The organism is uncultured Streptococcus sp., assembly GCF_963511325.1.
Classification (GTDB): domain Bacteria; phylum Bacillota; class Bacilli; order Lactobacillales; family Streptococcaceae; genus Streptococcus.
The window spans coordinates 1-41,000 of record NZ_CAUPII010000015.1; the positions used below are offsets into that span (position 1 = coordinate 1).

The following is a 41,000-nucleotide window of genomic DNA, read 5'->3' on the forward strand; positions in this document are numbered from 1 at the left end:
AACTTCACTCAGAAGAAGCAATCAAAGCCTTCAAGGAAAAATACGAAGCAGAAGAGCTTGTACCATTCCGCCTCTTCTTGGAAGAAGAAGGATTGCAATCACGCGCAATTAAATAATTCCTCTCGTCGAAAATCAAAGATAAATTTGTAGACTTTATTCTGAGATTCACTTCCGACGATTTCATCATTGAAACCTTAATTTTCAATGATGGAATCTAGTGCGGAGCCTAGAAAAAGTCCCAAAGGATTTTTCGTAGTTTGATGAGCAAAGATTTGCCATCTAACTTGGTTCCGCCTTGTTTATTCTTTGATTTTCATAGAGAGAAACTTGAAAAGATCGGAGCAATCCGGTCTTTTTATGGAGGAGAGTAAATGAATTTAAATCAATTAGATATTATCGTTTCAGATGTTCCCCAAGTCTGTGTTGCCTTGGAGCGTATTTTTGATAAAAAGGTCGATTATGTTGATGACAGTTTTGCTCAGTTTACGATTGGCAGTCACTGTCTTATGTTGTCCCAAAATCATTTGATTCCTTTGGAAAATTTTCAGTCAGGAATTATTCTACACATTGAGGTTGAGGATGTCGACCAGAACCAAAAGCGGTTAAAAGAGATTGGTGTCGAGATTTTACACGGTCCTTGTGAAACGGATTGGGGAACAGAATCCCTGTTAGTTGAAGGCCCTGCTGGTCTAGTGATTGATTTTTATAGAATGAAATAAGGGCGCTTAGTCATTTGAAGTTAACCTTAGCTATTTTTAAAACAGAAATTGAGAACATAAACTATTAAAAGATCGGAGCCATCCGGTCTTTTTTATATAAAGAACTTGCATATAAATGGTTGACAGCGCTATCCTGAAATCTTATAATAAAAATGTAACTGATGTGGAAAGGAGAAATATTTTTAAATAGATATAGTAAGAGGGCTTCTTTATTTTATTAGGAAGAGAGAGTGAAGATGGCGTTCAGTTTACCGCTCGACTTTATGGTTCTGGGAAACCTTACAATTGTCACATAATGACCAATGAACCTTGAGATTGAAAGTATCTCCATGAATGGACGCGAATAGATATTAGGAGAAAAGAGATGCAAAAAAAGGATATTTATTTAATCTGTATTACCATGATTATCTGTTCAATTATTCTAGGATTGATTATAGGTAGTTTTATTCTTCGTGGTCTGGAAGATATTGCTGCAATAATTAGCCATGGCTTGCTGACAATCAATCAATCGATTAAATAGCATGAGGTATTAATTTTCTTACATTTTGATGACTGAAAAGATCGGAGCAATCCGGTCTTTTTCTTGTCTTTTCTGTTAAATTTGTTAAAATAGCATCATAACAATGTTCTAAGGAGAAAAATATGCCAACAACTTTCTTTCTATTAATTGGCTTAATGATTTTAGGATTTGCTGCCTTCACCTATTTTATGTTTTCCTATTTTATATTTAGTAATTATAGTAATGCCAAGAGATGTACCGAAAGAACGGAAGGAGTTATTATCCGATATTCCTATGCTCTTTATAATGGGATTAGTCTCCCAGTTGTTGAATACACTGTTGATGGAAACCAATACAAGGTCGTAGGGCCTAAATTTCTATCTGCTATTTCAAATACAATCAGTACTCCCTTAGGTTCAATCGTATCTGATGTAAAAACGGATAATTTTGAAAATGGTGAAATTCCACAAGTTTTAAGATACAAAGTTAAGGGTAATAGTTTTTTGTCTTATACAAAATCTCCTCTTAAGGAACGCTTTCCAATTGGTGGAAAAGTTGCTGTTTATTATGATCCTAAAAAACCAAAACATTCCTATGTAGAAAGACCACTAAGACCTGGGCGATATGCATGGTTGGCAAAATGTTTTATCTATCTCAATGTTTTTATTATGATTGCTCTAGCTTTCTTTATCATGTTCATTCTTCCAAATCTTATGAAATAAAGCAGTTTTATATACAAACTTCAACTACCCTATTTGGCTTCTATGTTCATCGTAGAAGCTTTTTTGTAAAGAAAATGTTTTTCTTAAAAATTATTTAGGGGCTATTTCAGCTTTTTTAAATGTTTGATAGTATAATAGTACCAGTAAATCATGTGAGGTAAAGTGATGACAGAAATACTACAATTTCCAGAGGGTTTCCTCTGGGGTGGTGCTACGGCAGCTAATCAATGTGAGGGTGCTTATAATTTAGACGGTCGTGGGTTGGCGAATGTTGATGTTATTCCAATCGGTAAGGACCGTGAAGCCATTATCACAGGTCAGAAAAAGATGTTTTCTTTTGAGGAGGGCTATTTTTACCCAGCCAAGGAAGCCATTGATATGTACCATCATTACAAGGAAGATATTGCCCTTTTTGCGGAAATGGGCTTTAAAACATATCGACTTTCCATTGCTTGGACTCGGATTTTTCCTAAGGGCGACGAAAGCGTGCCAAATGAAGCTGGTCTAGCTTTTTATGAGGATTTGTTTAAGGAATGCCATAAGTATGGGATCCAACCTCTGGTAAGCATCACGCATTTTGACTGCCCCATGCACTTAATTACTAAGTATGGCGGTTGGCGCAATCGTCGTATGTTGGACTTCTATGAGAATCTCTGTCGCACACTTTTTACCCGTTACAAGGGCTTGGTCAAATACTGGCTAACATTTAATGAAATAAATATGATTCTTCATGCACCCTTTATGGGAGCTGGTCTCTGTTTTGAAGAAGGAGAAAATCAAGAACAAGTCAAATACCAAGCAGCTCACCATGAGTTGGTAGCTTCAGCTCTGGCGACTAAGCTTGCTCATGAAATTGACCCAGAAAACAAGGTTGGATGTATGTTGGCAGCAGGGCAGTATTATCCTAACACAGCCCATCCGAGAGACTACTGGGCTGCTATGGAAGAAGACCGCAAGAGTTACTTCTTCATTGATGTTCAAGCGCGTGGGGAATACCCAAATTACGCAAAGAAGCAGTGGGAGCGTGAGGGGATTGAGATTGAAATGACGGCAGATGATTTGGTTTTGTTGAAGAACAATACTGTTGACTTTGTTTCCTTCTCTTACTATGCAAGTCGAGTGGCCTCAGGTGATCCAGAAGTTAAAGAATTAACAGCTGGAAATGTTTTTGCCTCTCTCAAAAATCCCTATCTAGAATCCTCAGAATGGGGATGGCAGATTGACCCACTTGGGCTTCGAATCACCCTCAATGCCATCTGGGATCGTTACCAAAAGCCCATGTTCATCGTAGAAAATGGCCTCGGTGCTATTGATACACCAGATGAGAATGGTTATGTAGCAGATGACTATAGGATTGCTTATTTAGAGGCCCACATCAAGGCTATGCGAGATGCCATTTACCAAGATGGAGTAGACTTGCTTGGTTATACAACTTGGGGCTGTATCGATCTGGTTTCAGCTGGAACAGGCGAAATGAACAAGCGCTATGGCTTTATCTATGTTGATCGTGATAATGCAGGAAATGGGACTCTCAAACGCAGTAAAAAGAAATCCTTCTACTGGTACAAGGATGTCATTGCCAGCAATGGTGCAAGTATTGAGTAGAGCTCATTTGTTCACTATTTTTACAAAATCTTCTCCCTACTTTATAAGATGTGAAAAAGAGTTCAATTAGACCTAGCTTTTTGCTATAATGAGGGGAGAAAAATCAGACAGGAGATCAAGATGTCAGAACCATTATTTTTACAATCAGTTATGCAAGAAAAAATCTGGGGTGGGACTAAACTACGTGATGAGTTTGGTTACGACATTCCTAGTGAAAAAATCGGAGAGTATTGGGCAATCTCAGCTCATCCAAATGGAGTGTCTAAGGTAGCCAATGGTCGCTATCAAGGAACAGATCTCGCTACTTTGTATGCGGAACACCGTGAATTGTTTGGCAACCGTCCAGAGCCAGTATTTCCACTTTTGACCAAAATCCTTGATGCCAATGACTGGCTCAGTGTTCAAGTTCATCCAGACGATGCTTATGGATTAGAGCATGAAGGTGAGCTCGGAAAAACTGAATGCTGGTATATTATCGCCGCGGATGAAGGTTCTGAGATTATCTATGGCCACAATGCCAAGTCTAAGGAAGAACTCCGCCAGCAAATTGAAGACAAGAACTGGGATGCCTTGCTTACAAAGGTTCCTGTTAAGGCTGGGGATTTCTTCTATGTACCAAGCGGAACCATGCATGCTATCGGTGCAGGTATCTTGATCCTTGAAACGCAACAGTCTAGTGATACAACCTACCGTGTTTATGACTTTGACCGTAGGGATGATAATGGCAACTTGCGTGAGCTTCATCTTGAAAAATCCATCGATGTTTTAAATATCGGAGAGCCTGCAAATAGCCGTCCTGTGACTGTCAAAGCAGATGATTTGCGTTCAACTTTACTTGTCTCTAATGATTTCTTCGTAGTTTACAAGTGGGAAATTACTGGAAAAGTTGACTTTGAAAAAACAGCTGATTACAGCTTGTTAAGTGTCTTGACTGGTCAAGGTCAGCTCATTGTAGACGGTAAGGAATATCCAATCCAAAAAGGTAGCCACTTTATCTTGCCAAGCGATGTTGAAGCTTGGACCTTGGAAGGTCAAGGTCTAGAATTGATTGTTAGTCATCCATAAAAAGAAAAGAGGCTGGGACAAAAGTCCTAGCCTCTCAATTGTCTTTGGATTGTTGAGCAAGACGCAGTGGTTGAGTGGGCTCTACTACGCTGATTTCATCAGCTTTTACAGCCCTACTCAACTGTGCGGAGGTGGGACGACGAAATCGAATTCTATCGAATTACCGATTTCTGTCCCACTCTCCTTTTTTCTATTTACATAAATTGGGCGATAAAGACCACGATGATGATAATTGGGATGATGAAACGAAGAAGGAAAAGCCAGACTTGGAAAAGTCCTTGTTTCCAAGGTGTTTCATCAAGATGAAGTTCCTCCATTGCCAGTGCCTTCTTGAAAATATAGCCTGTAAAAAGAGACAAGCAGAGAGCACCAAAAGGCATGAGAAGGTTGGAAACCAAGAAATCCATAGCATCAAAGAAGGTTTTCCCAAAGGTTTGAACATCCGCCATGACACCGTAAGATAGGGCCGAAGGGATACCAAAGATAAAGGTCAAGATACCTAAAATAAGACTCCATTTATTACGTTTTTCGTTATCTTGGTCAGTGATATTTCCAACATTAATTTCCAGCATAACGACAGAAGAAGTGACCGTCGCAAAGAGGAAAAGTAATAGGAAGAGAATATAGAAAATACTTCCAAAAGGCATCTTGTCAAAGAGTTGGGGTAGAACGATAAAGAGGAGACTAGGTCCTCCTTCAGACTGGATGTTAAAGGCTGACATGGCTGGGAAAATGGCTAGACCTGCCATGATGGATACCGAGATGTTCATTGCAACGATAGACATACCTGATTGGACCAGATTGGTTTTCTTATCTAGGTAAGAAGCATAGGTCAACATGGCCGTAACCCCGAGGGACAAAGCAAAGAATGACTGTCCTAGAGCATAGAGGAAACCAGCACTTGTCAGTTTTGAAAAGTCAGGTTTGAGGAAGTAAACCACACCTTCCATAGCATTTGGTAAGCTTAGAGAGCGCCCGATAATAATGACAAAGATGATAAATAGCAGGGGCATCATGAGCTTAGATGCTCTTTCAATCCCTTTTTGAACCCCTTTAGACACGATAAAGATGTTGAGGAAGATAAAAAGAGCTTGAGACCCAAGGGCAATCCAAGAATTTGAAATGATGTCTGTAAAGAGTTGGGGATAATCACTGTTAATCCCAACTTGGAAGGCTTTAGCAATAGCGATACCTAGATACACTAAAACCCATCCCCCAATAACACTGTAAAAGGATAAGAGGATGAAAAGGGCAAAGGCACCGATCCAACCGATAAAGTTGTAGTTCTTGTTATCACCCAATTTTCCAAAGGTTTTGATTGCTGACACGCCAGCGCTCCGACCGAGGGCAAATTCAGCCAAGAGAAGTGGAAATCCAATCAATAGTGTCGAGATGAGAAAGACCAGTAAGAAACCTCCCCCACCATTGGCAGCGGTCATATAAGGGAATTTCCAAACGGCCCCAAGGCCAATAGCAGAACCAGCAGATGCAAGGATAAAGCCCAGTTTTGAGCCCCATTGCGATTTTTCAGACATTGTTAAACTCCAATCTATTTCTAAATAATAAAAGGCTACTTGAGTTGTCAAATAGCCCTCTCTCAATTGCTCTTTTGAGCTTATTCTTTGATTGATAGACTTGATTATCCTATCATGATTTTTCAAGTCTGTCAAGAAAGCGATTTTCATGTTTTTATAAAAAATCTGATAAAATACTTGACTCTCCTCAAAGGGGAGGGTATATACTATTTATGTGAGGAGGAAATCATGTACCATATTAAAGAAGCTGCGCAACTTTCAGGTGTCTCCATCAAGACCCTCTACCATTATGACAAGATCGGACTCTTGGTTCCATTAAAGTCAGAAAATGGCTATCGAACCTATAGTCAAGAGGATTTAGAACGACTACAGATTATCCTCTATTACAAGTATCTAGGCTTTTCTTTAGAAAAAATAGCAGAGCTATTAAAGGAAGAAAAGACGGACTTGTTACCACATTTAACTAGACAGTTGGACTATTTAACTCAGGAGAGGCAACATCTGGATACCTTGATTTCAACCTTACAAAAAACTATCCAAGAACAAAAAGGAGAAAGAAAAATGACTATTGAGGAAAAATTCACTGGATTTAGCTACCAGGACAATCAAAAATACCACCAAGAAGCAGTAGACAAGTATGGCCAAGAAGTCATGGATCAAGCACTTGAGCGTCAAAAAGGACGAGAGGATGAGGCTGCAACAGCCTTTAACCAAATCTTTCAAGCCATGGCACAAAATCTTCGAGATGGTCTACCTGTAACAGCATCTGAAAACCAAGAAGAGGTAGCTAAGCTATTGCAAGCCATCCGTACTTATGGATTTGACTGTTCTATCGAGGTCTTTGGTTATATCGGAAAAGGCTATGTCTATAATCCAGAGTTTAAGGAAAACCTTGATAAGTTTGGACAGGGAACAGCCCAGTACACATCAGATGTCATTGCCCACTATGTAGGCACACAAACTCGATAAAACTCAAAGACCAAGCTAGAACTGACAAAGCCAGTAACAGAAATTTATACTCTTCGAAAATCACATTCAAACCACATCAGCTTTATCCGCAACCTCAAAGCTGTACTTTGAGCAGCCTGCGGCTAGCTTTCTAGTTTGCTCTTTGATTTTCATTGAGTATTAGTAGGAGGACACAGACCTAGCTTGAAGATTAGATAAGATAAAATCGGCGGAGTGACCTCTGCCGATTTACTGTTATTTGAGTTGGTAAGACCAGTCTTCTCCATCCTTATAGTAAAAGAACTCACTGAGGTCCTCTTCGAGAAAAACACGAAGCATATCAGACATATCCTCAGTAGCTAGTTTAAGATGAGATAGATTTTCAAAATCCTCCCACCAGACTTTTCCTTCGTCTGAAGATTGGAGCTCACCAGTAAAGTGTTCAGTTTTGTAAAAGAGGATAACATAGCGATAATCTGCATCATCATACCAATCTTTGATACCACAGAGTTGAGGTTTAGAAATGGTCAGACCAGTTTCTTCCTCCACTTCACGAATGACAGCATCGACAAAGGACTCGCCACGTTCAACATGGCCGCCAGGAAAAGTAATGCCAGGCCAGTTAGGACTAACTCGGTCTTGGATCAGAACCTTGTCTCCATTTTTAATCAAGCACATATTGACAAATTCGACTGATTCTCTTCTGTTCATCTTATTTTTCCTATTTTGTTAGTAATTTTTCTACCACGTTTAACTTTCGCATGGTCAGATCAACGCCGAACAGCTTTTCGAGATAGTTGGTATTAAGCTTTTTTCGTTTTGCAGTTCTAGGGAGATAGAGGTAAAGACAATGGTTGCCGATACAAATTTCTTCTTCACCATAGTCAATATTCAATTTTTCTAATGGTAGACTTTGGATAGCATTCTGGAAAAGAATTATATGTATACGGTCATAAAGATAGTGTTCTCCAAACGGATTTTCTTGGACAATTTTTGTAAAATCACTCTTATTTTTAATGACCATTTTCAAGTCGGCTCCGATTTTTTCTTTTATTAGAGTATGGACTTGTTCTCGTATTTCTTCTATGGCTAAGTCGCTTTCAAGAATAATATTTCCACTTTGAATATAAGTTCGAACGTGTTGGAAACCAGCCTCTGTTAAGATATCTACCAGATAAGACATTTTAGGGATAGCATTTTGTCCATTCGGTGTAACACCTCTCAGTAAAATAATATGTTCCAAAATAGCTCCTTTCTTATCCAATATCTTTAGATACTATATCATTTATAGTTCTAGTTTGAGCCTGCCACCCAGCCGGTGCAGAGGGCGGAAGTGATGTTAAATCCCCCCGTATGGGCATTGATATCTAGTACCTCACCAGCAAAGTGGAGTCCAGGTACTAGCTTACTTTCCAGCGTTTTAGGATTGATTCCCTTGAGACTAACCCCCCCTTTAGTTACAAAAGATTTTGCTAGCGACATCTTTCCAGTCACAGGGATTTTAAGTGCCTTGATGGACTGGACAAGTTGGTCGCGTTCTCTTTCAGTTAGCTGTTTGACTTTTTCAGGATATCCTTGGACAAAAAATTCTGCCAAGCGTTCAGGGAGCAAGGCTTTTAAGGCATTTTTCAAGGATTTCTCACGGTTTTCTTCTAGAAAGTCTACTAAGTCACCTTCTGAAAGTTGTGGCAAGACATCTAGTGAAAGGACTTCCCCACCCTTGACAAAGCTAGACATGCGTAGTGCAGCAGGTCCTGACAAACCAAAGTGGGTAAAGAGCAAATCATGAGTGATGACGTGCTTACCATAGCTTAGGGTTACATCGTCTAGGGAAATTCCCTGCAAGGCCTTATGCGGGAAATCAGTCAACAATGGGCTTTCAGCAGCTTCGAGTTCGGTAATAGTGTGTTTGAAATGGCGGGCGATTTCGTGACCAAAACCAGTAGAGCCAGTAGAAGGATAGGATTTTCCACCAGTTGTGACGATGAGTTTATCACAAGTGAAAGTCTGGTCTGCGGACTTAAGGACAAACTGGTCGTCTATTTTTTTAACAGAAACAATCTCTGTTTGAGTGGCAATTTGCCCGCCTAGTTCCGAAATTTTCTTCTCCAGAGCCTCGATTATGGTCCGAGATTTGTCACTGACTGGAAAGACGCGGCCATGGTCTTCGACCTTGAGTTTTACGCCATTTTCAGTAAAAAAGTTGATGATATCATGGTTATCAAACTGGGAAAAGACACTGTATAGAAAGCGGCCATTTCCAGGGATGCCAGCTAATAGGTCATCTAGAGTTCCATTGTTGGTCACATTGCAGCGACCACCACCAGTACCCGCTAATTTTTTTCCAAGTTTTCGATTTTTTTCAATGAGGAGGGTTTTCTGCCCATAAAAGCTACTTGAAATGGTAGCCATCATACCAGCAGGGCCTCCCCCAATTACAATAGTGTCAAAATGTTTCATAAAAGTATTGTACCATAAAAAAGACGGAGGGACAGAAATCGATAGATCAAGTTTTACTTACCTAGTCCCACGAATTTTTAATAAATCAGTGGTTTGTTGAGTCTTATGAATTGACAAGATATAATTGTCAGTAAAATAGTTTTGTGGATCCGAAAAGAGCCACAAAAGTCTACTCAGCTACAGTAGAAAAGATAATTGCTGATAAAAATTGAGGTCGGGATATTGAATCCCGACCTCTGTCTTATATAAATTAGTCAATTTCATATCCCATAAGGAGTCCACCTTCTTCTGCATAAAAACTGCAGAGTCCAGAGGTTGGGATAATCTTAATTTCAGCTTGTGGGAATTTTTCACGTAAGAGCTCTGAGAGCTGTTGGCAGAATTTATCATTACTGCGGTGAGCCATGACGATACGTCCACCAGCATAGCCAGCTTTAATTAATTCTTCATAGGCAGCTTGAAGAGATTTTTTAGCACCACGAGCCTTTTGGAGGAGTTCCAAGGTTCCAGTTTCACTTGCTTCCCCAACCATACGAATATTGAGGAGCCCAACAACTGTACCGATCAGTTTACTCAAGCGACCATTCTTAACCAGATTATCAACCTTAGCGAGAACGAACAATAACTTAGTTTTTTCTTGGTAAGCAGTAATAGCATTAACCACTTCTTCAAAAGAAAGTCCTTGGTCAATCAAATCATTGATTTTCTCAACGATTAGATCAACTTCCCCACCAGCAGACAAGCTGTCAATGACATGAATCTGAGTATCAGGATGTTCTTCGAGATAGAGATTCTTAGCGAGTTGTGCACTATTGTGACTACCAGAAAGAGTTCCGGTAATGGTCACTACAAAAATATGTTTTGCCCCTTCAAATGCTCGCAAGTAATCATCAGGGCTAGGACAAGCTGATTTTGAAGCTTCAGAAGTTGCATACATGGTTTCCATCATTTTGTCAATATCAAGACTAGCATCGTCAATAAAGACTTGATCAGCTACTTGAATGGTTAAGGGAACACTGATGAATTCAGTATCAATTGCTGGATTTGCCAGTTGACGATAATCACAACCAGAATCAGCTACAATCTTCCAAGTCATAGAAATTCTCCATCTTTATCACTTATACATTGACAAAGGTTCTGTCTTTTTTTACAATTATATCATGAAAAATCTTAAAACAAAAGTCTCGTCGCTCTGTTGTCACAAGTAGAAAGGAAGTGTTATGGCCGAACGAAGAATTTCTGAAAATTCACTTGAAAATCTCAGAAAATCAAACAAAGAATCCAATTTACTGACCAGAGAAGCTATCGAAACAGCTCTTTTGCAACTTTTGGAGAAAAAGGAGTTGACAAAGATTAGCATTTCCGAATTGGTAAAAAGAGCTGGGGTCTCCCGTGCAGCCTTTTATCGAAACTATGACTCCAAAGAAGAGATTTTAGAAAGTGTCTTTAAACGCAGTGTCCATAATATCATGGAGCAGCTGAGTCATTATGATGTCAAAACGGATCTCTATCTGGTTTGGGTTCATCTCTTTCGTGAAGCCAGAAAAGAAGCCAAGATTATTCAGCTTGCCTTGGACTACCACTTGGAAAAAATCTTTGTGCAAGCCATGCAAGAGTTTTTAGAAAAATACTATGGAAAATCAAAAGGAGTCAGCTCTTACCTGCATTCTTTTTGGAGTTCTGCCATCGTATCAGTTTTGCTTAAATGGATCAAGGATGGAATGAAGGTTCCTGCTGAAAAAATTGCAGATTTACGCCTACCATTTTTCAAAAAATAGATCAGGAGGAGAGAAGTTATGACAGAAAAAAGACTGGCTTGGGATGAGTATTTTGCTGCTCAAGCCCTATTGATTGCCAATCGTTCAACCTGTAAACGCGCCAAGGTAGGAGCTGTTTTAGTCAAGGATAATAAAGTTATTTCAACAGGTTATAATGGCTCTGTATCAGGAACAGAGCATTGTATTGACCATGACTGTTTGGTGATTGAAGGTCACTGTGTCCGTACCCTTCATGCAGAGGTGAATGCTATTTTACAAGGAGCCGAACGTGGCGTTCCAAAAGGATTTACAGCTTATGTTACTCATTTTCCTTGTCTTAATTGTACCAAGCAATTACTTCAGGTAGGTTGTGAACGTGTCGTTTATATTAACCAGTACCGTATGGACGACTACGCCCAGTATCTCTATCGTGAAAAAGGGACTGAGTTGACACATTTACCACTTGAGACAGTACAAGCAGCTCTTCAAGAAGCTAACTTGATTTAAAAATTAAAAAAAAAGATGGTTTAGAAGGATTTTTAAACCATTTTTTGATATAATAAGAAGAATAAATTGAAAGAAGGAATTCAGAAAATGGGAAAACTTGAAGTCATTAATCATCCACTCATTCAACACAAATTGTCAATCTTGCGTCGTACAGACACTTCTACAAAAGCTTTTCGTGAATTAGTAGATGAAATTGCTATGTTGATGGGATATGAAGTACTTCGTGATCTTCCGCTTGAAGACGTTGAAATCGAAACACCTATCACAAAAACAGTTCAAAAACAATTGGCTGGTAAAAAATTGGCAATTGTTCCAATCTTGCGTGCAGGCATCGGGATGGTCGATGGGCTATTGAGCTTGGTTCCAGCAGCCAAAGTTGGACATATTGGTATGTACCGTGACGAAGAAACTCTTCAACCAGTAGAATACTTGGTTAAATTACCTGAAGATATCGACCAACGTCAAATTTTTGTGGTTGACCCTATGCTTGCAACAGGTGGTTCTGCAATCTTGGCTGTTGATTCCCTCAAAAAACGTGGAGCATCAAACATCAAATTTGTCTGCCTTGTATCTGCTCCAGAAGGTGTAAAAGCTCTTCAGGAAGCTCACCCAGATGTAGAAATCTTTACAGCAGCTTTGGATGAACGTTTGAACGAACATGGCTACATCGTTCCAGGTCTTGGTGACGCAGGAGACCGCTTGTTCGGTACTAAATAAGATTCTAAGCATAAACTAAAACTGTTCATTGGTTTTAGTCTCGAAAGGAGGTTGAATTTTTGTGTCTGTCTTTAGAATAGAGCAAAAATTTGACCTTTTTTGACCAAAAAGATATAATAGACCTGTATTGAGTCGTTTGACTAAGAAAAATTGAAATCAGAAGGAGAACTGAATGATTCCTGTAGTTATTGAACAAACAAGTCGTGGAGAACGTTCATATGACATTTACTCACGTCTTTTAAAAGATCGTATCATCATGTTGACTGGACCAGTCGAAGACAATATGGCAAACTCAGTTATCGCCCAATTGCTTTTCTTGGATGCCCAAGATAGTACAAAAGATATTTACCTTTATGTGAATACTCCAGGTGGTTCTGTATCAGCTGGTTTGGCAATCGTTGATACTATGAACTTTATCAAGGCAGATGTCCAAACTATCGTTATGGGAATGGCAGCCTCAATGGGTACAATCATTGCCTCAAGTGGAGCAAAAGGTAAACGTTTCATGCTTCCAAATGCAGAATATATGATTCACCAACCAATGGGTGGTACAGGTGGTGGTACTCAGCAAACAGATATGGCTATTGCTGCTGAACACTTGCTTAAAACTCGTAAGACTTTGGAGCAAATTCTTGCAGATAATTCTGGTAAATCAGTTGAGCAAATCCATGCAGATGCTGAACGTGATTACTGGATGAGCGCTCAAGAGACACTTGAATATGGTTTCATTGATGAAATCATGGCTAATAATTCTTTGAATTAATCTTTTGAAGCAAACTCGACTGAGTTTGCTTTTTTTGATATAATAGTAAGAAGATTGTTAAAAGGAAGTTGTAATATGTTTCAAAAAGAGAATCGGTCTGGTCTGATTATCTACCTATACTATAATCGTGATGCAAAAAAACTCGATCATTATGGTGATATTTGTTACCACTCTAAAAAACACCGTTATCTGCAACTGTATGTCCCAACAGAAGAAGTGGAAGAACTGGTTAGCCGTTTAGGAAAAGAGAGATTTATCAAAAAAGTGCGACGATGTCATATCCAAGAATTGGAAACTCCCTTTGTTGGTAGTCTCTATAGAAGTGGCGAAAACGTTATCATGTAAAAATTTAGATAAATGTGTTGACAATTTTCTGATAATTCGGTATATTCTTAACATGCTATTTATTTAAGAAATAAGGAGACAAAAAAGATGAAGAAAAAATTTGCCTTATCACTTGTAGCTCTTGCAAGTGTAGCTGTTTTAGCAGCTTGTGGAGAAGTGAAGACAGGAGCTTCAAATTCAACTGGTAACCCAGTGGATGAGAAAGTCGTTAAAATCGGTTTCAACTTTGAAGAAACTGGTGCTGTAGCATCTTACGGTACATCTGAGCAAAAGGGTGCTCAACTTGCAGTTGATGAAATTAACGCAGCAGGTGGTATCGATGGAAAACAGATCGAAGTAGTAGACAAAGATAACAAATCTGAAACTGCTGAAGCGGCTTCAGTTTCAACAAACCTTGTTACTCAATCTAAAGTAGCAGCAATCGTAGGACCTGCAACTTCAGGTGCAACTGCAGCAGCAGTAGCAAATGCTACACAAGCTGGGGTTCCATTGATTTCTCCAAGTGCTACTCAAGATGGTTTGACAAAAGGTCAAGATTTCCTTTTCATCGGAACATTCCAAGATAGCTTCCAAGGGAAAATTATTTCTAACTATGTTACAAACAAGTTGAACGCTAAGAAAGTTGTCTTGTATACTGATAACTCAAGCGACTACGCTAAAGGAATTGCAAAATCATTCCGTGATTCATTCTCAGGCGAAATCGTAGCAGATGAAACGTTTGTATCAGGTGATACTGACTTCCAAGCAGCTTTGACAAAAATCAAAGATAAAGACTTTGATGCAATCGTATTGCCAGGTTACTACACAGAAGCTGGTAAGATTGTAAACCAAGCTCGTGGTATGGGAATTGATAAACCAATCATTGGTGGTGATGGATTCAACGGTGCAGAGTTTGTTCAACAAGCAACAGCTGAACGCGCATCAAATATCTACTTCATCTCAGGTTTCTCAACTACTGTAGAGGTTTCAGCAAAAGCAAAAGCCTTCCTTGAAGCTTACCGTGCAAAATACAACGAAGATCCTTCAACATTTGCAGCTCTTGCTTATGACTCAGTTTACCTTGTAGCTAATGCAGCAAAAGGTGCAAAAACTTCAGTTGATATCAAGAACAATCTTGCTAAAACACAAAACTTCGAAGGTGTTACAGGTCAAACAAGCTTTGATGCAGATCACAACACTGTGAAAACAGCTTTCATGATGACCATGAATAATGGTAAAGTAGAAGCGGCAGAAGTCGTAAAACCATAATTATAGATACAGGAAATGGGGAATGAGCTTTTACTCACTCCCTGTTTCGGTGTTTATGAAAGGATTATTTTTTTATAAAAATCCTAAAAATAATAATTAGAAAGAGTGAACCATATGCTTCAACAACTTGTCAATGGTCTAATCTTGGGTAGTGTCTATGCGCTGCTAGCCCTAGGTTATACTATGGTTTATGGAATTATCAAGCTCATTAACTTTGCCCATGGTGATATTTATATGATGGGGGCTTTCATGGGTTATTTTTTGATTAATTCCTTGCAATTAAATTTCTTTGTTGCCTTGATCTTATCGATGATCGGTACGGCAATTCTCGGTGTTATCATTGAGTTTCTTGCTTATCGTCCATTACGTCATTCAACTCGTATCTCTGTATTGATTACAGCTATCGGTGTATCCTTCTTACTGGAGTATGGGATGGTCTATCTGGTAGGTGCCAATACACGTGCCTTCCCTCAAGCAATCCAAACAGTTCGTTATGACTTGGGACCAATCAGTCTAACAAATATTCAATTGTTGATTTTGACTGTCTCACTTGTTTTGATGGTTCTTCTACAACTCATCGTACAAAAAACCAAGATGGGGAAAGCCATGCGTGCCGTTTCTGTAGATAGTGATGCTGCTCAGCTGATGGGGATTAACGTGAACCGTACAATCAGTTTCACCTTTGCATTGGGTTCAGCTCTAGCTGGTGCAGCTGGTGTCTTGATTGCACTTTACTATAACTCTCTTGAACCATTGATGGGAATGACTCCAGGTATTAAATCATTTGTGGCTGCCGTTCTTGGTGGTATCGGAATTATCCCTGGTGCAGCTCTGGGTGGCTTTGTTATTGGTCTTTTGGAGACATTTGCTACCGCCTTCGGAATGTCAGATTTCCGTGATGCCATCGTGTATGGAATCTTGCTCTTAATCTTGATTGTTCGCCCAGCTGGTATCCTCGGTAAGAATGTGAAAGAGAAGGTGTAAACGATGAAAGAAAATTTAAAAGTTAACATTCTATGGTTATTCCTTTTGTTGCTTGGATATGGTTTGATTAGCCTATTGGTTTCAGTAGGAGTCTTGAACCTTTTCCATATTCAGATTATTGAACAAATCGGTATCAATATTATTCTAGCAGTAGGTCTTAACCTAATCGTTGGGTTCTCTGGTCAGTTTTCACTTGGACATGCTGGATTTATGGCTATTGGTGCCTATGCGGCTGCAATTATTGGTTCTAAATCTCCAACCTATGGAGCCTTCTTTGGAGCTATGCTTCTTGGAGCACTTATCTCAGGATTAGTGGCTTTAGTCGTTGGGATTCCAACTCTTCGTTTGAAAGGGGACTACCTTGCGGTTGCAACACTAGGTGTTGCTGAGATTATTCGAATCTGTATTGTTAATGGTGGTGAACTAACTAATGGTGCAGCTGGTATTCTAGGTATTCCAAACTTTACTAACTGGCAAATGGTATATTTCTTTGCTGTGATTACAACAATTGCAACACTTAATTTCCTTCGTAGTCCAATCGGTCGTCTAACTTTATCCGTTCGTGAAGATGAAATCGCTGCTGAATCAGTTGGGGTAAATACAACCAAAATCAAAATTATTGCTTTTGTATTCGGAGCGATGACTGCAAGTATTGCAGGTTCGCTTCAAGCAGGATTTATCGGTTCTGTTGTGCCTAAAGATTATAGTTTTATCAACTCTATCAACGTCTTGATTATTGTTGTATTTGGCGGTTTGGGATCCATTACAGGAGCGATTGTTGCTGCCATTGTTCTTGGTATTTTAAACATGCTTCTACAGGATGTAGCAAGTATTCGTATGATCATCTACGCCCTAGCCTTGGTACTTGTAATGATTTTCAGACCAGGTGGTCTTCTTGGAACATGGGAATTAAGTCTATCTAGTTTCTTTAAAAAAACTAAGAAGGAGGAACAAAACTAATGGCATTACTTGAAGTAAAACAGTTAACCAAGCATTTTGGTGGTCTAACGGCTGTTGGAGATGTAACTCTTGAATTGAATGAAGGTGAACTTGTTGGCTTGATTGGACCGAACGGAGCTGGTAAAACAACTCTCTTCAACCTCTTGACAGGTGTGTATGAACCAAGCGAAGGAACAGTAACCTTGGATGGTCACTTGTTAAATGGCAAGCAGCCCTATAAAATTGCTGCTCTTGGTTTAGGACGTACTTTCCAAAATATTCGTCTCTTTAAAGACTTAACTGTATTAGACAATGTTCTGATTGCATTTAGTAATCATCATAAACAACATGTTTTTGCAAGTTTCTTGCGCTTACCAGCTTTTTATAAGAATGAAAAAGAATTGAAAGCTAAAGCCTTAGAATTACTAAAAATCTTTGATTTGGATGGAGATGCTGAAACTCTCGCTAAAAATTTAGCCTATGGTCAACAACGTCGCTTAGAGATTGTGCGTGCCCTTGCTACAGAACCTAAAATCCTTTTCTTGGATGAGCCTGCAGCGGGTATGAATCCACAAGAAACTGCAGAATTGACTGAGTTGATTCGTCGCATCAAGGATGAATTCAAGATTACTATTATGCTGATTGAACATGATATGAACTTGGTTATGGAAGTTACGGAGCGTATCTATGTTCTTGAGTACGGTCGTTTGATTGCTCACGGGACACCAGATGAAATCAAGAGTAATAAACGTGTTATCGAAGCTTATCTTGGAGGTGAAGCCTAATGTCTATGTTAAAAGTTGAAAACCTCTCAGTACACTATGGTATGATTCAAGCTGTACGTGATGTGAGCTTTGAAGTAAATGAAGGAGAAGTTGTTTCCCTTATCGGTGCAAACGGTGCTGGTAAAACAACCATCCTTCGTACCTTATCAGGCCTTGTTCGTCCAAGTTCTGGTAAAATTGAATTTTTGGGACAAGAAATCCAAAAGATGCCTGCACAAAAAATTGTGGCATCAGGACTTTCTCAAGTACCAGAAGGACGTCACGTCTTCCCTGGTTTGACAGTTATGGAGAACTTGGAGATGGGAGCCTTTCTTAAGAAAAATCGTGAAGAGAATCAAGCAAATTTGAAGAAAGTCTTTTCACGTTTCCCTCGTCTAGAAGAACGTAAAAACCAAGATGCAGCTACCCTTTCTGGTGGTGAGCAACAGATGCTTGCTATGGGACGCGCGCTTATGTCAACGCCTAAGCTTCTTTTGTTAGATGAACCTTCAATGGGGCTTGCACCAATTTTCATCCAAGAAATTTTTGATATCATCCAAGATATTCAAAAACAAGGTACAACCGTTCTTTTGATTGAGCAAAATGCCAATAAAGCACTAGCCATCGCAGATCGAGGCTATGTTCTTGAAACAGGTAAAATCGTTCTTTCAGGAACAGGTAAAGAACTCGCAGCATCAGACGAAGTCAGAAAAGCATATCTAGGTGGCTAAAAAGGTCTGGGGGACCTTTTTAGTCGGCGGATAAGGATTACGTAGTAATCTTCGCATAGTCTGGGAGACTAGTTTAGGTTGCGAATAAGGATTGCGCAAGCAATCCACATTAGTCCCTAGGACTTTTTTAGTCGGCAGATAGAGATTGCTTGGCAATCATCAGAACAAGTGGATTGTTTTAGTTCGCGGGAAAGATTACCAAACAAATTACATAATCATAAGATTGAGGGCTCTAATCTAGGGCTCTTTTTATAGTATTTCAGAGTTTTCAGAATCTTGAAAAAGAGATGAAAGCGTTTGATTGATTTTTGTAAAAAGTGTATAATAAAGCTATAAACATAAAGGAGAGTTCCTATGGCAGTTAAAGATTTTATGACACGAAAGGTTGTATATATTAGCCCAGATACGACTGTAGCACATGCAGCAGACTTGATGCGCGAACAAGGTTTGCATCGTCTTCCTGTTATTGAAAATGATAAATTAGTTGGTCTAGTAACAGAAGGAACAATTGCTGAAGCCAGTCCATCAAAAGCAACGAGTCTTTCAATCTTCGAGATGAATTACTTGCTCAATAAAACAAAAGTAAAAGACGTCATGATTCGTGATGTTGTAACTGTCTCAGGTTATGCAAGTTTGGAAGATGCAACCTACCTTATGCTGAAAAATAAGATTGGAATCTTGCCAGTTATTGATAATGGACAAGTCTATGGTGTCATTACTGACCGTGATGTTTTCAGAGCATTTCTTGAAATTTCTGGTTATGGTGAAGAGGGAATCCGTGTTCGTTTTATCACAGAAAATGAAGTTGGGGTACTTGGTAAGATTGTTTCTTTGATCGTTGAGGAAAATCTTAATATCTCTCATACTGTTAATATTCCACGTAAAGATGGTAAGATTGTTATCGAAGTTCAAATTGAGGGAACGGTTGATCTAGCTACCTTTAAACAGAAATTTGAATCTGAGAATATTCAGGTTGAAGAAATTACACAAACTTTAGCAAAAAAACTGTAAAAAATAAAATAGAAGCAGTTTTTACTTGCTAAAAAAATTTTTTTCTAGTATAATAATTTATTGTGAGCAAACCTCACTTACCCCGTGCAATGTCTTGGGGTCATTAGACCAAAAGGAGGAACATATCAATGGCTAAATACGAAATTCTTTATATCATTCGTCCAAACATTGAAGAAGAAGCGAAAAACGCTTTGGTAGCACGTTTTGACTCTATCTTGACTGACAACGGTGCAACTGTTGTTGAATCAAAAACATGGGAAAAACGTCGTCTTGCATACGAAATCCAAGATTTCCGCGAAGGACTTTACCACATCGTTAACGTTGAAGCAAACGATGATGCAGCTCTTAAAGAGTTTGACCGTCTTTCAAAAATCAACGCTGACATTCTTCGTCACATGATCGTCAAAACTGACGCGTAAGAAGGTAGATTATGATTAACAATGTTGTACTTGTAGGGCGTATGACTCGTGACGCTGAGTTGCGTTATACCCCATCAAATGTAGCAGTTGCGACTTTTACTCTTGCAGTAAACCGTACATTTAAGAGTCAAAATGGCGAACGTGAGGCTGATTTTATCAATGTCGTTATGTGGCGCCAACAGGCTGAGAATCTTGCTAATTGGGCTAAAAAAGGCTCACTTATCGGGGTGACAGGTCGTATTCAGACTCGTAGTTACGATAACCAGCAAGGACAACGTGTCTACGTGACGGAAGTCGTGGCTGAGAATTTCCAAATGTTGGAAAGCCGTAGTGTGCGTGAAGGACATACTGGTGGAGCTTATTCAGCACCAAGTTCAAATTATTCAGCACCTACTCAATCAGTACCTGACTTTTCACGTGATGAAAATCCATTCGGAACAACGAATCCTTTGGATATTTCAGATGATGATTTACCATTCTAATGGACAATTAATACTATAAAGGAGAAAAAAACATGGCTCAACAACGTCGTGGCGGATTCAAACGCCGTAAAAAAGTTGATTACATCGCAGCAAACAAAATTGAATATGTTGATTACAAAGATACTGAGCTTCTTAGCCGTTTCGTTTCAGAACGTGGGAAAATCCTTCCTCGTCGTGTAACAGGAACTTCAGCTAAAAACCAACGTAAAGTAACAACAGCTATCAAACGCGCTCGCGTAATGGCTTTGATGCCTTTCGTAAACGAAGATTAAAAAAGAGGTCCGGGTGGACCTCTTTTTCAGACCCCGACGGGTCTTTTTTTCAGGTCCAGTGGACCTCTTTTTCATGAGCTTGAAAACAAGAAAGCAAATTAAGACCCGTTTGGGTCTTTTTTCACGAGCTTTGAAATGAGAGAGCGAGTTTGGGTCTAGTGGACCTCTTTTTCAGACCCGTTTGGATCTTTTTTTCAGGTCCAGTGGACCTCTTTTTCAGACCCGTTTGGATCTTTTTTTCAGGTCCAGTGGACCTCTTTTTCATGAGCTTGAAAATAAGAAAGCGAATTAAGACCCCGACGGGTCTTTTTTTCACGAGCTTTGGAATGAGAGAGCGAGTTTTGGGTCCGAGTGGCTCTCTTTTTCATTAGCTTGAAAACAAGAAAGCGAATTAAAGCCCGGTTGGGTCTTTTCTCACGAGATAGTTTTTTTCTGACCTTGGCGTGCTATAATGGTAATAGAAAGATTAAAGGTGGGTAAGTCAAAGATGAATTGTACGATTAGAAATATGATTAAGTCTGATATTGAATCCTTATCTCATGGATTTATGAATCAAGGTTGGCCTGGTAGAGAGGATATTTTGGCTAGATATTTTCTGGAACAGGAAAGTGGGGAGAGAGAAGTCTTAGTTGCAGAGATTGATGGTGCTGTAGCGGGCTACGTTACCATTTTGCCCTCTGCTAAACATGGTCCTTTTGCAGAAGTCTATCCAGAATTATCAGATTTTAATGTGTTTGAGCCTTTTCGAAATCAAGGGATTGGGAATCAACTGCTAGAAGAAGCAGAAAAACGAGTCAAGTTTGTTTCGAGTAAGGTCACTCTTGGTGTAGGTTTGCACTTAGGCTATGGCCCTGCCCAGAGATTGTATATCAGACGGGGCTACATTCCAGATGGGACAGGTGTCTGGTATCGAAATCAACCCTTGGAAATGAATGCAACTAGCCAAAATAATGATGATTTGGTTTTGTATCTAGTAAAGGAATTTGGATAAGAGACAAGGATTTTATTGGGGATGTGGGATTTCTCTACTTTATGGTATAATGGAAAGAGTGAATTGAAGGAGGCATTGTGATGGACGCGAAATTAAGATATAAGGCAAAAAAGATAAAGGTTATTTTTTTTGATATTGATGATACGTTGAGAAACTCAAAGACTGGTTTTATCCCTACCTCAATTCCAACTGTTTTTAAACAATTGCGTGAAAAAGGTGTTTTAACTGGGATTGCTAGCGGACGAGGGATTTTTGGTGTTGTACCAGAACTTCGTGAACTCAAGCCTGACTTTTTTGTAACTTTAAATGGTGCCTATATTGAGGATAAAAAAGGCAATGTGATTGATAGTAACAAGATCGCTAAAGATAAGGTTGAAAGCTATATTGCTTGGACTAAGGAAGTGGGGATTGAATATGGTTTAGTTGGTAGTCATACTGCTAAACTCTCCACTAGAACTGAGTTGATTAGTGAGGCCATTGATCCAATTTATCCTGACTTGGATGTTGATCCTGATTTTTATGAAAAAGAAGACATCTATCAGATGTGGACTTTTGAGGATCAAGGAGATGACCTGACTTTGCCTGAAAGTTTAGCATCGACTTTGCGTATGGTACGCTGGCATGAACATTCGTCAGATGTTGTACCAATTTCAGGTTCAAAAGCAGCTGGTGTAGCAAAAGTTGTAGAACATTTAGATCTTAAACCTGAGAACGTCATGGTCTTTGGAGACGGTCTTAACGATTTAGAACTCTTTGATTATGCAGGTATTAGTGTTGCTATGGGGATTTCTCATGACAAAATCAAAGAAAAAGCAGATTATATTACAAAAACATTAGAAGAAGATGGCATCTTTGATGCCTTAGAAGGATTTGGTATGGTAGAAAAAGAATTAAATTTTCCACAAGTAGACATTGAAGCAGTAGAAGGTCCGATTGCGACTATTAAAACAAATCATGGAGATATGCGCATTAAGCTTTTCCCTGAACATGCACCAAAAACAGTAGCCAACTTTATCGCTCTGTCAAAAGATGGTTACTATGACGGGGTCATTTTCCACCGTATTATTAAAGACTTTATGATTCAAGGTGGAGATCCAACTGGTACTGGTATGGGTGGCGAATCTATCTATGGTGAGTCATTTGAAGATGAATTTTCAGAAGAACTTTATAATATCCGCGGAGCCCTTTCTATGGCTAATGCTGGACCAAATACAAACGGTAGCCAGTTCTTTATCGTGCAAAATCAACACTTGCCATACTCTAAGAAAGAAATTGCTCGTGGTGGTTGGCCAGAACCAATTGCGGAAATTTATGCGGAACAAGGTGGAACTCCTCACCTTGATCGTCGTCACACAGTTTTTGGACAGCTTGCAGATGAAGCTTCTTATGAAGTTCTGGATGCAATTGCAGGTGTAGAAACAGGAGCAATGGACAAGCCAGTTGAAGATGTCGTCATCGAAACGATTGAAATCGAGGACTAAGATGAAAATAGGTGATAAGCTAACAGGGCGAATTACAGGGATTCAGTCTTATGGAGCCTTTGTGGAGCTAGAGACTGGTATCACAGGTTTGATTCACATTTCTGAAATTCGTACAGGATTTATTGAGAATATCTATGATGTACTGAAAATCGGTGAAGAAGTTCAAGTTCAGGTTGTCGATTTGGACGAATATACAGGTAAAGCAAGTCTTTCTATTCGGACTTTGGAAGAAGAGAAACATCAGTTACCGAGACGGAGACGTTTTTCAAGTGACCGTGTCAAATACGGCTTTGCTCCTTTGGCTCGCATGATGCCTATCTGGACCAAGGAAGCTATTTCTAATCTAAATAAGAAAAAGTCTTAATTGATTTTTTCTCTCTTGAAATGTTAATATAGTTTGTTATAATAGAAGTATGGTAGAAGAATTATTAAAATCAGGAGAGAGAATCAATCAGCTCTTTTCTACAGATATCAAGATTATTCAAAATAGAGAGGTTTTCAGCTATTCGGTGGATAGTGTACTTTTGTCACGCTTTCCTCGTTTTCCTAAAAATGGCTTGATAGTGGATTTTTGTGCTGGGAATGGAGCTGTTGGACTTTTTGCCAGTAGCAGGACTAAGGCGAAAATTCTGTCTGTTGAAATCCAGGAACGCCTGGCAGATATGGCTGAACGATCAGTCCGTTTAAATAGCTTGGAAGAGCAGATGCAGGTCATTTGTGATGATTTGAAAAATATGCCTGCTTATATTCAGGGGAGTAAGGTTGATTTGATTTTGTGCAATCCTCCCTATTTTAAGGTGGACCCAAATTCTAATCTGAACGAGAGTGAGCACTACTTGTTGGCTCGGCACGAAATTACGACCAATCTCAAGGAAATCTGCCGTAGTGCCCAAAGTATTCTCAAATCCAATGGGCGTTTAGCCATGGTCCATCGTCCTGATCGATTGTTAGATATTTTAGACACGCTTCAACAACACAATTTAGCTCCAAAACGTCTGCAATTTGTTTATCCTAAACGGGAGAAAGAAGCCAATATGCTTTTGATCGAGGCTATCAAGGACGGCTCCACTAGTGGTTTTAAGGTTCTGCCACCACTCATTGTTCATAATGATGATGGTTCCTATACTCCAGAAATTCAAGAAATCTATTATGGATCATAAGGCTTATATGTATGTAGTTGAGTGTCGGGATGGTTCCTACTATACTGGTTATACAACGGATGTCAAAAAAAGAATAGCTGTCCACAATAGTGGAAAGGGAGCCAAATATACACGAGCACGATTGCCGGTCAAACTCATCTATGCTCAAGGTTTTGCCAGTAAGGAAGAAGCCATGTCAGCAGAAGCCCTGCTCAAGCGTAAGAAACGACCACAGAAGGAAAGATTTTTATCTGAAAATCAAGATAGAAATTTACTCAGTTATTTTGGAGAGTAGTGGGGAGTCCTTTGACTCCTCTTACTTTTGTCAAAAAGCGAAAAAAATGCTACAATAAAGAGAATAAACAAAATGAGGTATTATCATGTCTAAGATTCTAGTATTTGGTCACCAAAATCCAGATTCAGATGCTATCGGTTCATCTGTAGCCTTTGCTTATCTTGCAAAAGAAGCTTATGGTTTGGATACAGAAGCAGTGGCTCTTGGTACTCCAAATGAAGAAACAGCTTTCGTATTAGATTATTTTGGTGTTGAAGCACCGCGTGTTATCACTTCAGCTAAGGCAGAAGGTGCAGAACAAGTCATTTTGACGGACCACAATGAATTCCAACAATCAGTGTCAGATATCGCTGAAGTAGAAGTTTATGGTGTGGTGGACCACCACCGTGTGGCTAACTTTGAAACTGCCAGCCCACTTTACATGCGTTTGGAGCCAGTAGGATCAGCATCTTCTATCGTATACCGTATGTTCAAAGAACACGGTGTAACTGTTCCAAAAGAAATTGCAGGTTTGATGCTTTCAGGTTTGATTTCAGATACCCTTCTTTTGAAATCTCCAACAACACACCCATCAGATAAGGTGATTGCGCCTGAATTGGCTGAATTGGCTGGTGTGAACTTGGAAGAATACGGTCTTGCAATGCTTAAGGCTGGTACAAACTTAGCAAGTAAATCAGCAGAAGAATTGATCGACATCGATGCTAAGACTTTTGAATTGAACGGAAACAACGTTCGTGTGGCTCAAGTGAATACAGTTGATATTGCTGAAGTATTGGAACGCCAAGCTGAAATCGAAGCAGCTATCCAAGCTGCAAATGCAGCTAACGGATACTCTGACTTTGTCTTGATGATTACAGACATCGTCAACTCAAACTCAGAAATTTTGGCTCTTGGTGCCAACATGGACAAGGTAGAAGCAGCTTTCAACTTCAAACTTGAAAACAACCACGCTTTCCTTCCAGGTGCTGTTTCACGTAAGAAACAAGTAGTACCACAATTGACTGAAAGCTTTAATGCTTAATGATTGATGGGGAAACCCATTGTAAAAAAGGAGTTTCGACTCCTTTTTTGCTAGGAGAGAAGTATGTTAGAAAATGGTGATTTGATTTTTGTGAAAGATGATTCGGATATAGGACAGGCTATCCAGGAATCTACTGGTAACTATAGCCATGTGGCCATTTTTTTGGACGGACAGGTCTATCATGCAACTACAGAAGGCGGTGTCCTTGCCCAGTCCCCTGAAGATTTCTTTGAAGCTAAGAAAGTCTATGACCTTTATCGCTATCCGAAAATGGATCTCAAAGAGATTAAAAAACTGGCAGAGAGCCTTTTGGGTTCACCCTACAATGCTTCCTTTTACCCGGATGGAGATGGTTATTACTGTTCCCAGTTCATCGCTGAACTACTCCCTATTTTTGAGACCATTCCCATTAAGTTTGGGGATGATACACAGGAAATCAGTGATTTTTGGAGAGAATATTATCGAGAGTTGGGGCTTCCTGTACCTCTGAATCAGCCTGGTACTAACCCGAGTCAATTAGCAGCATCACCACTTTTAGTTTGTAAAGAAAGGAATCTTCATGATTCAGATTTTTAATCCATCTCGTTTGACACGACAACCATTCTTTAGAGATTTGGTTGACTATCTTGATCAGCATGATGATGTGATCCTCCGTGAAATCAAGGCTCAGTTTCCAGGGGTTGCAGTTGACAAGTACTTGGAGGAATACATAAAAGCGGGTTTGATTTTGAGAGAAAACAAACGCTATTATCTCAATCTCCCATTTCTAGAATCTACAGAATCTCTTGAACTAGACCTAGAAGTCTTTGTGAGAGATGATAGTCCCATCTATCAAGAAATCCTAGAGAAAGAATTTCAGACAGAATTGCACAATCAAACCAATGCAGCTATCCTAGAAGAGTATACAGATTTTGCTAGGGAAAAGATGACCTTGTCTAATTATTTTTACAAGGTAAAACATCAGTATCCGCTGACAGAAGATCAACAGAAACTCTATGCTGTTTTGGGGGATGTCAATCCTGAGTATGCTCTCAAGTACATGACGACTTTTTTGCTCAAGTTTCTCAAAAAAGACGAGCTTATGCAGAAGCGTCGAGATATCTTTGTTGATAGTTTAGTCTTATTAGGTTACATCCTTCAAAATGAAGATGGGAAATATGAGTTAGCTGTAGAATTTGATAAAGAACGCTTTATCTTTATAAAAAATAAAGGCTAGGGATTTTCCTAGCCTTCTTTAAGTTCTTATAGATAACGTTCTGCGATAGCTGCATCTCCAGGGTAGTCTTCCTTCTTGCCTTGGACGATTTGGTAGCAATCCGCTCCTTTACCAGCGATAATAACAGCGTCCAGTTCTTGACTTGTAACAGACATAGCAGCCTTGATAGCTTGCTCGCGATCGACAATCTTTTCAACAGGATGATGGATATAGCTACTGATTTCATCTGCAATGGCCATCGGATCTTCGTAGTTTGGATCATCAGCTGTTAGAAAGACTTGAATTTCAGGATGTTGATTGAGGAGAAGTCCAAAGTCCTTACGACGGCTTTCTCCCTTGTTTCCAGTTGAACCAAGTACTAAAGCAATCTTTCCAGTTTGATGAGTTTCAACCACAGAAATTAGTTTTTTAAGACTGTCACCATTGTGGGCGTAATCAATGAAAACTTTTGCACCATTTTTCTGAGTGAGGACTTCCATTCGACCAGGAACACGTGTTGCTGCAATTCCTTTTTTGATGTCATCCAGACTAGCACCTAGACGAAGACAAGCCAGCCCAGCTGCGACGGCATTTTCTTGGTTGAAGTGCCCAATCAACTGAATATCATAGTCTCCAGCTAATTTACCAGTAGCTGAGAAGCTAAAGGCTTTGGAGTTTTCAATTTGGTTACTTGATTGGCTACCGTAGAAGTCGTGCTCTTGGTTCTCAACTTGCTCTTTTAAGACAGAGAAGTGATCCATATCGCTATTAACGACAACTGCTCGGCTATTTTTCATCAAGAGACGCTTGTGGTAGAAGTAGTCTTCAAAGGTTGGATGCTCAATAGGACCAATATGGTCAGGACTAATGTTGAGGAAGACACCGACATCAAAGGTCAGTCCGTAGACTCGTTTAACCAAGTAGGCTTGACTGGATACTTCCATGATAAGGTGAGTTCTTCCATTATCAACAGCCTGGGCCATCATGTCAAAGAGATCGATACTCTCAGGAGTAGTCAGGGCAGATTTAAAGAAAATCTTGCCGTCCAAAGTCGTGTTCATGGTTGATAACATAGCTGGGCGATGTTGTTGATTTAAGATGTTGTAGGCGAAGTAAGCTGCTGTAGTTTTTCCTTTAGTTCCAGTGAAAGCAAGTAATTTTAATTTCTCTTGAGGGTTGCCATAAAACTCCATGGCAATCAAACTCATGGCTTTCTTAATATCGCTAACGACAATAACGGGAATACCGACTTCATAGTCTTGTTCAGCTACATACCAACCGAGCCCTTGTGAGATTGCCGAAAGAAGAAATTCCTTCTTAAATGCAGCTCCTTTGACAAAAAAGAGGCTATTTTTTTGTGCTTTTCGGCTATCGTAGCAGATGCTATCAAAAACGACATCACTGTAGTTGTAGTGGTAATGTCCTTGGTCGATGATCTCACGGAAGATATCATCTTTCTTTAAAATATCTAATACGTTTTCAATCTTTATCATACTTTCTATTGTAAACCGAAAGTCTGAATTTTACAAGTAACAAGGAAAAGTTTATAATGGAAGGTAAGGAACATTTCCGTTATTAAAATTGAATGAGGAAGTTATGTCTAACGAAAATAATCATCAGCAGGCCCAGATGTTACGAGGGACTGCCTGGCTAACGGCTAGTAACTTTATCAGTCGCCTGCTCGGGGCCATCTACATCATCCCTTGGTATATCTGGATGGGGACTTATGCAGCTAAGGCTAATGGCCTCTTCACCATGGGGTACAATATCTACGCCTGGTTCTTGTTGATTTCAACAGCAGGCATTCCAGTTGCAGTCGCAAAGCAGGTCGCTAAATACAATACCATGCATGAGGAAGAGCATAGTTTTGCCCTGATTCGGAGTTTCCTAGGCTTTATGACAGGACTTGGTGTGGTCTTTGCTTTAATCTTGTATCTCTTTGCTCCGTGGTTAGCGGATCTTTCGGGTGTCGGTAAGGAACTCACCCCCATTATGCAGAGTCTAGCTTGGGCTGTCTTGATTTTCCCGTCTATGAGTGTTATCCGTGGATTTTTCCAAGGGATGAATAATCTCAAGCCTTATGCCATGAGTCAAATCGCTGAGCAAGTTATCCGTGTCATCTGGATGCTCTTAGCGACCTTTATTATCATGAAGCTAGGTTCAAAAGATTATCTATCAGCAGTCACCCAGTCTACCTTTGCGGCCTTTGTGGGAATGGTAGCCAGCTTTGCTGTCTTACTTTATTTCCTTTTTAAAGAAGGGATGCTTCAAAAAGTTTTTGAAACGCGAGATAAGATTGACAGTAAGAGTCTTTTGGTTGATACGATTAAGGAAGCAATTCCGTTTATCTTGACTGGTTCGGCTATTCAGCTTTTCCAAATCTTGGATCAAATGACCTTCATTAATAGCATGAAGTGGTTTACCAACTACAGTAATGAAGACTTGGTTGTCATGTTTTCTTATTTCTCCGCCAATCCTAATAAAATCACCATGATTTTGATTTCGGTTGGAGTTTCGATTGGTAGCGTTGGGCTACCTCTCTTGACAGAGAACTATGTCAAGGGTGATTTGCCAGCGGCTTCTCGTCTCGTTCAAGATAGTATCACCATGCTCTTCTTATTTCTACTACCTGCAACGGTTGGAGTAGTCATGGTAGGAGAACCACTCTATACAGTCTTTTACGGTAAACCAGATAGCTTGGCTATGGGTTTGTTTGTCTTTGCAGTCTTGCAGTCAACAATCCTAGGTTTGTACATGGTCTTATCACCAATGCTTCAAGCAATGTTCCGTAACCGCAAGGCAGTTCTTTACTTTGTCTATGGATCCATTGCCAAAATTGTTCTACAATTACCATCGATAGCGATTTTCCATAGTTATGGTCCTTTAATTTCAACGACAATTGGTCTCATCATTCCAAATGTCTTGATGTACCGAGATATCTGTGAGGTGACAGGTGCACGTCGAAAGATTATTCTGAAGCGAACAATCTTAGTTACTATTTTGACTTTAGTCATGTTTATTCTGGTAGGCTTCTTACAATGGATGATTGGCTTTGTCTTCCAACCATCAGGTCGTTTCTGGAGTTTCCTTTACGTTCTTCTAATCGGAACAATCGGTGGTGGTCTCTACGGAGTCATGTGTCTCTATACTCGTCTCTTGGATAAGGTTATTGGACAGGCAAAAGCGGACCAGTTGCGAGAACGCTTGAAAATATCATAATAGTTTATAAATAAAATGAACAATTTGAACTTTCAACTCTAAAAAAGTTTAAATTGTTCATTTTTTATTTAAAAAAGAGAGAAAAAAATAAAAATTGTAGAAAAAAGATTAATTTATGTCTATAATCGCTTGACTAAAAAAAACAATAGCTGTATAATGATACAAATATTTAAATTTGGAGGTTCTGGAAATGAAAAAGTCTAAGGCAAAATATCTGACGCTGGCAGGCCTTGCCCTAAGTGCCGGTCTACTATTGGCGGCTTGTAGCAACTCAGCTAGTTCAACTAAAACATACAACTATGTATACAGTAGCGATCCGTCTAGTTTGAACTATCTTGCAGAAAACCGTGCAACAACCAATGACATCGTTACCAATTTGGTAGATGGGTTGATGGAAAATGACCAATACGGTAACTACGTTCCATCCTTAGCAGAGGATTGGACTGTTTCTCAGGACGGTTTGACATACACTTATAAACTTCGTAAAGATGCTAAGTGGTATACCTCTGAAGGTGAAGAATATGCTCCAGTAACTGCCCAAGATTTTGTAACTGGTTTGAAATATGCTGCTGATAAAAAATCCGAGGCTTTGTACCTGGTTCAAGATTCTGTAGCAGGTTTGGATGACTATATCAACGGGAAAACAACTGACTTTTCAACTGTCGGTGTTAAGGCGATTGACGACCAAACAGTTCAGTACACTTTGACACGACCAGAATCTTATTGGAATTCTAAAACAACATCAACCATTCTCTTCCCTGTCAATGCAGACTTCCTGAAATCAAAAGGGGATGATTTTGGTAAGGTAGACCCTTCTAGTATTTTGTACAATGGACCTTTCTTAATGAAATCTTTTGTTTCAAAATCTGTTATCGAATTCAAGAAAAATCCCAACTACTGGGATGAAAAAAATGTCTTTGTGGATGATGTGAAATTGGCCTATTATGATGGTAGTGACCAAGATGCACTGGCTCGTAACTTTGTAGAAGGAGTCTACAGCTACGCACGTCTCTATCCAAATAGCTCAAGCTTTGAAGGAATTAAAGAGAAGAACAAAGATAACATCATTTATAGTATGCAAACCGCAACTTCTTATTACTTGAACTTCAACTTGGACAGAAAATCTTATAACTTCACGTCTAAATCCTCAGATATCGAAAAGAAATCAACTCAAGAAGCAGTTCTGAATAAAAACTTCCGTCAAGCCTTCAACTATGCTTATAACCGTACAGCCTATGGAGCTCAATCTCAAGGGGAAGACGGAGCAACGAAGATTATTCGTAACCTGGTTGTACCTCCTACATTTGTAAGCATCAACGGAAAAGACTTTGGCGATGTTGTTTCAGAAAAGATGGTCAACTATGGCCAAGAATGGCAAGGAATCAACTTTGCAGATGCACAAGACCCATACTACAATCCTGACAAGGCTAAGGCTAAGTTTGCAGAAGCTAAGAAAGAATTGGAAGCTAAGGGTGTGCAGTTCCCAATCCACTTGGATGTATCAGTTGACCAATCAGCTAAAAAAGGTGTACTTGAAGCAAGTTCTTTGAAACAATCCATCGAATCTGTCTTAGGGGCTGAGAATGTGGTTATCGATATTCAACAATTATCAACAGACGACTATGATAACTCTAGCTACCTAGCTCAAACCGCAGCTCAAAAGGATTTTGATATTTATAATGGTGGTTGGAGTGCTGACTACTTGGATCCATCAAGTTATCTTGATATCCTAAATGTTAATAATGGGGGTATGTTGCAAAACATTGGTCTAGAACCAGGTGAGGTAAATGACAAGGCTAAGGCAGTTGGACTGGATACTTACACTCAAATGCTAGAAGAAGCGAACAAGGAGCAAGAACCAGCAAAACGTTATGAAAAATATGCTGAAGTTCAAGCTTGGCTCGTTGATAGCGCTCTTGCAATTCCAAACGTTTCTCTTGGTGGAACACCGACCTTGAGAAAGACAGTTCCATTCTCATCGCCATTCTCACAAGCAGGAAATAAGGGTGTCGAATCATACAAATATCTCAAGTTGCAAGATAAGACTGTAACGGCTGATGAGTATGAAAAAGCTAAAGAAAAATGGCTAAAAGAAAAAGAAGAATCTAACAAAAAAGCCCAAGAAGAATTAGCTAAACACGTTAAATAATCAGTCAGTGCAACAGGAAAAACGATAGTTTCTCAGGAAGCTATCGTTTTTGTATAGTTTGAAACTATAACTAGCTCTTGAAAACAAGAAAACGAAGGATACAAAATAAGTGGTACAATAGTTACTATAGATTTGGAGGTATTGTATGAGTAAATCATTTCACATCAACACAATTTTAGCCCAAGCAGGTATCAAGTCAGATAAAGCGACAGGTGCTTTGGTAACACCAATTCACTTTTCAACGACTTATCAGCACCCAGAATTTGGTCAATCAACTGGATTTGACTATACCCGCACCAAAAACCCAACTCGTAGCAAGGCAGAGGAAGTTTTGGCAGCTATTGAATCTGCCAACTATGCTTTGGCGACTAGTTCAGGTATGTCTGCGATTGTGTTAGCCTTTAGCGTTTTTCCAGTAGGAAGCAAGGTTTTGGCTGTCCGTGACCTTTACGGTGGCTCTTTCCGCTGGTTCAATCAAGTGGAGCAGGAAGGACGATTCCACTTTACCTATGCCAACACAGAAGAAGAGCTAATTGCCGAGCTAGAAAAGGATGTGGATGTACTTTATATCGAAACACCAACCAACCCTTTGATGTTGGAATTTAATATTGAAAAATTGTCAAAATTAGCTCATGCTAAGGGTGCTAAAGTTGTCGTTGACAATACTTTCTATAGCCCGATTTATCAACGCCCGATAGAAGAAGGAGCTGATATTGTCCTTCATTCGGCGACCAAATACCTTGCAGGTCATAATGATGTCTTGGCTGGGGTAGTTGTGACAGATAATGCTGATTTGTACGAAAAACTCTTTTATAATCTCAACACGACAGGGGCTGTCTTGTCACCATTTGATAGTTATCAATTGATTCGTGGTCTCAAGACCTTGTCACTTCGTATGGAGCGCTCAACAGCTAATGCTCAAGAAATCGTAGCCTTTTTGGAACAATCACCTGCTGTCAAAGAAGTCTTGTATACAGGTCGTGGGGGAATGATTTCCTTTAAAGTAGCAGATGAGAAGCGTATTCCTCATATCTTGAATACTTTGAAAGTATTCTCTTTTGCTGAAAGTTTGGGTGGTGTAGAAAGTCTAATTACATACCCAACCACTCAAACCCATGCAGATATTCCTTCAGAGGTTCGTCATTCTTATGGATTGACAGATGATCTTTTACGCTTGTCTATTGGTATTGAGGATGCAAGGGACTTGATTGAAGACTTGCGTCAAGCTTTGGAAGGATAAGACTATGGGAAAATATGATTTTACGACTTTGCCCAATCGTTTTGGACATCATACCTACAAATGGAAAGAAGCAGAGACTGACCGTCAAGTATTGCCAGCCTGGATTGCTGATATGGACTTTGAAGTCTTACCTGAGATTCGTCAGACTGTCCATGACTATGCTGAGCAATTAGTCTATGGCTATACCTATGCTAGTGATGGCTTGATTGAAGCCGTTCAAAACTGGGAGGGAAAAAACCATAGTTATCGCTTTGAAAAGAATGCTCTAGTCTTTATCGAAGGGGTAGTGCCAGCTATTTCAACAGCCATTCAAGCCTTTACCAAAGAAGGCGAGGCGGTTTTGATTAACACACCTGTCTATCCACCCTTTGCTCGCAGTGTCAAGTTGAACAACCGCAGATTGATTACCAATTCTTTGGTGGAAAAGGATGGTCTGTTTGAGATTGACTTTGACCGACTTGAAAAGGATTTGGTGGAAGAGGATGTCAAACTTTATATTCTCTGCAATCCTCACAATCCTGGTGGACGTGTTTGGGAAAAAGAAGTCTTGGAGAAGATTGGCCAACTCTGCCAAAAACACGGTGTTTTCTTGGTTTCGGATGAGATTCACCAAGATTTGGCCCTCTTTGGTCACAAGCATCATTCCTTCAATACTGTCAACCCTGACTTTAAAGAATTTGCTATCGTCTTGACCAGTGCCACTAAAACCTTTAATATTGCTGGAACAAAAAATTCCTATGCAGTCATTGAAAATCCTAAGTTGAGACTGGCTTACCAGAAACGCCAGTTGGCCAATAACCAGCATGAAATTTCAGGCTTGGGCTATTTGGCGACAGAAGCTGCTTATCGCTATGGTGAAGATTGGTTGACAGAACTCAAAGAACTAATTGAGAAACACATCAATTATGTAGTGGATTTATTTGGTAAAGAAACTAAAATCAAGGTCATGAAACCTCAAGGGACCTATCTCATTTGGCTTGATTTTTCAGCCTATGATATTAGCGATGAAGAATTAAAAAGCATCTTAAGAAATGAAGCTAAGGTTATCCTTAATAGAGGCTTAGACTTTGGTGAAGAAGGAGCTCTACATGCTCGCTTAAATGTAGCCATGCCGACATCTGTCTTGGAAGAAGTTTGTCAACGAATCATTATTACTTTCGCTAAACTTTAAGAAGCTAGCCTTTTAGGAGAAAAGTACTCCTAGAAGGCTATTTTCATAGGAAGAAATGTGGTATAATTAAGAGATAAAGTAAAGGGGAAAATATGGCTAAATTGATTCCAGGGAAGCTTCGAATGGAGGGAGCTCAACTCTACGAAACTAGTCAGATTGAAATTATCAAAGAGAAAGACCATCGTCTCTATGCGCGTGTAGCAGATGAAGAAATTCGCTATAGCCTGGATGATGATTTGGTTTTTTGTGCTTGTGATTTTTTCCAAAAAAGAGGGTTTTGTGTGCATTTAGCAGCACTAGAACATTACCTTAAAAATGATCATTTGGGTCAAGAACTTTTACAGAAACTAGAAAATGGGCAGGAAAAGAAGGAGGAAGTCGAAACCCAAGTGACCTTTGGGGGACGTTTCCTAGAGAGCATACAAGCTACTAACTCGCCTAAAATCTATCAGCTAGCCGCTCAGGGGCAAGTTGAAGCTGGAACCAATCGTATTATTTGGACTTTGAGGATTGGTCTTATCCAGACTCATAAGTTTTATGTAATCCGAGATATTCCTCTCTTCCTGAAGGTTCTAGAAAATAGTAAACCTTACATGATTGGTAAGCTATATGAAGCCTCCTTGAAGCTTAGTCAGTTTGATGAGACTAGCCAGTTTGTCTTAAATTTTCTTCAGGGAATTGTAGAAGATGAGTCTGAAAATGCCCTCTTTTTCCAGAATCAAGGTCGTCACCTCTATTTTCCTCTATCCTTTTTTGAACAGGGTGTCAGTCTGCTGATGGACTTAGATGAATTTCAATTTGACCATCAAATTTCAAGCTATCCTCATCTTGTCTTTCAAGATTTTGATGGTCAAGCAGGTTTGTTTTCTTTTGTAATTGAAGAAAAATCTAACTATTATGAGATGGAAATATTTCAACAGGTAGGGATGAATTCATTTTATAAGGGACAAGTGCTATTTACTAAAGGTACATTTTATCTTCTGTCTAAAGAGCAAGCTAGCCTTTTAGAAAAATTAAAAAAAGTACCTGTCGATAAAAGTGGTAGAAAGATTTTACAATTTGATACCAGTGATCGAGATCTCCTAGCTTCGACTTTGTCCCAATTTAAAAACGTAGGAAAGGTAGAGGCTCCTGATGGGCTTCGAATCCAGTCTTTCCGTCCTTCTTTCTACATGGAACGAGAAGAGGATGGTTCTATTCGCTTGGATATGCAGTTTCAATATGAAGCTTGCTTAGTAACGAATCGTGAGGAACTAGAAAGTCTTCCTTTTGCTAGTGATATTCAACTGGAGAAGCAAATCTTTCAGTTGGCCCTATCTGCTGGATTTGAAGCAGATTTTCGTTCATGGCGTCAAAGTTTGAAAGCTGATGCAGTCCATACATTCTTTCAGGAAGTTTTACCAGCTTTTGAAGCACTTGGAGAATTAAGGATTTCCGAGAGCTTGCAAGAACTCTATCAGGTTCAGAAGCCTCAAGTACATATCTCCTCCAAGGGGAGCCTTTTAGAAATTCAATTTGATTTTTGGGATATCGATCAAGAAGAAATCGATCGAGCGATGAAAGCGCTAGTTGAGAAGCAGGATTATTATATCAGTTCCTCAAATCAGGTTTACTATTTCGATGATCAGACCAAACGTATCCGTCAGGATTTAGAAGAGTTAGGGATAGAGGAGCTACAAGATGGAGCCTTTAGAGCTCGTAAATCCCTAGCTTATACCCTATCTCGTCTATTTGAGGATCAGGATCAAATTTTTTTCACTGAAGAATTTCGCCATTTGGCCCATGATTTGACACATCCAGAAGATTTTCCGATGAAAGAGCTGAATATTCAAGCAGAACTAAGGGATTATCAGAAAAGGGGAATTCAGTGGTTGCAGATGCTCCATCATTATGGCTTTGGCGGTATTTTAGCAGATGATATGGGTCTTGGGAAGACCTTGCAAACCATTGCCTTTTTAAGCAGTCAGGCTCAAGCGGATACTAGTGTTTTAATCCTTGCTCCGTCTGGCTTAATCTATAACTGGGCCGATGAATTTCAAAAGTTTGCTCCAGATTTGGATGTTGTAGTGGTGCATGGCTTGAAATCTCATCGAGAGTCGATTTTGGCAGAAAATCATCAGATTTATGTGACAAGCTATGCCACTTTCCGTCAAGATAGTGAAATTTATCGAGATTTATCTTTCGATTTTCTCTTTTTAGACGAAGCTCAGGTCATGAAAAATGCACAGACCAAGATTGCGCAAAGTTTGCGACGATTTGTGGTTCCATCTGTCTTTGCACTATCAGGAACACCGATTGAAAACCATCTGGGAGAACTCTGGTCGATTTTTCAGATTGTCTTACCAGGCCTCTTACCTGCTAAGAAGGAGTTTATGAAACTATCAACTGAGAGAGTGGCTCAATTTATCAAACCCTTTGTCATGAGACGCAAGAAAGAAGAGGTTTTGACAGAGTTGCCTGACTTGATTGAAGTCGTCTATAAGAATGAACTGGAGGATCAACAAAAAGCTATCTATCTTGCTCAGCTGCAACAGATGCAGGAGCGTCTGGAACAGGTAAGCGATTGGGAATTTCAACGAAATCGCGTCGAAATTTTGACTGGTCTCATGCGTTTGCGTCAGATTTGTGATACACCTGCGCTCTTTATGGAGGACTACCAAGGAGAGAGCGGGAAGCTGGATAGTTTACGAGATTTGCTGGTTCAGATTGCTGAAGGTGGACACCGTGTACTTATCTTCTCACAATTTAGAGGCATGTTGGATCGGATTGAGCAAGAGCTACCTGACTTAGGCTTGACTTCCTTTAAAATTACGGGATCAACTCCTTCTCAAGAACGTCAGGAAATGACTAAGGCTTTTAACCAAGGAGAGCGCGATGTATTCTTGATTTCTCTAAAGGCTGGTGGAGTTGGACTCAATCTCACTGGTGCGGATACGGTCATTCTAGTAGACTTATGGTGGAATCCTGCAGTTGAATCTCAGGCTATCGGTCGAGCTCATCGTATGGGGCAAGAGCAGGCTGTTGAAGTTTATCGCCTTGTGACTCGAGGTACAATTGAAGAAAAGATTCAAGAATTACAAGAGAAAAAGAAAAATCTTGTTTCTGAAATCTTGGATGGAACAGAGTCTCGAGGAAGTCTGAGTCTAGCTGAAATACGAGAAATTTTAGGGATTTCATGAGCCTATACTTGAAAAATCAAGACATTACGCTATAATGGAGTATTGAAAGGAAATAAATATGACACAAAAACGATTTCCAATAGTGGCAGATGATGAAGTCATGTTGACAGAAATGCCAGTTATGAATCTCTACGATGAGTCTGATTTCATCAGTAATATCAAAGGTGATTATCAAGATAAAAACTACTTGGAATGGTCTCCAATCACTGAAGAAAAAAAGCAAGAGAAAGCCAAGCCTCTTGTAAAACCGATTGAGAAAAAAGAAAAATCCTATGCTGAACTAGCGCGTGAAGAAGCTCGTGCGGATTTGAAAAAGAAGCGTTCGGCTCGATATTTGACTCAGGATGTGAGCCATACGAGACGTCAACCGAAGACAAGCCATGTGCGTCCAGCAAATCAACCGACAGCACCTTTTCAAAAAGAAAATCCAGGAGAATTTGCGAAATATAGTCAGAAGTTAGGTCAATCTCACTATATTTTGGCAGAAACAGTTTCTCAAGTGGATAGTCCTTTGCCAAATAGCGAAAAGTCTCATCCTAAGAAAAACAACTATGACTTTTTAAAGAAAAGTCAAATTTATAACAAAAAAAGTAAACAAAAAGAACAAGAGCGTCAAGTAGCCCAAGAGCTCAACTTGACTAGAATGAGTGAATAGAGGGGAAGAAAATGGCAAAAACTTATCATTTTATCGGAATCAAAGGATCAGGTATGAGTGCCTTGGCTTTGATGTTGCATCAAATGGGGCACAAGGTTCAAGGTTCTGATGTTGAGAAGTACTACTTTACCCAACGTGGACTAGAGCAAGCAGGAATTACAATCTTACCTTTTGATGAAAAGAATTTGCAAGGGGATATGGATATTATCGCTGGGAATGCCTTCCGTCCAGATAATAACGTGGAAATTGCCTATGCGGATCAACAGGGCTTGAGCTATAAACGTTATCATGAGTTTCTCGGTAGCTTTATGCGTGATTTTATCAGCATGGGAGTTGCTGGAGCCCACGGTAAGACTTCAACAACTGGGATGCTTTCTCACGTCTTGTCACACATCACTGATACAAGTTACTTGATCGGAGATGGTACAGGTCGTGGATCTGAAAATGCCAAGTATTTTGTCTTTGAATCAGACGAGTATGAGCGCCATTTCATGCCATATCACCCAGAATATTCTATTATTACGAACATTGACTTTGACCACCCAGACTACTTCACAAGCTTAGAGGACGTCTTCAACGCCTTCAATGATTATGCCAAACAAATTACCAAAGGTTTGTTTGTCTATGGTGAAGATGCTGAGTTGCGTAAGATTACAGCAAATGCCCCAATCTATTATTACGGTTTTGAAGCAGACAACAATGATTTTGTAGCAAGCGACTTACTTCGTTCTACTACAGGTTCAACCTTTACCGTTCACTTCCGTGGTCAAGAGTTGGGCCAATTCCACATTCCAACTTTCGGTCGCCACAACATCATGAATGCCACAGCAGTGATTGGTTTGCTTTATACTGCTGGCTTTGACTTGAATTTAGTACGTGAACACTTGAAGACTTTTGGTGGAGTGAAACGTCGCTTTACAGAAAAGATTGTCAATGACACTGTTATCATCGATGATTTTGCTCACCATCCAACTGAAATCGTAGCGACTCTTGATGCTGCACGTCAAAAATACCCAAGCAAGGAAATCGTGGCTATCTTCCAACCGCATACTTTTACTCGTACAATCGCCTTGTTGGATGACTTTGCTCAAGCCTTGAATCAGGCTGATGCAGTTTACCTCGCACAAATCTATGGATCTGCTCGTGAGGTGGACCATGGTGATGTCAAGGTAGAAGACCTTGCCAATAAAATCAACAAGAAACATCAAGTTATCACAGTTGAAAATGTTTCTCCACTCCTAGACCATGACAATGCTGTCTATGTTTTCATGGGAGCTGGTGACATCCAAACTTATGAATACTCATTTGAGCGTCTCTTGTCAAACTTGACTAGCAATGTTCAATAAGGAATATCATGGAATTTTCAATTAAAATCAGGGAAGCACAGCAATCAGATATAAATCAGATTTGCTTGATACAAGAAAGTATTTCAAACACCCTAGAAATATTGAATAGAGAAATAATAGAAGAACGTATCCGCAACCATGCGGGTACGTTTCTCTTAGCTAGCCTGGATGATCAAGGGATTGCTTATATCATTGCAGCTTCACTTCCTATTCCCTCTTTAAGACAATGGATGCTTGAGATCAGAGATGAGGAATTCATCAGTGAGAACGCAATCATCCTTGAAGATTTAGCTGTCGCTCCCGATTTTCAGGGGCAAGGCTTTGGAACCTTGTTGCTAGCAGCTTTGAAGGAAGTTACCCGTCAGCAAAATAGACCAGGTATTTATTTGCTTTGTGAGGATGAGTTGCTGGCCTACTTTGAAATGAATGGATTTATGGAACAAGGGATCGTAGAGGGAGAAAGGAACAGTGAATTTGCCTTTCTCATGCGTTGGCAGAATCCCTATTATCAGGAGGAAATATGATTATTAGACAAGCTAGATTGACAGATTTAGATCGTATCTTTGAAATTGAACTAGAAAATTTTTCAATTGAAGAAGCCATTCCTCGTCCTGTTTTTGAAGCTCATCTGAAGAAAATTAAGACCAGTTTTTTAGTGGCTGAAAAAGAGGGGGAAATACTAGGCTATATTGAGGGACCAGTAGTCCCTCATCGATATTTACAAGACCAGTCCTTTACAGAAGACATTAAAGATTACAGCCGTCAAAAAGGTGGCTATATCTCTGTGACTTGTCTATCCATTGCTAAGAAAGCTCAAGCGTTAGGTGTCGGACGAAAATTATTGACCGCTTTAAAAGATCTCGCTCTTGAGCATGAGCGTGAGGGAATCAATCTAACCTGCCATGACTATCTCATTGGCTATTATGAGAAACATGGTTTTGTGAATGAAGGAAAATCCAAGTCGACTTTTGCTGGTGAAGAATGGTATGATATGGTCTGGGAAAACACGAATTAGGCATTAGAAAGGCATCTATGGTTGCTTTTCTTTAGTTTTTGAGATATAATATTATGGATTATCAACAAGGAGGTAATACCTTTGAGCGAAAATTCAAGAGATGAAGAAAAATTAAGTTTTAAGGAACAAATTTTACGAGACTTAGAAAGATTGAAAAGGGAAGAAGGGCTTGACACTAGTGAGAGTAGCAAGGATGATCTTTTCCCTGATTTCAGTAATCTTTCAAAGACAGAAGAACCAGTGAAAGAGCCATCTGTAGAAGACTTGATGGTAGACTCAGTTTCACTTGTGGATGAACTGCTTGCTAAGGCTCCAACAGTTCCCCCACGTCCATCTTTGGGACCAGATGAACCTGTTGAACCAGCTGTAGTTCCAGAAAAAGTTACACCTGCAGAACCAGCTGTAGTTCCAG

43 protein-coding genes and 1 pseudogene are annotated in these 41,000 nt (G+C 39.6%); 38 read left to right on the top strand and 6 right to left on the bottom strand.

Annotated elements, in window-relative coordinates:
* Positions 1 to 371: 371 nt before the first annotated feature.
* The 5 genes from RQ973_RS05520 (at position 372) to manA (ending at position 4,610) form a co-directional block, all read left to right on the top strand.
* Positions 372 to 719 (top strand): VOC family protein, encoded by a 348-nt coding sequence (locus RQ973_RS05520; RefSeq protein WP_311523076.1) that lies wholly within the window; start codon positions 372 to 374, stop codon positions 717 to 719.
* Between the two features lie 364 nt (positions 720 to 1,083).
* Complete coding sequence (locus tag RQ973_RS05525) at positions 1,084 to 1,239, top strand: hypothetical protein (protein ID WP_311523077.1); 156 nt, start codon at positions 1,084 to 1,086, stop codon at positions 1,237 to 1,239.
* 122 nt (positions 1,240 to 1,361) lie between these two features.
* On the top strand, positions 1,362 to 1,940 hold the full coding sequence (locus tag RQ973_RS05530) for a DUF3592 domain-containing protein (RefSeq protein ID WP_311523078.1): 579 nt from the start codon (positions 1,362 to 1,364) through the stop codon (positions 1,938 to 1,940).
* A 165-nt stretch (positions 1,941 to 2,105) separates the two neighbouring features.
* Positions 2,106 to 3,545, top strand: coding sequence for a 6-phospho-beta-glucosidase (locus tag RQ973_RS05535; protein ID WP_311523079.1), 1,440 nt, complete (start codon positions 2,106 to 2,108; stop codon positions 3,543 to 3,545).
* 120 nt (positions 3,546 to 3,665) lie between these two features.
* Positions 3,666 to 4,610, top strand: coding sequence for a mannose-6-phosphate isomerase, class I (manA, locus tag RQ973_RS05540; RefSeq protein ID WP_311523081.1), 945 nt, complete (start codon positions 3,666 to 3,668; stop codon positions 4,608 to 4,610).
* Between the two features lie 194 nt (positions 4,611 to 4,804).
* Here manA and RQ973_RS05545 read toward each other — a convergent pair whose 3' ends face one another.
* A complete protein-coding gene (locus RQ973_RS05545; protein WP_311523082.1) occupies positions 4,805 to 6,145 on the bottom strand; it encodes a sodium-dependent transporter in 1,341 nt (446 codons plus the stop codon).
* A 228-nt stretch (positions 6,146 to 6,373) separates the two neighbouring features.
* On the opposite strand from RQ973_RS05545, the gene RQ973_RS05550 reads away from it, so the two are divergent.
* A complete protein-coding gene (locus tag RQ973_RS05550; RefSeq protein ID WP_311523084.1) occupies positions 6,374 to 7,114 on the top strand; it encodes a MerR family transcriptional regulator in 741 nt (246 codons plus the stop codon).
* A 234-nt stretch (positions 7,115 to 7,348) separates the two neighbouring features.
* Here RQ973_RS05550 and RQ973_RS05555 read toward each other — a convergent pair whose 3' ends face one another.
* The 4 genes from RQ973_RS05555 to RQ973_RS05570 all read right to left on the bottom strand — a co-directional run bounded on the left by RQ973_RS05555 (position 7,349) and on the right by RQ973_RS05570 (position 10,649).
* Entirely contained in the window at positions 7,349 to 7,804 is a 456-nt protein-coding gene (locus tag RQ973_RS05555; RefSeq protein ID WP_311523086.1) for an 8-oxo-dGTP diphosphatase, read from the bottom strand.
* A gap of 10 nt (positions 7,805 to 7,814) precedes the next feature.
* Positions 7,815 to 8,336 (bottom strand): DUF1697 domain-containing protein, encoded by a 522-nt coding sequence (locus tag RQ973_RS05560; RefSeq protein ID WP_000400057.1) that lies wholly within the window; start codon positions 8,334 to 8,336, stop codon positions 7,815 to 7,817.
* Positions 8,337 to 8,386: 50 nt separating this feature from the next.
* Positions 8,387 to 9,553, bottom strand: a complete 1,167-nt coding sequence (locus RQ973_RS05565; protein WP_311523087.1) for an NAD(P)/FAD-dependent oxidoreductase — start codon at positions 9,551 to 9,553, stop codon at positions 8,387 to 8,389.
* A gap of 250 nt (positions 9,554 to 9,803) precedes the next feature.
* Positions 9,804 to 10,649: a DegV family protein gene (locus RQ973_RS05570; RefSeq protein WP_311523088.1), complete on the bottom strand. Its 846-nt coding sequence runs from the start codon at positions 10,647 to 10,649 to the stop codon at positions 9,804 to 9,806.
* A 124-nt stretch (positions 10,650 to 10,773) separates the two neighbouring features.
* Here RQ973_RS05570 and RQ973_RS05575 point away from each other — a divergent pair, with 124 nt between their 5' ends.
* The 22 genes from RQ973_RS05575 to RQ973_RS05680 all read left to right on the top strand — a co-directional run bounded on the left by RQ973_RS05575 (position 10,774) and on the right by RQ973_RS05680 (position 26,635).
* Positions 10,774 to 11,331, top strand: coding sequence for a TetR/AcrR family transcriptional regulator (locus tag RQ973_RS05575; protein WP_311523089.1), 558 nt, complete (start codon positions 10,774 to 10,776; stop codon positions 11,329 to 11,331).
* An 18-nt stretch (positions 11,332 to 11,349) separates the two neighbouring features.
* Positions 11,350 to 11,817, top strand: coding sequence for a deaminase (locus RQ973_RS05580; RefSeq protein WP_000136981.1), 468 nt, complete (start codon positions 11,350 to 11,352; stop codon positions 11,815 to 11,817).
* Between the two features lie 87 nt (positions 11,818 to 11,904).
* Complete coding sequence (gene upp, locus RQ973_RS05585) at positions 11,905 to 12,534, top strand: uracil phosphoribosyltransferase (protein WP_000517029.1); 630 nt, start codon at positions 11,905 to 11,907, stop codon at positions 12,532 to 12,534.
* A 172-nt stretch (positions 12,535 to 12,706) separates the two neighbouring features.
* The gene (gene clpP / locus RQ973_RS05590; protein ID WP_000613459.1) at positions 12,707 to 13,297 is read left to right on the top strand and encodes an ATP-dependent Clp protease proteolytic subunit ClpP; all 591 of its coding nucleotides are present in this window, start codon (positions 12,707 to 12,709) and stop codon (positions 13,295 to 13,297) included.
* Positions 13,298 to 13,372: 75 nt separating this feature from the next.
* A complete protein-coding gene (locus tag RQ973_RS05595) occupies positions 13,373 to 13,642 on the top strand; it encodes a YlbG family protein (RefSeq protein WP_311520086.1) in 270 nt (89 codons plus the stop codon).
* An 87-nt stretch (positions 13,643 to 13,729) separates the two neighbouring features.
* Entirely contained in the window at positions 13,730 to 14,890 is a 1,161-nt protein-coding gene (locus tag RQ973_RS05600; protein ID WP_281334786.1) for an ABC transporter substrate-binding protein, read from the top strand.
* Positions 14,891 to 15,004: 114 nt separating this feature from the next.
* Entirely contained in the window at positions 15,005 to 15,874 is an 870-nt protein-coding gene (locus tag RQ973_RS05605; RefSeq protein ID WP_000941435.1) for a branched-chain amino acid ABC transporter permease, read from the top strand.
* Positions 15,875 to 15,877: 3 nt separating this feature from the next.
* Positions 15,878 to 16,834 (top strand): branched-chain amino acid ABC transporter permease, encoded by a 957-nt coding sequence (locus tag RQ973_RS05610; protein ID WP_311523095.1) that lies wholly within the window; start codon positions 15,878 to 15,880, stop codon positions 16,832 to 16,834.
* Positions 16,834 to 17,598: an ABC transporter ATP-binding protein gene (locus RQ973_RS05615; protein ID WP_075232204.1), complete on the top strand. Its 765-nt coding sequence runs from the start codon at positions 16,834 to 16,836 to the stop codon at positions 17,596 to 17,598. The genes RQ973_RS05610 and RQ973_RS05615 overlap by 1 nt, the downstream gene beginning before the upstream one ends.
* Positions 17,598 to 18,308, top strand: coding sequence for an ABC transporter ATP-binding protein (locus RQ973_RS05620; protein WP_045763246.1), 711 nt, complete (start codon positions 17,598 to 17,600; stop codon positions 18,306 to 18,308). The genes RQ973_RS05615 and RQ973_RS05620 overlap by 1 nt, the downstream gene beginning before the upstream one ends.
* A gap of 354 nt (positions 18,309 to 18,662) precedes the next feature.
* The gene (locus RQ973_RS05625) at positions 18,663 to 19,319 is read left to right on the top strand and encodes a CBS domain-containing protein (RefSeq protein ID WP_000268637.1); all 657 of its coding nucleotides are present in this window, start codon (positions 18,663 to 18,665) and stop codon (positions 19,317 to 19,319) included.
* Between the two features lie 128 nt (positions 19,320 to 19,447).
* The gene (rpsF, locus tag RQ973_RS05630) at positions 19,448 to 19,738 is read left to right on the top strand and encodes a 30S ribosomal protein S6 (RefSeq protein ID WP_001151786.1); all 291 of its coding nucleotides are present in this window, start codon (positions 19,448 to 19,450) and stop codon (positions 19,736 to 19,738) included.
* An 11-nt stretch (positions 19,739 to 19,749) separates the two neighbouring features.
* A complete protein-coding gene (gene ssbA / locus RQ973_RS05635; RefSeq protein WP_000609604.1) occupies positions 19,750 to 20,220 on the top strand; it encodes a single-stranded DNA-binding protein SsbA in 471 nt (156 codons plus the stop codon).
* Between the two features lie 32 nt (positions 20,221 to 20,252).
* Complete coding sequence (gene rpsR / locus RQ973_RS05640; protein ID WP_000068664.1) at positions 20,253 to 20,492, top strand: 30S ribosomal protein S18; 240 nt, start codon at positions 20,253 to 20,255, stop codon at positions 20,490 to 20,492.
* 487 nt (positions 20,493 to 20,979) lie between these two features.
* On the top strand, positions 20,980 to 21,483 hold the full coding sequence (locus RQ973_RS05645; protein ID WP_049530705.1) for a GNAT family N-acetyltransferase: 504 nt from the start codon (positions 20,980 to 20,982) through the stop codon (positions 21,481 to 21,483).
* Positions 21,484 to 21,563: 80 nt separating this feature from the next.
* Positions 21,564 to 22,964: a bifunctional Cof-type HAD-IIB family hydrolase/peptidylprolyl isomerase gene (locus RQ973_RS05650; RefSeq protein ID WP_311523100.1), complete on the top strand. Its 1,401-nt coding sequence runs from the start codon at positions 21,564 to 21,566 to the stop codon at positions 22,962 to 22,964.
* Between the two features lies 1 nt (position 22,965).
* Positions 22,966 to 23,328 (top strand): S1 RNA-binding domain-containing protein, encoded by a 363-nt coding sequence (locus RQ973_RS05655; RefSeq protein WP_000689622.1) that lies wholly within the window; start codon positions 22,966 to 22,968, stop codon positions 23,326 to 23,328.
* A gap of 49 nt (positions 23,329 to 23,377) precedes the next feature.
* Entirely contained in the window at positions 23,378 to 24,124 is a 747-nt protein-coding gene (locus tag RQ973_RS05660; RefSeq protein ID WP_223139988.1) for a tRNA1(Val) (adenine(37)-N6)-methyltransferase, read from the top strand.
* Positions 24,114 to 24,398 carry a GIY-YIG nuclease family protein gene (locus RQ973_RS05665; protein WP_311523103.1) on the top strand — a complete coding sequence of 95 codons (285 nt, stop codon included), beginning with the start codon at positions 24,114 to 24,116 and terminating at the stop codon, positions 24,396 to 24,398. Before RQ973_RS05660 ends, RQ973_RS05665 begins: the two co-directional genes overlap by 11 nt.
* An 85-nt stretch (positions 24,399 to 24,483) precedes the next feature.
* Positions 24,484 to 25,419, top strand: a complete 936-nt coding sequence (locus RQ973_RS05670) for a manganese-dependent inorganic pyrophosphatase (protein ID WP_000036024.1) — start codon at positions 24,484 to 24,486, stop codon at positions 25,417 to 25,419.
* A 63-nt stretch (positions 25,420 to 25,482) separates the two neighbouring features.
* Positions 25,483 to 25,995, top strand: a complete 513-nt coding sequence (locus RQ973_RS05675) for a YiiX/YebB-like N1pC/P60 family cysteine hydrolase (protein ID WP_311523104.1) — start codon at positions 25,483 to 25,485, stop codon at positions 25,993 to 25,995.
* On the top strand, positions 25,979 to 26,635 hold the full coding sequence (locus RQ973_RS05680; protein WP_311523107.1) for a DUF1803 domain-containing protein: 657 nt from the start codon (positions 25,979 to 25,981) through the stop codon (positions 26,633 to 26,635). Before RQ973_RS05675 ends, RQ973_RS05680 begins: the two co-directional genes overlap by 17 nt.
* Positions 26,636 to 26,661: 26 nt before the next feature.
* Here RQ973_RS05680 and RQ973_RS05685 read toward each other — a convergent pair whose 3' ends face one another.
* Complete coding sequence (locus RQ973_RS05685) at positions 26,662 to 28,107, bottom strand: UDP-N-acetylmuramoyl-L-alanyl-D-glutamate--L-lysine ligase (RefSeq protein ID WP_311523108.1); 1,446 nt, start codon at positions 28,105 to 28,107, stop codon at positions 26,662 to 26,664.
* 103 nt (positions 28,108 to 28,210) lie between these two features.
* Between RQ973_RS05685 and RQ973_RS05690 the strand changes: the two genes are divergently transcribed.
* The 10 genes and pseudogenes from RQ973_RS05690 to RQ973_RS05735 all read left to right on the top strand — a co-directional run.
* A complete protein-coding gene (locus RQ973_RS05690) occupies positions 28,211 to 29,833 on the top strand; it encodes a polysaccharide biosynthesis protein (RefSeq protein WP_311523109.1) in 1,623 nt (540 codons plus the stop codon).
* A gap of 190 nt (positions 29,834 to 30,023) precedes the next feature.
* Positions 30,024 to 31,982: a peptide ABC transporter substrate-binding protein gene (locus RQ973_RS05695; RefSeq protein WP_311523110.1), complete on the top strand. Its 1,959-nt coding sequence runs from the start codon at positions 30,024 to 30,026 to the stop codon at positions 31,980 to 31,982.
* 145 nt (positions 31,983 to 32,127) lie between these two features.
* Complete coding sequence (locus RQ973_RS05700) at positions 32,128 to 33,222, top strand: cystathionine gamma-synthase (protein WP_311523111.1); 1,095 nt, start codon at positions 32,128 to 32,130, stop codon at positions 33,220 to 33,222.
* A 4-nt stretch (positions 33,223 to 33,226) separates the two neighbouring features.
* Positions 33,227 to 34,393 carry a MalY/PatB family protein gene (locus RQ973_RS05705; protein ID WP_311523112.1) on the top strand — a complete coding sequence of 389 codons (1,167 nt, stop codon included), beginning with the start codon at positions 33,227 to 33,229 and terminating at the stop codon, positions 34,391 to 34,393.
* A gap of 92 nt (positions 34,394 to 34,485) precedes the next feature.
* Positions 34,486 to 37,572, top strand: a complete 3,087-nt coding sequence (locus tag RQ973_RS05710; RefSeq protein WP_049548437.1) for a DEAD/DEAH box helicase — start codon at positions 34,486 to 34,488, stop codon at positions 37,570 to 37,572.
* Positions 37,573 to 37,630: 58 nt separating this feature from the next.
* Positions 37,631 to 38,227 carry a cystathionine gamma-synthase gene (locus RQ973_RS05715; RefSeq protein WP_311523113.1) on the top strand — a complete coding sequence of 199 codons (597 nt, stop codon included), beginning with the start codon at positions 37,631 to 37,633 and terminating at the stop codon, positions 38,225 to 38,227.
* A gap of 11 nt (positions 38,228 to 38,238) precedes the next feature.
* Entirely contained in the window at positions 38,239 to 39,573 is a 1,335-nt protein-coding gene (gene murC, locus RQ973_RS05720; RefSeq protein ID WP_311523114.1) for a UDP-N-acetylmuramate--L-alanine ligase, read from the top strand.
* Positions 39,574 to 39,581: 8 nt separating this feature from the next.
* A complete protein-coding gene (locus RQ973_RS05725) occupies positions 39,582 to 40,097 on the top strand; it encodes a GNAT family N-acetyltransferase (RefSeq protein WP_311523116.1) in 516 nt (171 codons plus the stop codon).
* Positions 40,094 to 40,588, top strand: a complete 495-nt coding sequence (locus tag RQ973_RS05730; protein ID WP_311523118.1) for a GNAT family N-acetyltransferase — start codon at positions 40,094 to 40,096, stop codon at positions 40,586 to 40,588. The genes RQ973_RS05725 and RQ973_RS05730 overlap by 4 nt, the downstream gene beginning before the upstream one ends.
* Positions 40,589 to 40,669: 81 nt before the next feature.
* Positions 40,670 to 41,000: pseudogene (locus RQ973_RS05735) on the top strand (aminodeoxychorismate lyase); the annotation flags it as partial.

Excerpts from the sequence above, each read along its gene's own strand:
- RQ973_RS05520 (WP_311523076.1), top strand. The coding sequence starts at position 372 with ATGAATTTAAATCAATTAGATATTATCGTTTCAGATGTTCCCCAAGTC.
- RQ973_RS05525 (WP_311523077.1), top strand. The coding sequence starts at position 1,084 with ATGCAAAAAAAGGATATTTATTTAATCTGTATTACCATGATTATCTGT.
- RQ973_RS05530 (WP_311523078.1), top strand. The coding sequence starts at position 1,362 with ATGCCAACAACTTTCTTTCTATTAATTGGCTTAATGATTTTAGGATTT.
- RQ973_RS05535 (WP_311523079.1), top strand. The coding sequence starts at position 2,106 with ATGACAGAAATACTACAATTTCCAGAGGGTTTCCTCTGGGGTGGTGCT.
- manA (WP_311523081.1), top strand. The coding sequence starts at position 3,666 with ATGTCAGAACCATTATTTTTACAATCAGTTATGCAAGAAAAAATCTGG.
- RQ973_RS05545 (WP_311523082.1), bottom strand. The coding sequence starts at position 6,145 with ATGTCTGAAAAATCGCAATGGGGCTCAAAACTGGGCTTTATCCTTGCA.
- RQ973_RS05550 (WP_311523084.1), top strand. The coding sequence starts at position 6,374 with ATGTACCATATTAAAGAAGCTGCGCAACTTTCAGGTGTCTCCATCAAG.
- RQ973_RS05555 (WP_311523086.1), bottom strand. The coding sequence starts at position 7,804 with ATGAACAGAAGAGAATCAGTCGAATTTGTCAATATGTGCTTGATTAAA.
- RQ973_RS05565 (WP_311523087.1), bottom strand. The coding sequence starts at position 9,553 with ATGAAACATTTTGACACTATTGTAATTGGGGGAGGCCCTGCTGGTATG.
- RQ973_RS05570 (WP_311523088.1), bottom strand. The coding sequence starts at position 10,649 with ATGACTTGGAAGATTGTAGCTGATTCTGGTTGTGATTATCGTCAACTG.
- RQ973_RS05575 (WP_311523089.1), top strand. The coding sequence starts at position 10,774 with ATGGCCGAACGAAGAATTTCTGAAAATTCACTTGAAAATCTCAGAAAA.
- RQ973_RS05580 (WP_000136981.1), top strand. The coding sequence starts at position 11,350 with ATGACAGAAAAAAGACTGGCTTGGGATGAGTATTTTGCTGCTCAAGCC.
- upp (WP_000517029.1), top strand. The coding sequence starts at position 11,905 with ATGGGAAAACTTGAAGTCATTAATCATCCACTCATTCAACACAAATTG.
- clpP (WP_000613459.1), top strand. The coding sequence starts at position 12,707 with ATGATTCCTGTAGTTATTGAACAAACAAGTCGTGGAGAACGTTCATAT.
- RQ973_RS05595 (WP_311520086.1), top strand. The coding sequence starts at position 13,373 with ATGTTTCAAAAAGAGAATCGGTCTGGTCTGATTATCTACCTATACTAT.
- RQ973_RS05600 (WP_281334786.1), top strand. The coding sequence starts at position 13,730 with ATGAAGAAAAAATTTGCCTTATCACTTGTAGCTCTTGCAAGTGTAGCT.
- RQ973_RS05605 (WP_000941435.1), top strand. The coding sequence starts at position 15,005 with ATGCTTCAACAACTTGTCAATGGTCTAATCTTGGGTAGTGTCTATGCG.
- RQ973_RS05610 (WP_311523095.1), top strand. The coding sequence starts at position 15,878 with ATGAAAGAAAATTTAAAAGTTAACATTCTATGGTTATTCCTTTTGTTG.
- RQ973_RS05615 (WP_075232204.1), top strand. The coding sequence starts at position 16,834 with ATGGCATTACTTGAAGTAAAACAGTTAACCAAGCATTTTGGTGGTCTA.
- RQ973_RS05620 (WP_045763246.1), top strand. The coding sequence starts at position 17,598 with ATGTCTATGTTAAAAGTTGAAAACCTCTCAGTACACTATGGTATGATT.
- RQ973_RS05625 (WP_000268637.1), top strand. The coding sequence starts at position 18,663 with ATGGCAGTTAAAGATTTTATGACACGAAAGGTTGTATATATTAGCCCA.
- rpsF (WP_001151786.1), top strand. The coding sequence starts at position 19,448 with ATGGCTAAATACGAAATTCTTTATATCATTCGTCCAAACATTGAAGAA.
- ssbA (WP_000609604.1), top strand. The coding sequence starts at position 19,750 with ATGATTAACAATGTTGTACTTGTAGGGCGTATGACTCGTGACGCTGAG.
- rpsR (WP_000068664.1), top strand. The coding sequence starts at position 20,253 with ATGGCTCAACAACGTCGTGGCGGATTCAAACGCCGTAAAAAAGTTGAT.
- RQ973_RS05645 (WP_049530705.1), top strand. The coding sequence starts at position 20,980 with ATGAATTGTACGATTAGAAATATGATTAAGTCTGATATTGAATCCTTA.
- RQ973_RS05650 (WP_311523100.1), top strand. The coding sequence starts at position 21,564 with ATGGACGCGAAATTAAGATATAAGGCAAAAAAGATAAAGGTTATTTTT.
- RQ973_RS05655 (WP_000689622.1), top strand. The coding sequence starts at position 22,966 with ATGAAAATAGGTGATAAGCTAACAGGGCGAATTACAGGGATTCAGTCT.
- RQ973_RS05660 (WP_223139988.1), top strand. The coding sequence starts at position 23,378 with ATGGTAGAAGAATTATTAAAATCAGGAGAGAGAATCAATCAGCTCTTT.
- RQ973_RS05665 (WP_311523103.1), top strand. The coding sequence starts at position 24,114 with ATGGATCATAAGGCTTATATGTATGTAGTTGAGTGTCGGGATGGTTCC.
- RQ973_RS05670 (WP_000036024.1), top strand. The coding sequence starts at position 24,484 with ATGTCTAAGATTCTAGTATTTGGTCACCAAAATCCAGATTCAGATGCT.
- RQ973_RS05675 (WP_311523104.1), top strand. The coding sequence starts at position 25,483 with ATGTTAGAAAATGGTGATTTGATTTTTGTGAAAGATGATTCGGATATA.
- RQ973_RS05680 (WP_311523107.1), top strand. The coding sequence starts at position 25,979 with ATGATTCAGATTTTTAATCCATCTCGTTTGACACGACAACCATTCTTT.
- RQ973_RS05685 (WP_311523108.1), bottom strand. The coding sequence starts at position 28,107 with ATGATAAAGATTGAAAACGTATTAGATATTTTAAAGAAAGATGATATC.
- RQ973_RS05690 (WP_311523109.1), top strand. The coding sequence starts at position 28,211 with ATGTCTAACGAAAATAATCATCAGCAGGCCCAGATGTTACGAGGGACT.
- RQ973_RS05695 (WP_311523110.1), top strand. The coding sequence starts at position 30,024 with ATGAAAAAGTCTAAGGCAAAATATCTGACGCTGGCAGGCCTTGCCCTA.
- RQ973_RS05700 (WP_311523111.1), top strand. The coding sequence starts at position 32,128 with ATGAGTAAATCATTTCACATCAACACAATTTTAGCCCAAGCAGGTATC.
- RQ973_RS05705 (WP_311523112.1), top strand. The coding sequence starts at position 33,227 with ATGGGAAAATATGATTTTACGACTTTGCCCAATCGTTTTGGACATCAT.
- RQ973_RS05710 (WP_049548437.1), top strand. The coding sequence starts at position 34,486 with ATGGCTAAATTGATTCCAGGGAAGCTTCGAATGGAGGGAGCTCAACTC.
- RQ973_RS05715 (WP_311523113.1), top strand. The coding sequence starts at position 37,631 with ATGACACAAAAACGATTTCCAATAGTGGCAGATGATGAAGTCATGTTG.
- murC (WP_311523114.1), top strand. The coding sequence starts at position 38,239 with ATGGCAAAAACTTATCATTTTATCGGAATCAAAGGATCAGGTATGAGT.
- RQ973_RS05725 (WP_311523116.1), top strand. The coding sequence starts at position 39,582 with ATGGAATTTTCAATTAAAATCAGGGAAGCACAGCAATCAGATATAAAT.
- RQ973_RS05730 (WP_311523118.1), top strand. The coding sequence starts at position 40,094 with ATGATTATTAGACAAGCTAGATTGACAGATTTAGATCGTATCTTTGAA.